At 54.9% G+C, this 57,671-nt stretch carries 48 protein-coding genes (1 of these 48 only partly in view); 30 read left to right on the top strand and 18 right to left on the bottom strand.

Annotated features, from left to right (window positions below; translation table 11 throughout):
• On the bottom strand, positions 1–778 hold the 5' portion of the coding sequence (locus LMS44_RS20115; RefSeq protein WP_039857351.1) for a M24 family metallopeptidase. 410 nt of this gene lie to the left of the window's left edge; only the first 778 of its 1,188 coding nucleotides appear in the window; its start codon is at positions 776–778; its stop codon lies off the left edge, out of view.
• A 382-nt stretch (positions 779–1,160) separates the two neighbouring features.
• Here LMS44_RS20115 and LMS44_RS20110 point away from each other — a divergent pair, with 382 nt between their 5' ends.
• Positions 1,161–2,453, top strand: a complete 1,293-nt coding sequence (locus LMS44_RS20110; RefSeq protein WP_498946240.1) for an NAD(P)/FAD-dependent oxidoreductase — start codon at positions 1,161–1,163, stop codon at positions 2,451–2,453.
• Between the two features lie 209 nt (positions 2,454–2,662).
• On the opposite strand, the gene LMS44_RS20105 is transcribed toward LMS44_RS20110, so the two are convergent.
• Positions 2,663–4,051, bottom strand: a complete 1,389-nt coding sequence (locus LMS44_RS20105) for a glutamine synthetase family protein (protein WP_498946238.1) — start codon at positions 4,049–4,051, stop codon at positions 2,663–2,665.
• 266 nt (positions 4,052–4,317) lie between these two features.
• Here LMS44_RS20105 and LMS44_RS20100 point away from each other — a divergent pair, with 266 nt between their 5' ends.
• The 5 genes from LMS44_RS20100 (at position 4,318) to LMS44_RS20080 (ending at position 10,413) form a co-directional block, all read left to right on the top strand.
• On the top strand, positions 4,318–5,112 hold the full coding sequence (locus LMS44_RS20100) for a gamma-glutamyl-gamma-aminobutyrate hydrolase family protein (RefSeq protein ID WP_498946236.1): 795 nt from the start codon (positions 4,318–4,320) through the stop codon (positions 5,110–5,112).
• A gap of 34 nt (positions 5,113–5,146) precedes the next feature.
• Positions 5,147–6,523 carry an aspartate aminotransferase family protein gene (locus LMS44_RS20095; RefSeq protein WP_498946234.1) on the top strand — a complete coding sequence of 459 codons (1,377 nt, stop codon included), beginning with the start codon at positions 5,147–5,149 and terminating at the stop codon, positions 6,521–6,523.
• Positions 6,523–8,022: an aldehyde dehydrogenase gene (locus LMS44_RS20090; RefSeq protein ID WP_498946232.1), complete on the top strand. Its 1,500-nt coding sequence runs from the start codon at positions 6,523–6,525 to the stop codon at positions 8,020–8,022. Before LMS44_RS20095 ends, LMS44_RS20090 begins: the two co-directional genes overlap by 1 nt.
• A 221-nt stretch (positions 8,023–8,243) precedes the next feature.
• Positions 8,244–9,698, top strand: coding sequence for a Na+/H+ antiporter NhaC family protein (nhaC, locus tag LMS44_RS20085; protein ID WP_498946230.1), 1,455 nt, complete (start codon positions 8,244–8,246; stop codon positions 9,696–9,698).
• A gap of 163 nt (positions 9,699–9,861) precedes the next feature.
• Positions 9,862–10,413, top strand: coding sequence for a cupin domain-containing protein (locus tag LMS44_RS20080; protein ID WP_027957081.1), 552 nt, complete (start codon positions 9,862–9,864; stop codon positions 10,411–10,413).
• Positions 10,414–10,487: 74 nt separating this feature from the next.
• Here LMS44_RS20080 and LMS44_RS20075 read toward each other — a convergent pair whose 3' ends face one another.
• The 3 genes from LMS44_RS20075 to LMS44_RS20065 form a co-directional block, all read right to left on the bottom strand.
• The gene (locus LMS44_RS20075) at positions 10,488–11,228 is read right to left on the bottom strand and encodes a sulfite exporter TauE/SafE family protein (protein WP_190374520.1); all 741 of its coding nucleotides are present in this window, start codon (positions 11,226–11,228) and stop codon (positions 10,488–10,490) included.
• An 11-nt stretch (positions 11,229–11,239) separates the two neighbouring features.
• On the bottom strand, positions 11,240–11,920 hold the full coding sequence (locus LMS44_RS20070; protein ID WP_498946227.1) for a transglycosylase SLT domain-containing protein: 681 nt from the start codon (positions 11,918–11,920) through the stop codon (positions 11,240–11,242).
• A gap of 87 nt (positions 11,921–12,007) precedes the next feature.
• Positions 12,008–13,426 carry an aminotransferase-like domain-containing protein gene (locus tag LMS44_RS20065; protein WP_498946225.1) on the bottom strand — a complete coding sequence of 473 codons (1,419 nt, stop codon included), beginning with the start codon at positions 13,424–13,426 and terminating at the stop codon, positions 12,008–12,010.
• A 278-nt stretch (positions 13,427–13,704) separates the two neighbouring features.
• Here LMS44_RS20065 and LMS44_RS20060 point away from each other — a divergent pair, with 278 nt between their 5' ends.
• From LMS44_RS20060 to gabT, 3 genes are read left to right on the top strand one after another with little or no spacing between them, the layout of a single operon-like run.
• Positions 13,705–15,120 carry an APC family permease gene (locus LMS44_RS20060; protein ID WP_190374523.1) on the top strand — a complete coding sequence of 472 codons (1,416 nt, stop codon included), beginning with the start codon at positions 13,705–13,707 and terminating at the stop codon, positions 15,118–15,120.
• A gap of 45 nt (positions 15,121–15,165) precedes the next feature.
• Positions 15,166–16,617: an NAD-dependent succinate-semialdehyde dehydrogenase gene (locus tag LMS44_RS20055; RefSeq protein ID WP_027957076.1), complete on the top strand. Its 1,452-nt coding sequence runs from the start codon at positions 15,166–15,168 to the stop codon at positions 16,615–16,617.
• 11 nt (positions 16,618–16,628) lie between these two features.
• On the top strand, positions 16,629–17,900 hold the full coding sequence (gabT, locus tag LMS44_RS20050) for a 4-aminobutyrate--2-oxoglutarate transaminase (RefSeq protein ID WP_039857345.1): 1,272 nt from the start codon (positions 16,629–16,631) through the stop codon (positions 17,898–17,900).
• Positions 17,901–18,005: 105 nt separating this feature from the next.
• Here the strand turns inward: gabT and LMS44_RS20045 are convergent, their stop codons facing one another.
• From LMS44_RS20045 to LMS44_RS20035, 3 genes are all read right to left on the bottom strand, one after another.
• On the bottom strand, positions 18,006–18,803 hold the full coding sequence (locus tag LMS44_RS20045; protein ID WP_009285928.1) for a helix-turn-helix domain-containing protein: 798 nt from the start codon (positions 18,801–18,803) through the stop codon (positions 18,006–18,008).
• A gap of 133 nt (positions 18,804–18,936) precedes the next feature.
• Positions 18,937–19,233, bottom strand: a complete 297-nt coding sequence (locus LMS44_RS20040) for a hypothetical protein (protein ID WP_414119813.1) — start codon at positions 19,231–19,233, stop codon at positions 18,937–18,939.
• A 9-nt stretch (positions 19,234–19,242) separates the two neighbouring features.
• Complete coding sequence (locus LMS44_RS20035) at positions 19,243–19,965, bottom strand: AzlC family ABC transporter permease (RefSeq protein ID WP_498947306.1); 723 nt, start codon at positions 19,963–19,965, stop codon at positions 19,243–19,245.
• A gap of 250 nt (positions 19,966–20,215) precedes the next feature.
• On the opposite strand from LMS44_RS20035, the gene LMS44_RS20030 reads away from it, so the two are divergent.
• Together LMS44_RS20030 and hmuQ are read left to right on the top strand one after the other, a co-directional pair.
• Positions 20,216–21,517 carry an IS1380 family transposase gene (locus LMS44_RS20030; protein ID WP_179917458.1) on the top strand — a complete coding sequence of 434 codons (1,302 nt, stop codon included), beginning with the start codon at positions 20,216–20,218 and terminating at the stop codon, positions 21,515–21,517.
• A gap of 523 nt (positions 21,518–22,040) precedes the next feature.
• Positions 22,041–22,343, top strand: a complete 303-nt coding sequence (hmuQ, locus tag LMS44_RS20025) for a heme-degrading protein HmuQ (RefSeq protein ID WP_022521683.1) — start codon at positions 22,041–22,043, stop codon at positions 22,341–22,343.
• Positions 22,344–22,402: 59 nt separating this feature from the next.
• Here the strand turns inward: hmuQ and menA are convergent, their stop codons facing one another.
• Positions 22,403–23,329, bottom strand: coding sequence for a 1,4-dihydroxy-2-naphthoate octaprenyltransferase (gene menA, locus LMS44_RS20020; RefSeq protein WP_027957071.1), 927 nt, complete (start codon positions 23,327–23,329; stop codon positions 22,403–22,405).
• A 142-nt stretch (positions 23,330–23,471) separates the two neighbouring features.
• Here menA and LMS44_RS20015 point away from each other — a divergent pair, with 142 nt between their 5' ends.
• The 4 genes from LMS44_RS20015 to menH are packed head-to-tail and all read left to right on the top strand — an operon-like array spanning position 23,472 to position 27,831.
• Positions 23,472–23,966, top strand: coding sequence for a DoxX family protein (locus LMS44_RS20015; RefSeq protein ID WP_027957070.1), 495 nt, complete (start codon positions 23,472–23,474; stop codon positions 23,964–23,966).
• Positions 23,967–23,994: 28 nt separating this feature from the next.
• Positions 23,995–25,320: an isochorismate synthase gene (locus LMS44_RS20010; protein ID WP_278370354.1), complete on the top strand. Its 1,326-nt coding sequence runs from the start codon at positions 23,995–23,997 to the stop codon at positions 25,318–25,320.
• A gap of 5 nt (positions 25,321–25,325) precedes the next feature.
• Positions 25,326–27,086 (top strand): 2-succinyl-5-enolpyruvyl-6-hydroxy-3-cyclohexene-1-carboxylic-acid synthase, encoded by a 1,761-nt coding sequence (gene menD, locus LMS44_RS20005; protein WP_278370352.1) that lies wholly within the window; start codon positions 25,326–25,328, stop codon positions 27,084–27,086.
• On the top strand, positions 27,079–27,831 hold the full coding sequence (menH, locus tag LMS44_RS20000) for a 2-succinyl-6-hydroxy-2,4-cyclohexadiene-1-carboxylate synthase (RefSeq protein WP_278370351.1): 753 nt from the start codon (positions 27,079–27,081) through the stop codon (positions 27,829–27,831). Before menD ends, menH begins: the two co-directional genes overlap by 8 nt.
• A 6-nt stretch (positions 27,832–27,837) precedes the next feature.
• Here the strand turns inward: menH and LMS44_RS19995 are convergent, their stop codons facing one another.
• The gene (locus LMS44_RS19995) at positions 27,838–29,307 is read right to left on the bottom strand and encodes an anion permease (RefSeq protein WP_138799292.1); all 1,470 of its coding nucleotides are present in this window, start codon (positions 29,305–29,307) and stop codon (positions 27,838–27,840) included.
• A 263-nt stretch (positions 29,308–29,570) separates the two neighbouring features.
• On the opposite strand from LMS44_RS19995, the gene frdA reads away from it, so the two are divergent.
• From frdA to LMS44_RS19960, 7 genes are all read left to right on the top strand, one after another.
• A complete protein-coding gene (frdA, locus tag LMS44_RS19990; protein WP_138799293.1) occupies positions 29,571–31,358 on the top strand; it encodes a fumarate reductase (quinol) flavoprotein subunit in 1,788 nt (595 codons plus the stop codon).
• The gene (locus LMS44_RS19985) at positions 31,355–32,137 is read left to right on the top strand and encodes a succinate dehydrogenase/fumarate reductase iron-sulfur subunit (protein ID WP_278370350.1); all 783 of its coding nucleotides are present in this window, start codon (positions 31,355–31,357) and stop codon (positions 32,135–32,137) included. Before frdA ends, LMS44_RS19985 begins: the two co-directional genes overlap by 4 nt.
• A gap of 12 nt (positions 32,138–32,149) precedes the next feature.
• Positions 32,150–32,551, top strand: coding sequence for a fumarate reductase subunit C (locus LMS44_RS19980; RefSeq protein ID WP_138799295.1), 402 nt, complete (start codon positions 32,150–32,152; stop codon positions 32,549–32,551).
• Positions 32,548–32,934: a fumarate reductase subunit FrdD gene (frdD, locus tag LMS44_RS19975; protein WP_138799296.1), complete on the top strand. Its 387-nt coding sequence runs from the start codon at positions 32,548–32,550 to the stop codon at positions 32,932–32,934. The genes LMS44_RS19980 and frdD overlap by 4 nt, the downstream gene beginning before the upstream one ends.
• A gap of 75 nt (positions 32,935–33,009) precedes the next feature.
• Positions 33,010–33,870, top strand: coding sequence for a 1,4-dihydroxy-2-naphthoyl-CoA synthase (gene menB, locus LMS44_RS19970; RefSeq protein ID WP_138799297.1), 861 nt, complete (start codon positions 33,010–33,012; stop codon positions 33,868–33,870).
• On the top strand, positions 33,870–34,814 hold the full coding sequence (gene menC / locus LMS44_RS19965; protein WP_278370347.1) for an o-succinylbenzoate synthase: 945 nt from the start codon (positions 33,870–33,872) through the stop codon (positions 34,812–34,814). Before menB ends, menC begins: the two co-directional genes overlap by 1 nt.
• Positions 34,811–36,205: an AMP-binding protein gene (locus tag LMS44_RS19960; RefSeq protein WP_138799299.1), complete on the top strand. Its 1,395-nt coding sequence runs from the start codon at positions 34,811–34,813 to the stop codon at positions 36,203–36,205. The genes menC and LMS44_RS19960 overlap by 4 nt, the downstream gene beginning before the upstream one ends.
• A gap of 13 nt (positions 36,206–36,218) precedes the next feature.
• Here LMS44_RS19960 and LMS44_RS19955 read toward each other — a convergent pair whose 3' ends face one another.
• From LMS44_RS19955 to LMS44_RS19935, 5 genes are read right to left on the bottom strand one after another with little or no spacing between them, the layout of a single operon-like run.
• The gene (locus tag LMS44_RS19955) at positions 36,219–37,619 is read right to left on the bottom strand and encodes an amidase (protein ID WP_414119782.1); all 1,401 of its coding nucleotides are present in this window, start codon (positions 37,617–37,619) and stop codon (positions 36,219–36,221) included.
• Positions 37,620–37,621: 2 nt separating this feature from the next.
• Positions 37,622–38,896, bottom strand: coding sequence for a Zn-dependent hydrolase (locus LMS44_RS19950; protein WP_498946217.1), 1,275 nt, complete (start codon positions 38,894–38,896; stop codon positions 37,622–37,624).
• A gap of 18 nt (positions 38,897–38,914) precedes the next feature.
• Positions 38,915–39,769, bottom strand: a complete 855-nt coding sequence (locus LMS44_RS19945) for a FadR/GntR family transcriptional regulator (protein WP_138799302.1) — start codon at positions 39,767–39,769, stop codon at positions 38,915–38,917.
• A gap of 11 nt (positions 39,770–39,780) precedes the next feature.
• Positions 39,781–41,304 (bottom strand): sodium:solute symporter family protein, encoded by a 1,524-nt coding sequence (locus LMS44_RS19940; RefSeq protein WP_278370341.1) that lies wholly within the window; start codon positions 41,302–41,304, stop codon positions 39,781–39,783.
• Between the two features lie 15 nt (positions 41,305–41,319).
• Complete coding sequence (locus LMS44_RS19935) at positions 41,320–41,562, bottom strand: hypothetical protein (protein ID WP_278370339.1); 243 nt, start codon at positions 41,560–41,562, stop codon at positions 41,320–41,322.
• A gap of 325 nt (positions 41,563–41,887) precedes the next feature.
• Between LMS44_RS19935 and aptA the strand changes: the two genes are divergently transcribed.
• From aptA to LMS44_RS19915, 4 genes are all read left to right on the top strand, one after another.
• Positions 41,888–43,261 (top strand): omega-aminotransferase AptA, encoded by a 1,374-nt coding sequence (gene aptA, locus LMS44_RS19930; protein WP_278370337.1) that lies wholly within the window; start codon positions 41,888–41,890, stop codon positions 43,259–43,261.
• Between the two features lie 46 nt (positions 43,262–43,307).
• Complete coding sequence (locus LMS44_RS19925) at positions 43,308–44,804, top strand: CoA-acylating methylmalonate-semialdehyde dehydrogenase (RefSeq protein ID WP_138799305.1); 1,497 nt, start codon at positions 43,308–43,310, stop codon at positions 44,802–44,804.
• A gap of 94 nt (positions 44,805–44,898) precedes the next feature.
• Positions 44,899–45,519, top strand: coding sequence for a TetR/AcrR family transcriptional regulator (locus LMS44_RS19920; RefSeq protein ID WP_041158696.1), 621 nt, complete (start codon positions 44,899–44,901; stop codon positions 45,517–45,519).
• 39 nt (positions 45,520–45,558) lie between these two features.
• The gene (locus tag LMS44_RS19915; RefSeq protein WP_278370334.1) at positions 45,559–46,014 is read left to right on the top strand and encodes a nucleotide triphosphate diphosphatase NUDT15; all 456 of its coding nucleotides are present in this window, start codon (positions 45,559–45,561) and stop codon (positions 46,012–46,014) included.
• Positions 46,015–46,020: 6 nt separating this feature from the next.
• On the opposite strand, the gene LMS44_RS19910 is transcribed toward LMS44_RS19915, so the two are convergent.
• Positions 46,021–46,491 carry an Lrp/AsnC family transcriptional regulator gene (locus LMS44_RS19910; protein ID WP_138799306.1) on the bottom strand — a complete coding sequence of 157 codons (471 nt, stop codon included), beginning with the start codon at positions 46,489–46,491 and terminating at the stop codon, positions 46,021–46,023.
• Between the two features lie 125 nt (positions 46,492–46,616).
• On the opposite strand from LMS44_RS19910, the gene LMS44_RS19905 reads away from it, so the two are divergent.
• Positions 46,617–47,579 (top strand): nucleoside recognition domain-containing protein, encoded by a 963-nt coding sequence (locus LMS44_RS19905; protein ID WP_138799307.1) that lies wholly within the window; start codon positions 46,617–46,619, stop codon positions 47,577–47,579.
• On the opposite strand, the gene LMS44_RS19900 is transcribed toward LMS44_RS19905, so the two are convergent.
• Positions 47,562–48,188: a LysE family translocator gene (locus LMS44_RS19900; protein WP_138799308.1), complete on the bottom strand. Its 627-nt coding sequence runs from the start codon at positions 48,186–48,188 to the stop codon at positions 47,562–47,564. The genes LMS44_RS19905 and LMS44_RS19900 overlap by 18 nt on opposite strands.
• A gap of 566 nt (positions 48,189–48,754) precedes the next feature.
• On the opposite strand from LMS44_RS19900, the gene LMS44_RS19895 reads away from it, so the two are divergent.
• The 3 genes from LMS44_RS19895 to LMS44_RS19885 all read left to right on the top strand — a co-directional run bounded on the left by LMS44_RS19895 (position 48,755) and on the right by LMS44_RS19885 (position 56,447).
• Positions 48,755–49,387: a hypothetical protein gene (locus tag LMS44_RS19895; protein ID WP_278370330.1), complete on the top strand. Its 633-nt coding sequence runs from the start codon at positions 48,755–48,757 to the stop codon at positions 49,385–49,387.
• Positions 49,388–49,410: 23 nt separating this feature from the next.
• The gene (locus tag LMS44_RS19890; RefSeq protein WP_278370329.1) at positions 49,411–51,342 is read left to right on the top strand and encodes a flotillin family protein; all 1,932 of its coding nucleotides are present in this window, start codon (positions 49,411–49,413) and stop codon (positions 51,340–51,342) included.
• Between the two features lie 167 nt (positions 51,343–51,509).
• A complete protein-coding gene (locus tag LMS44_RS19885; RefSeq protein WP_498946211.1) occupies positions 51,510–56,447 on the top strand; it encodes a DNA repair ATPase in 4,938 nt (1,645 codons plus the stop codon).
• Positions 56,448–57,027: 580 nt separating this feature from the next.
• Here LMS44_RS19885 and LMS44_RS19880 read toward each other — a convergent pair.
• Positions 57,028–57,552, bottom strand: a complete 525-nt coding sequence (locus LMS44_RS19880; RefSeq protein WP_498946209.1) for an ABC transporter permease family protein — start codon at positions 57,550–57,552, stop codon at positions 57,028–57,030.
• Between the last annotated feature and the right edge of the window lie 119 nt (positions 57,553–57,671).

Genomic DNA, 57,671 nt, shown 5'->3' with positions numbered 1-57,671 from the left:
TCATGGGTGCCGTATAGCGTTGATAGGCGGCGCCGAACTCTAGGAAAACCGGCTCGTTAGGCTGTATGACACGCCGCTTATGGTTGACGTGAATCACCCCAATTCGGTGCCCGCTAGTCACAATTGGCTGGAGGCTCATAAACTCGCTGCCGTTTTCGAGCAGCGCTTTGGCGCCCACGGCGGCAATATCGTTGTCGGTCATGCCGGGGCGAATACTCTGTATCGCGGTCTCTAACCCGAGAGCGGTGATTCGTGCGCTCTCTTGCAGCATTTCAAGCTCGGCGGGGCTTTTTACGATCCTAATCGCATCGACCACTGTGCCTGCTTCGCTAAAACGCTCACGGCCGATAGTCTGCATCAGCGCATCAATGACGCCAAAGCGTAGCCCGCTGCTCCAGCCATCAATACCAATTTTCGAGCAAGGGGAAAGCAGGTCTGCCAGTGGCGTGATGATTTCATCCAAGTTTTCCCAGCGGTAACCGATGATCTCATCGACCCGAGCGGTAACTACTGCCGCACCGGTTTCAATTGAGGCGACTTGTAGCACTAGCCGCGCTTGGGTGCAGACTAGGCAAGCGTGCACCGAGACTTCAAAAGTGTGGTAGCCGGTGAGGTAATTGATATCGGCGGGGTCGGTTAGCAGCAGCGCATCTAATCCATGCTCTGCCATGGCATTGCGCACCTTATCCAGGCGCACCTGGTATTCGGCAGCGGGAAAAGGCAGCTCACTTTGGGCGAGCGTTTCCGCAAGGGCTGTGCGGTAGTGGTGGTAATCCATAGCGACCTCCATTAATAGGTAAGGTCAGTATAGGCACCTGCTTTAAGCTCGCTTTTATCTCCCTCAACGCTAGCGGGTGAGCAGGAAAGTCTCCTGCGAAAAGTAGAAAACGGCGCAACCGGTTAGCTTGAAAGCTCGCCTTCCTAAGGGCTGCATATGAGGGGCTGTATATAAGGGGCGGTATATAAAAACGAGAGGTAACTTTTTTCAGTGTAATGGTCGTGCCTTTTTTATGAGTTAGTGTTGCTATTTTAATAACATTTTTTGAAGGGGAAAAAAGTGTTTTTCCTCTACAGTCCCTTTATATGCTGATGCTTGCGCATTATGGCAGCGATCTATATGATCAGATTGGTTAAAATAATCAACAAAAGGAAGGTGGTAAATGCAACCTCAAGCTTCTTCTGGTCATGTGGCTTCCTACTATGCGGCATCGTCAAACTCCACATCACACAGGCCCACATTGGAGAGGGATGTGGAGTGTGATGTCTGTGTCGTAGGGGCTGGGTTTACGGGTATCTCAGCAGCGCTGCATTTGGCGGAACGCGGTCACCGAGTGGTGGTGCTGGAAAGTGTGGCGATAGGCTTCGGAGCTTCCGGTCGCAATGGTGGGCAGATCGTTAATAGCTATAGCCGTGATATGGATGTTATCGAAAAACAGAACGGCGCTGAAACCGCCCGAGCGCTGGGGGCTATGGCATTCGAGGGTAACCAAATTATCCGTCAGCGCATTGAAAAGTATCAGATCAACTGCGACCTAAAAGAGGGCAACCTTTTTGCCGCCTGTAATAAGAAACAGTGGGAAGGCTTAAAGGATCAAAAAAGCTTATGGGAACGCTATGGTCATCAGGAGCTTGAGCTGCTGGAAGGCGAAGAGGTCAAGCGAGAGATAGGCAGCGAACGCTATGTGGGCGCCTTGGTGGATCACTCTGGTGGGCATTTGCATCCCCTCAATCTGGTGCTGGGGCAGGCGGCGGCGCTGGAGTCGTTGGGTGGAAAGATTTTTGAACATTCCCCCGTGACAAACGTGGAACACGGCGAACCGGTAATACTGCATACCCCCAAGGGCCGAGTGACCGCTCAGCGGGTGGTCATGGCTGGCAATGCCTATTTGCAAGGGTTGCTACCCAAGCTGGAAAGCAAAGCGATGCCTTGCGGCACCCAGATCATTACCACTGAGCCGCTGTCTGCAGAGTTGGCCGCACGATTACTGCCTAACGATAAAGCGGTCGAGGATTGTAATTACCTCTTGGACTACTATCGCCTGACTGCCGATAACCGGTTGCTGTATGGCGGGGGCGTGAACTATGGCGGGCAAGCGTCTACCAGTATCGAGGCAGCTATTCGGCCGAAAATGCTGACGACCTTCCCTGAGCTTGGCGATGTTCGTGTCGATTACGCCTGGAGTGGTAACTTTTTGCTGACGCTCAACCGCCTACCGCAATTTGGCCGCATTAATAGCAACGTTTACTACGCGCAGGGGTACTCTGGCCATGGGGTAACGTGCTCCCATCTGGCTGGCAAGTTAGTGGCAGAAACGATTAGTGGTGAAGAAGCGCGTTTTGAAGCCTTTGCGCAGATTTCCCACCTACCCATGCCCGGTGGGCGGCTGTTACGTGTGCCGCTTTCCGCAATGGGTGCGTGGTTCTACGCAATGCGTGACCGGCTGGCAGTCTAGTGCTGATTAGTTTGATGTTTGCTTGAAAACGGGCTGGCGAATACGTTCGTCAGCCCGTTTTTATTTGCCACGGATGCTCACGGAGAATACGGCATAAAAAGCTAATAGAAGGACGGGATAGCAGGGTAAGACAGGCATAAGTAAAGAGAGAGGCGGCGAGCAGCGCCCCTCTCTTTTTTATCAACCTGTTCTATCAACGATCTAACCACTCATACGTGGCGCAGGTACCAATCGTACTCCATGGCGCTGACTTCACGCATGGTGTCGGCGCGCTCTGCTTGGCGGTTGGCAATGAATACGTTAATGAAGTCTTCGCCAAGTTGTTCAGCGAGTACGCTGCTGTTGCCCAGCAAGTGCAGCGCATGAGCCCAGCTGTTAGTTAACTGAGGTGCAATTTGCTCATAGGCGTTGCCGATGATGGGTTCGGTAGGTGCAATCTGCTGGTTTAGGCCATGGTGGATGGATGCCAGCACGGTGGCCAGTAAAAGGTAGGGATTTACGTCGGCACCCGCTACACGATGCTCTATTCGTCGGGCTTCTTTTGGGCCAGCGGGAACGCGTATTGCCACGGAGCGGTTGTCGTAACCCCAGGTAGGTGCCATGGGCACATAGAGCCCTTCCTGAAAACGGCGGAAAGAATTGAGATTGGGAGCCAACAGTGCCATGGAGTCTGGCATCAGTTCCAACAGCCCTCCTACAGCGTGTTGCAGTGCTGTGCTCTCCAGCGGGTCGTCGCCGTTTTCGGCAAAGATATTATGCCCGTTGCTATCTACCAGACTGACGTGAACATGGGTGCCGCTACCGGCTTCTAGACCGTAAGGCTTGGCCATAAAGGTAGCCTCAAAGCCATGCTTTAAGGCAACGCCCTTGATCAGTCGCTTGAGCAGCACCGAGTGGTCGCAGGCACTTAACGCATCATCCGTATGAATCAGGTTGGCTTCAAACTGACCTGGTGCGCACTCTTTCAATACCGTATCCAACGGCAACCCCTGCGCCTGGGCGGCACACTGCAAGTCATTGATAAATTCAGCGTACTCGTCTAGCTCCAGCATCGAATAAAGCTGGCTTTGAGTAGCCCGCTCGCCGCTGGAAGGGGATTGAGGTGGCTGAATCAAGTTTCCTTCGTCGCGTAAACGATCGACCAGATAAAACTCTAGTTCAAGGGCGACGACGGGGGTTAAGCCACGGTCGGAGAACTGCTCGAGAATACGCCGCAGTATTTGGCGAGGATCGGCAAAAAACGGCGAGCCATCCATTTCCTCCATGGTCATCAATAGCTGGCCATACTGGTTGTTATCCATCCAGGTGACCGGGTTGAGTGTGCCGGGAATGGCGCGACATACGCGGTCACCGTCACCGCTGGAAAGCCCAAGCCCGGTCTCTTCCACGGTGTTGCCATTGATGTCCAACGCAAATACTGAAGCCGGCAGATAAATGCCTTTTTCAAACACTTTGGCGAGGTTGTCGCAAGGAATACGCTTCCCTCGGATGACACCGTTAAGGTCGCTGATCAACAGATCAATAGTGGTGATGTCTGGGTGCCGGTCGAGAAAGTCCGAAGCTACGTTTTGAGCGTCTGTGTCATTGGCAGAGGACATACGTTGTACCTTATTTTTATGCCGTGTTAGTTGTGTTTCTGCTAACAGTATCCTTGCGGTGTCGATCGTTTCTGTCAATTATTTAATAACAAAAAGCGTATAAAAATTTACCCTCCATGAGGGGGTTATTTTTTAATTCATTGTTTTTCAATTGCTTGAAGTGTTTTTTGGCAAAAATAGCATTTTGCGCTTGGAAAATAAAACGAGTCACGCTATGTTGAGTTGAGTGTTGAATAAAACATAACAACCGACAAAGTGGTTTGACTATGCAAGCAACGCATTCTTCGCGCCCCCTAGTGGGGGTTATCGCCTGCTGCCGAGAGGTGGAAGGTCATCCAGCTCAGATAGTGACCGATAAATTCCTACAGGCGCTCTACCACTACGACGTCACGCCGGTGATTCTTCCTGTGTTAGCCGCCGATATGTTAACGCCTGATCAGCGTGCCGAGCAGGCCATCGCTCTGTTGGGCAGCCTGGATGGCTTGATGCTAACCGGCAGTTACACCAACGTCGCTCCTAATCGCTATGGTGCCGAGCGCGCCCCAGAGAATACCCGGGATGACGCACGGCGCGATGAAGCGGCGCTTTGCTGGGTGCATGAGGCGTTACGTCAGGCGTTGCCTTTATTTGGCATTTGTCGAGGCTTTCAGGAAATGAACGTCGCCCTGGGGGGCACGCTTCACCAAGCCGTACAAACGCTACCAGGCATGCTCGATCATCGTGAGCCGCCCGCTGACGACATGGCGGGCCATTATGCACCCTCCCATACGGTAAAAATTCGCGCTAATGGTGCCCTGGCGGCGCTCTATCGCGGCGAGCATGCTGAGGTGAATTCACTGCACCAGCAGGGGATTGATCAGCTTGCGTCGGGGCTGGAAGCAGAAGCCTGGGCACCTGATGGGTTAGTCGAAGCGGTCTCCGTGCGCGGCGCCGCCGCGTTTGCACTGGCTGTTCAGTGGCATCCGGAGTGGCGCCCTAAAGAACATCCTTTCTATGACGCCCTGTTCCAGGGGTTTGCGACGGCCTGCCGTCAGCATCGTACCCAGCGGGCTGCTGGCTGAACGCTTATTGCAACCACTGAACAGGAGCTGATCTATGCAGACCCAGGATTACCAGGCGTTGGATCGCCAGCACCACCTTCATCCCTTCACCGACTTTAAATCCCTTGGCGAAGAGGGTAGCCGCATCATCACTCACGCCGAAGGGGTATACATTTACGATAGCCAGGGCAATCGTATTCTGGATGGTATGGCGGGTCTTTGGTGCGTCAATCTCGGATATGGTCGTCAGGAGCTGGTTGATGCCGCCTCCGAGCAGTTGCAGCAATTGCCGTACTACAACAACTTCTTCAAAACCTCCCACCCCCCGGCAGTGAAGCTGGCCGCCAAGCTAAGTGAGCTGGCACCCGAGCATATTAACCGTGTGTTCTTCACAGGATCCGGCTCCGAAGCCAACGATACCGTGCTACGCATGGTGCGACGCTATTGGGCGATCAAAGGCAAGCCGGAAAAGCAGTGGATCATCTCGCGCGACAATGGTTATCACGGCTCTACCGTTGCAGGCATGAGCCTTGGCGGCATGGCGCCGATGCACGATCAAGGCGGCCCTTGTGTGCCTGGGATTACCCATATTGGTCAGCCTTACTGGTTTGGTGAGGGCCGCGACATGAGTCAGGAGGCCTTTGGCAAGCAGTGCGCGCAAGCGCTGGAAGCGCAAATCCAAGCGTTGGGTGAAGACAAGGTAGCCGCCTTTATTGCTGAACCTGTGCAAGGTGCAGGCGGTGCGATCATTCCGCCGGACAGCTATTGGCCTGCGGTGAAAGAGGTGCTGGCTAAGTACGATATTTTGCTGATTGCCGACGAAGTCATTTGCGGCTTCGGGCGTTTAGGCGAGTGGTTTGGCAGTACTCACTATGGGTTAACGCCAGACTTGATGCCGATTGCCAAGGGGTTGTCGTCGGGCTATCTGCCCATTGGCGCGGTGCTGGTGGGAGATCGCGTGGCCGATACATTGATAGAAGAGGGCGGTGAGTTCTTCCACGGCTTTACTTACTCCGGCCACCCGGTCTGTGCGGCTGTGGCGCTTAAAAACCTCGAACTGATGGAAAGTGAGCAGGTGATCGACAACGTTCGCAATGACCTGGGCCCTTATCTGGCGAAACGTTGGCAGGAACTGGCGCAACATCCGTTGGTGGGGGAGGCGCGTTCGTTAGGATTGATCGGTGCGCTTGAGCTGGTGGCTGACAAGAACACCGGCAAGCGTTTCGATAAATCCCTTTCCGTAGGCAATCTGTGCCGTGATTTTTGTTTCGAAAGCGGGCTAGTGATGCGCTCAGTGGGCGACACCATGGTGATATCCCCGCCGCTCATCATCACGCACAGTGAAATTGATGAACTAGTGAGCAGAGCGCGTTTGGCACTGGACAAAACAGCCGCAAAGCTGGCGATAACACACCCCATGGAGAGTGCATAATGGCGGCACATAACACGAAAACCCTAGCCGACTGGCAAGCAAAAGCAGCGTCACTGAGCTTTGAAACGCGCGCTTTTATCAATGGTGAGTTTGTGGCCGCCGCCGATGGCAGCACACTGACCAGCATCAACCCTGCTACCGGAAGCGTGCTTGCGGAAGTGGCCAGCTGCGATGAGCCTGATGCTGAGCGTGCAACGCAAGCGGCCCGTGCAACCTTTGATAGCGGTGTCTGGTCACGTTGCCACCCGAGTAAACGCAAGCGCGTGCTGCTGCGCCTCGCGGATTTGGTAGAGACGCACCGCGATGAGTTGGCGTTACTCGATACGCTCGATATGGGTAAGCCGATTTCCAGCTCGCTGGGCGACTTGGCGGGCACGGTGGCTTGCTTACGCTATCAGGCGGAATGTATCGACAAGCTCTATGGCGAAGTGGCCCCCACGGGAGATCGTGCGCTCGGGTTGGTGCTGCGTGAACCCATGGGTGTTGTGGCGGCGATTGTGCCATGGAATTTTCCACTGATGATGACCTCCTGGAAGATTGCCCCGGCACTGGCCGCGGGCAACAGCGTGATTCTTAAACCGTCGGAAAAGTCGCCGTTGTCGGCGCTGCGCTTGGCGCATCTTGCCCAGGAAGCCGGTATTCCTGACGGCGTATTTCAGGTTTTACCCGGTTACGGCCATACGGTGGGCAAAGCCCTGGCGCTCTCCATGCAGGTAGATTGTCTGGCGTTTACCGGCTCCACGGCTGTGGGTAAACAGCTCATGCAGTACGCCGGACAATCCAACCTGAAACGCGTGTTTCTAGAGTGTGGTGGCAAAAGTCCAAACATCGTTTTTGCCGACTGTCAGCATCTAGATGCCGTCGCCCAAAGCGCTGCAGAAGCTATTTTCCACAACCAAGGTGAAGTCTGTATTGCCGGTTCGCGCCTGTTGGTGGAAAACAGTATTCGCCAGGATTTTGTGGCCCGCGTGGTGAAAGCTGCTGAGCACATGCAGCCAGGAGACCCACTCGACCCGGACAGCTTTATGGGCGCCATGGTCGATGAAGCGCAGTACCAACGGGTACTTGAGTATATTCGCCACGGCGAAAATGAAGGTGCCACTTTGAAGTTGGGGGGCGAAGCCAGCGATTCCAAGGGATATTTCCTGGTGCCGACGGTCTTCGATGATGTGACTCCCGATATGCGCATTGGCCGCGAAGAGATCTTTGGCCCAGTACTGAGCGTGTTCGGTTTCGACAGCGAAGAGCAAGCGATTGCACTGGCCAATGATAGTGACTTTGGCCTCGCTGCCGGCGTTTGGAGCCAGGATATTGACCGCATTATGCGCGTCTCGCGGCGTCTGCAATCCGGCCAGGTATATGTGAATAACTGGGCGGGTATCGATCAGACAGTGCCTTTCGGCGGCGTGAAGCAGTCGGGCAATGGGCGCGATAAATCGCTTCATGCGCAGGAGAAATACTGCGAAGTGAAGACGGTGTGGATGTCGCTAAGCGTTTGAACCATCGAAGTTCGTAACGAACTTCGCCTGGGCACTTCACCCTTTATTGATTCGATTCAACAGCGCTAGGTGTCACGGCAAATGCCGTGCCCCTCGCCGGGGGGGGCTTGTGCCTGAAAAACCAATAAAAACAAGCATAACAATGATCGGAGTCGCCATCACTGCAATGATTTCCTAACGGAAATACGACGACCAATAATCAAACATTAAGTGAGAACATTATGTCGACTGACCACACTGCTAAGGAAGACCAGGAAACACCCCGCCCAAGTTTGAAAGCGACCATGATACCCGTTGTGTTTATGGCGGCGTCATTGGGCGTCTTTATCGGCTATTTCGAAACTGACCCGCATTTACCACTCTTTTTGAGCACCATTGTGGCGACCTGTGTGGCCGTGGCGACGGGTAGTCGCTGGAAGCATCTCGAAGCGGGCATCATGCGCTCTATTGGCCTGACCACTCAGGCGATTGTGATTCTCATCATTATCGGCACCATTATTGGCTACTGGATTGCCGGTGGGATTGTGCCCACCATGATCTATTATGGCCTGAGCATTCTGGCACCAGACTACTTTCTGGTGGCGGCGTGCCTGATCTGCTGCTTGGTATCGTTGGCTGGCGGTAACGCCTGGACGGCGGCCGGCACTATTGGTATCGCCTTGATGGGCGTCGGTGAAGGGCTCGGCCTTAACCCTGCGATGGTAGCCGGCGCCGTGATCTCTGGGGTTTATTTTGGCGACAAGATTTCTCCGCTTTCCGAAACGACCAACATGGCGCCAGGGGTCGTCGGTGTCGACCTGTTTGAACACATTCGCTATATGCTCTACACCACGGTTCCGGCGCTCGCGGTGGCGCTAGTGCTTTACACCATTATTGGCCTGAACATGACGCCTTCAGGTGATGGTGCGGCACAAGTAGCCGAGTTGCAGCAGAGTCTAGATGAACTGTTTATGATCAGTCCCTGGCTGCTGCTGGTGCCTGCGGCAGTTATCGTGATGATGGTCAAGAAGGTGCCGGCCATTCCTGCCCTTTCTGTTGGTTCGCTGATGGGTATTGTTTGCGCGATTGTGGTTCAGGGCGTACCTCTAGGTGATAGCTTTACTATTTTTGTGGAAGGCTACGCGGTAGACACTGGAAACGCCACGGTGGACGACCTGCTGACCAACGGCGGTGTTAGCGCCATGATGTGGACTGTTTCGCTGATCATTATCGCGATGAGCTTTGGCGGGATTCTTGAGTCGGCGGGGTTCTTTCGTACCATCGTGGAAAGTCTGCTCAAACTGGCCAAGACCACTGGCAGCCTGATTGCTACTACAGTGGCGACATCGATGGCCGCTAACGTAGTGGGTTGCGATCAGTATCTAAGTATTATTCTTCCTGCCCGCATGTATGCCAGCGAGTACAAGCGTCGCTCGCTGAAACTGAAAAACCTGTCTCGCACGGTAGAAGATGCTGGCACCATGACGTCGCCTCTGGTGCCTTGGAATACCTGTGGTGCCTTTATGTTTGCCACGCTGGGCGTCAGTGCTTTCAGTTACGCGCCTTATGCGTTTCTAGCGCTGCTTAGTCCGTTATTTGCCATTCTTTACGGCTTTACCGGCTTCCGAATTGCTTACGAAGACGAGCCGCAAGAGGCTGAAGTGGTCGTGGGATTGGCTGATGCTCGAAGTACTTGAGCTGACCACGACGATGCACACCGACTAAGCGAATTATCTTTTGTAGAAAGCGATCATTTAATTAAGTTTTTGCCCCACAGCCGTGGGGTTTTTTTTGCGCTATTATGTGCCCGTCAATAGACCAACAACGTAATTTACTTATTGATAGGGAGTGAAAAAAAGCATGTCGGATGACGTGGGTGCGAGCTTGCGCTCCTTGCGCAAGCAGCGAGGGATTTCACAACGTGAACTAGCAAAGTTGTGTGGGGTTACCCACTCAAGTCTTTCGCTAATAGAGCAAGGAAAAGTTAGCCCATCCGTCAGTTCCCTGAAGAAAATCCTAAACGCCTTCTCTATGAGCGTCGGTGATTTTTTTACGATGGATCTGGATAGTCAGGAGCAGGTGTTCTATTCGGCGGATGATTTGGTTGATATTGCCTCTGGTGATATTTCCTTCAAGCTTGTCGGGGCAAATCGTCCTAACCGTGCCTTGGCTTTTATGGTTGAGCGATACTTACCGGGTGCTGATACTGGGCAAGCCATGATTACTCACTATGGTGAAGAGGCTGGTGTTGTCGTGGAAGGTGAGATTGAAATCATTGTTGGAAGTAATACGAGGCGCTTAGGGCCAGGTGAATCATACTATTTCAAGACAAGCACTCCGCACCGTTTCAGAAACATTGGCGATGTTCCCTGCAAAATAATTAGCTGTGCTACGCCAGGTAAGGCGTTCTGATATGACTGGTTTGTATTGTGCGGCAATTGTCGCAGTAATGATGTCGTGCAAATCGCTTGGGCGCTGCCTCAATGCTAGCGAGTGAGTAGGAAGATCCCCTGAAAAAAGTAGAAGACCCCAATACCGGTCACGATCCAGCGCGTCCAGGTGCGGAAGTTGGCATCGGTGAGACGGTGTAAAATGCGGTTGCCGGTGTGGGTGCCAAAGATTGCAAACGGCGCCGCTAGTAGCACAATGCCCCATTCGCCGGTACTAAGCGCCATGGCGGCGCCGAGATAGAAGATGATTTTAATGCTGTGAGCCACTACCTGAATCATCGCTTTTGTCGCCACGACTTGGCGGCGATCCATGCGTGAGCGCACAAAGAATATATCGATTAGCGGCCCGGAAACCCCTGCGGCAATCGTCAAACCGCCAGAGGCGATGCCGCAGCACAGCGCGTGGCTGGCACGGTTGGCATCCAGGTGAAACCAGCGCTTGGGCAGCCAAACCAAAATCGGCATTAGGCCAATCAAAAGTGAGACGCTGGCGGCATTGGGGCTGTAGTTGAACAGCAGAAGCAGGCCCGCGGCGCTTAGTACACCCAGCGTCATAAAAGCGACAATAGGCCAGACAATATAGCGTCGCGATAGCCATGCTCGCGACCCATTCGCGGTGAGCTGTATAACGCCGTGCACCGCCATCGCCGTGCCCGCGGGAAAGATCAGCAGCAGAAACCATAGCAGTACCAATCCGCCCGCCATACCAAACACCCCGGAGAGCATCGAGGTAAAAAACACCACGCTAACCAGGGCCGCACCCATCCATAGAGACATCGTCAGCTTCCTTAACTACGACAGAATGGCCAGATCTGGTAAAACTTGCGGCATTGAAACTCCGCTTCGCAAGCATTGAGCTGGGCTTGGTAACGGTTAGCGCGAGCAGCTACTTGTCTCCCCGCACTCAATACCTGTGGTTTGCCGCGGTAAGAACCCCGCTGGTAGCCCCCCGCGCCTTCGTGATAGGCGTAGTAGAGGTGCTCGGGATTGCTGAGCGATATGCCCGCCTGCTGCTGGGAACGACGGTTGTACCAGCCAATAAAGTCCGTGGCGTGTTTCATATGAGTACGCCGGGCAAACAGGCTGCCCGCTTGATCCTCATACTCCCCCCAAACGGGGTCTTGGGCCTGGGCGTAGCCTTTGGCAGAAGAGGGCCGGGGGCCGGGGATAAAGCCTAGATAGTACTTGCGATCCGGGCGGATATGGCTACGAAACGAAGACTCCTGCTGAATAAACGCCATCTGGGTGGCGATCGGTGTGCCCCACTTCTCCTCTGATTCCTGGGCGTAGTCGTACCAACTGGGCTGCTCGCGGAAGATCTCGCAGATATTGCTTTGATCCTGAGGCGGGTTGGGCGCAAAGGTGGCGCAGCCCGAGAGCAGGAGCATAAGACTTAGTGATGCCCAGAGGCGAAGCCTAGCGAAAGCAGCCGAAGAGGCGACGATGAAATTATCAACAGGGTGACGCATAAAAGTCCTTGTGTATAAATCGTTCAAAGCTTGTGGATAAGGTGTTGAGAAACACTTCCTTCCTTACCTGTGCGCTATTAATAACGCCTAGCGCAGCAGTGCTTCCAGGCTGCGACGCAGGCGCTGTGCTTCACGCACCAGCGTTTCCCCTGATAGCATGCCGACGCCCATTACTAAGCCGACGCGCGGATCGGTTGGTGCACACACTGGGCTTAATGGACGCACGATTAAATGCTCTTTCAGCAGTGACTGAGCGATTCCCACATCGTTAACGCTCGGCTCAAACTCGACGCAAAGGCTAATAGCACTGCTCGGTGGCGAAACGCTGCGCACCTGCGGCAGCGAACGTAGTTGATCATGCAGCACCTGTTGGCGCCCTAGATAGTCGCGCTGAATGCGCCGACACCAGGCATCCAAATCACCATCAAAAATAAATTGTGCCAGTACGGCCTGATCCAGCATGCGTCCTTCGCGGAACAGTTCACTGCGCAGGCGGTTCATTGGCCCCGCTAAATGACGCGGTACCACTAAATAGCCTAAGCGCAGTCCTGGAAACATCATCTTGGAAAACGAGCCCACCAGCAAGTGGCGCTCCGAGTGCGGTTCAAAGAGCAGATTGGAGTGGTCGTCGCGGTTAAACTCGTAATCATCTTCGACAATATACGCGGGCGCTAGGGCATCGCATAAGCGCTGTTTATCCACCGCACTGGTAGGCACGCTGAGCGGGTAATGGTGCGAGCCGGTCAAGTAGGCCAGCTTGACCGGGCCAGGAGCAGGCGGAAGCATGTGCCCCTGACCTGGCAGCCACGCCACCGGTTCGATTTCCAAACCTGCGGCGGTAAAGACGTTGCGCGCTCCCCAGTAGCAGGGCGACTCCATGGCAACAGTGTCGCCCACATCAGCCAGTGCCACGGCGCATAGCTCAATGCCGTTATGGGTACCGTCAGTGATGATGATCTGTTCCGTGTCGCAACTAATATTGCGCCAGCGCGCCAGAAAATCGCGTATCGCGCGCTTTAATGGGCCGTAGCCACCGGTGGAGTAGGAGAGCAGCAGGGCGTTTTGCGGCACCGTCACGCTGGCGTAGAGCTGCCGCCATTTACGCATCGGGAACTGGGCGATATCGGGAATGCCGGGCACGAAGGCGCCGCTTTGGATCATGCTAGCGCCTGGGCCATCCAACACCCGCTGGGCGCGTGATGAGAGCTGTGCATTGCCATGCAGAAGAGGGCTTGGCGTAACGGGGCGGCAGGTCCAGGTGCCTTGGCCGTGGGCGGTTTTAAGCAGTGCCTCCTCGAGTAGCGTATGGATCGCCAGCGCCAGGGTTTGGCGGGCAACGCCAAGGGCATCTGCCAACTGGCGATGGGAGGGCAGACGCAGCCCGGCAGGCCACTGCTGGGTAATGGCTTGTCGCAATGCTTGCTCAATACGCACCTGCTTACTCAACCGTTCCGGTTGGAGTGCATAAAGCTGTACAAGTTGGTGCACGACCTCCTTTCGATCCATCTGGACTCCCCTTAATCCCGCTTAACCCGCTAACGGCGGGCACTTAGACGAAAGCCGTATGAAAATAGTGCACCCTTTCGGTGCGCATGAAAAGTGGTCTAGTCGAACGCAAAAGTGGTGCGTTCGCGTTTTCTCTCCCGCCTGCTAGCGTGTGGCCATCCTGTTTGGCGAAACCGTTAAAAACATGCCTATTCAAAGAGAGGCTGTTAAAACAGGATCAGGATACTGCGCCCCTGAGCGCCTACGACAACATCCAATAACTCGCAGGACAATTTCAAATGACCACATCCTCATCACAACAGGAAGGGCTCGTCCGGGTACTCGCCCGTGGCGATGTATTAGCGCTGGCCTTCGGCGCGATGATCGGCTGGGGCTGGATTGTGCTTACCGGTACCGCGATTCAATCCGCTGGCAGCCTGGGCGCCATTATAGCCTTTATTATCGGCGGCTTAGCGATTGTCTTGGTCGGGCTCACCTATGCAGAGCTTGCCGCTGCGATGCCCAAAGTGGGTGGCGAGCATGTTTACAGCTACCGCGCTTTAGGTCATTTGCCCTCTTTTTTGTGCACTTGGGCGATTATTTTGGGCTACTTAAGCGTAGTGGCCTTTGAAGCCGTCGCCCTGCCCACGGTGATCGAACACCTGGCACCCAACTACGCCGTTGGCCACCTCTGGACGATTGCCGGTTGGGAAGTGAAAGCCACCTGGGTCGCGGTAGGCGTCGGCGGTTCGCTGGTCATGATGATCATCAACTACTTCGGCGTGACCACCGCGGCGTTGCTGCAAAAAGTGGTTACCGGGTTAATTCTGCTGGTGGGGGTGATGTTTGTCACCGGTTCGCTGTTTGAAGGCGAAACCATCAATATGATGCCGCTGTTCACTCAAGCCGATAGCGGCGTGTTCGCAGGCATAGTGGCGGTGCTGGTGATGGTGCCGTTCCTGTTTGTGGGCTTTGACGTTATTCCCCAGGCGGCGGAAGAGATCAACCTGCCCTACAAAGCCATCGGCAAGGTACTGATGATGTCGGTGATCCTGGCGGTGGTGTGGTATGCGCTGATTATTCTGGCGACCAGCCTGGCGCTCAACAGCACTGAACTGGCGGCCAGTTCACTGAGTGTGCCGGACGCCATGGGAAGCCTGTTTAACGCCGCGTGGGCCAGCAACTTAATGGTCATGGCGGGTATTGCGGGCATTATTACAAGCTGGAATGCCTTCTATATTGGCGGTTCCCGGGCAATCTATGCCCTCGCTAAAGCAGGCATGCTACCTGCGCCGTTTGCCAAGCTGCATCCTCGCTACAGAACCCCTACTAATGCCATCTTTATGATGGGCTTTCTCTCCTGTTTGGCGCCCTTCTTTGGCCGCCCAGCATTGGTGTGGATCGTTAATGCGGGTGGCTTGGGCATCGTATTGGCCTACCTGTTTGTGGCGATCTCCTTTGTGGTGCTACGGGTGCGCGAGCCGGATATGCCCCGCCCATTCAAGGTAAGTAACGGCAAGCTGTGCGGCACCCTCGCTATCATTCTTTCTTTCGGTATGGCGTGCCTCTACCTGCCCGGTAGCCCGGCGGCACTGAGCGTCGCGGAGTGGACTATCTTTGCTGGCTGGGCGGTGCTGGGCATCGTGCTTTACGTGCATGCGCTGCGCACCTACGGGCGTGACTACAGCGATCGCCATATGCAAGTGGATCTGTAAGCCGTCCTACGAGATTTCTGGACTTAAGCTTTTTAGGAGCAACTTATGAGCTTTATCGAACAGTGGTTGCACGATGCGGTTCCAGCCCTGGTGGGTGGCGAGTGGCGTACAGGTCAACAAACCTTTGCGGTGGATAACCCCGCCACCGGTGAAACCATTGCCCGGGTGGCGGATATGGGCGCCGATGATACCCGTGACGCCGTGGCCGCCGCCTACAACGCTGGCGCTGCCTGGCGGGCCACGCCGGTCAAGCAGCGCTCGGCACTGCTACGGCGCTGGTTTGAGCTTATTAACGAACACGCCGACGACCTGGCCCGTCTGATGACCCTGGAGCAGGGCAAGCCGCTGACGGAAGCCAAAGGCGAAGTCACCTACGGTGCGTCGTTTATCGAGTTCTTCGCCGAAGAAGCCAAGCGTATGGCAGGAGAAACCCTACCAAGTCATGGCGCGGACAAACGCTTATTGGTTCTGCGCGAGCCGGTAGGTGTGGTGGCGGCAATTACCCCATGGAACTTCCCGCTGGCGATGATTACCCGCAAGTGCGCCCCGGCCCTGGCGGCGGGCTGCACCGTGGTGATCAAGCCCGCCGAAGCCACGCCGCTCACCGCGCTTGCCGCCGCTTACCTGGCGCTGGAAGCGGGCCTGCCTGCAGGCACCATTAACGTGATTACTGCCTCAAAACCGGCAGCGGTGGGTGAGGTGCTCACCACGGATTCACGGGTGCGCAAAGTCTCGTTTACCGGCTCCACCCCGGTGGGTAAGCACTTGCTTGCCCAGTGCGCCAGTACAGTGAAGAAGGCCGCCATGGAGCTGGGGGGCAACGCGCCGTTTATCGTGTTTGACGACGCCGATGTAGATGCCGCTGTTGATGGCGCAATCGCCTCCAAATTCCGCAACGCTGGGCAAACCTGCGTATGCACCAATCGCTTCCTGGTGCAGGACGGCATTTACGATACGTTTGTCAGCAAGCTCACCGAGCGAGTGAACGCACTGAAGGTTGGCGATGGCCTGGCGGATGGCAGCATTATCGGCCCGCTGATTAACCAAGCAGCGGTCGATAAAGTGCAGCGCCATGTGGACGACGCAGTGAACCAGGGTGCTCGGCTGCTCTGCGGTGGTAAGCCTCACGCCGCAGGCGAGCGCTTCTTCACTCCCACGGTGCTGGCGGATGTGACCACCAAGATGGCCGTGGCCGACGAAGAGACCTTCGGCCCGGTCGCGCCGGTGTTTCGCTTCCAGCGCGATGAAGAAGCCATTGCCATGGCCAACGATACACCCTTTGGCCTGGCGGCTTACTTCTACGCTACGGATTACCGCCGCATCTGGCGCACCATGGAGCAGCTGGAGTACGGCATGGTCGGTGTGAATGAAGGGTTGATCTCCACCGAGTTGGCGCCGTTTGGCGGCGTTAAAGAGTCCGGGTTGGGTCGCGAAGGCTCCCACCACGGTCTTGATGAATTTACTGAACTTAAATATGTCTGCGTTGGCGGTTTATAAGGAAAGCTATGATGACTAACCAAGAATTGAACGACCTGAAAAACCGCTACGTGGCTAACGGTGCTGCCACGCCGACAACCCAGTTTGCCGAGCGCGCTGAAAATGCTGAGCTGTGGGATGCCGACGGCAACCGCTGGATCGACTTCGCGGGCGGTATTGGTGTGCTGAACTTGGGCCACCGCCACCCGAAAATCGTCGCCGCCGTTGAAGCGCAGCTCAAGAAAGTTATGCACACCAGCGCCGCGGTCATTTCCTACGCGCCCTATGTGCAGCTGTGCCAAAAGCTTTGCGAACTAAGCCCGGTGCGCGGCCCTGAGCGCAAAGCGATGCTGGTCAACACCGGTGCCGAAGCGCTGGAAAACGCCGTGAAGATTGCCCGCGCTGCCACTGGCCGCACCGGCATTATTACCTTCGACGGCGCTTTCCACGGACGCACCATGATGACCCTGGCCATGACCGGCAAGGTGCTACCGTACAAGAACGACTTCGGCCCGATGCCGGGCGACGTGTTCCGCGCCCCATTCCCGAATCCGCTGCACGGCATCAGCGAAGAAGCGTCTTTGGATGCCATTCGCACGCTGTTCAAAACCGATATCGCCCCGCACCGTACAGCGGCCATCGTGATTGAGCCGGTTCAAGGTGAAGGCGGCTTCTATATTGCGTCACCGGATTACCTTAAAGCGCTGCGCGCGCTGTGCGACGAGCACGGCATTCTACTGATCGCCGATGAAGTGCAGTCCGGCTTCGCCCGCACCGGCAAGCTATTTGCCCTCGAACATAGCGACATCGAAGCGGATATTCTCACCACCGCCAAAAGCCTCGCTAACGGCATGCCGCTGTCGGCTGTTGTGGGTACCGCCAAGGTAATGGACGCCTCCGGCCCCAACTCGCTAGGCGGCACCTACAGCGGCAATCCGCTCTCCTGCGCGGCAGCGCTGGCGGTGATCGAGGTGATCGAAGAGGAAAATATTCTTGAGCGCAGCGAGCAGATGGGCAAGATGCTCGCGGAGCGTTTTGCTGTTTGGGAAGAGCGATTCCCCGCCGTTGCCCACGGCCGCCAGCTAGGCGCCATGGCAGCGTTCGAATTGCTCGATAGCGAAGGAAAACCCGATACAGCGCTAACCGGTGCGCTCTGTGCCAAAGCCCGCGAGAAAGGCCTGATCCTTCTCTCCTGCGGCTTCTACGGCAACAGCATCCGCATTCTGGTGCCGCTAACCGTCTCTTCCGCGGTGTTGGAAGAAGGGCTCAGCATTATCGAGCAGTCCCTGGAAGCGCTTAGCTAATACTCTTCTAAGCATCACAAAGCCCGCCCTCGTCAAACAGTGAAAGCTGTTGGCGAGAGCGGGTTTTTATTTCATGGTGGGGAAAGTTTTGGGGTTGCAGTGTGATTATGAGCCACTACCCCTACAGTTTTGTTTAAACCTAGATAACCACTGAGTGGGAGTAAGACCGAAGGCTTTCTTGAAGTGATTTGTCATATGGCTCTGGTCATTGAAACCAGCTGAAACTGAGGCGTACGACAACGAATAACCATGGGTCAAATAGCGTTTTACGAACGCAAGACGCCGCATGGTCAAGTAACGGTATGGGCTTGTTCCATATAATGCCCTGAAATCTCTTGATAAACTCCACTTTTCACGGCCGCTCACCAACGCTAAATCATCAAGTGTGATATGAGAATCCAATGAATCGTGGATATATTCTCTAGCCTTTTCTGCAGCGTTATAGTCGTATGCCACCCTACCTCTTTTGTGACCGGCAACAGCAGAGAGAACATTGGCTAGTTCGAAGACGATATCTTCCCCTTCAAGCTGCTCATGAGCAGTTTGGAGGTCATTCATAAGAAATTCTGTGGCGGCATAAAGCCGAGGGTCTGTGCTAACGCCACCCTTTATGTAGGGTAAGGTGCGGCCACCAAGCACCGCTTGAAGAGCAAAGGGTTCAATATACATGATGCGGTAGTGGAAGCCGTCATTCGTTCCAGCCTCACCGTCGTGGAGTTCATCAGGATGAATCACAATGGTATTGCCAGGTAAGCTAGTTCTTTTTTCACCTCGGTAATTGAAGCAATGAACCCCTGCAAGGGTTCTACCTACAGCATACGTATCGTGCCGATGGGGCTCGAAAGCAACGCCAGAAAAAAAGGCTTCAAATCTTTCTATCTGTGTATTAAAAGAATTTAGCATAGGCGGTAAGTTATCGGCTTCTGTCTGACTGCAGGGTTATCATGCAACGGAATATATGAATAAGTAAAGCTAGTGAGCCAATTTTGACAGTTTATATAGCCTGTCCTTGAAGCGCTCTCGTATTGCGGGCTATTCATCTCAATACGTAATATAGAGTGGTGGCGACGACTGTTGTTAGGAATAGTCCACTTTTTAATATAACTGCCAATATGCCTACTGCAATAAAAGAAAAAATAGATAGGTTAAGCCCGTTAGCCATCTCTGGTATCACGATGTAAGTGATGAAACAAATAAAAATAGAAGTAGGCAATATTTCCTCAATTAGATACTGGGCTTTTGCGCCGAAGTTAATCGTGAACAAAGAGGGCAGAACTCTTACCATGACACTTGTAAGTAGAAGAGCCAAAATCACCAAAAAATTATCTGCCATATTTGTTCCTCAATATTTTCTATTCAGTAGATAGGAGATAGTGGATAATAGAATGATGGAGGGGATCCAAAAGTAGATGCCACCAAGGGTGTAATAGAAAAGCCCGCTTATTAAAAAGCCTAACGTTGCCTTTGGAACAGTTATCAAACCACTTTTATAAGGTCGGTTTTGAAGATACGAGATGGCAAGAAAAAGAAGCACCAAGCTCGCAGGAATACTGGCATTGATGTCGTCAGGTAAAAGGTTGGGAAACAGCCCAGCTATAATGCCGCCTGCTACCCCAAAGAGTATCCAGGACAAGAAAATGGTGAAGCGAATTATCAGCATGGCTCTTTGGTTATGTCCCTGCTCAATAGCGTACGCTTCGTCGCCGAGTGCATGGGACGCAACAACCTTAAGCAGCTTGTTTTTTGGTAATTTTTTTGAGCATGAAAGCGAAATTGCAAAATATCGGCTATTGATCATAGTGGTAACGAAAGCAATAGTTAAAAAACTGGCCCCAGACTCAGAGAGAGGTAGAGCGGCAAACTGCCCGCTCCCAGAAAAGCTTAGTAGGCTTACGAGAAAAATTTCGACAATGCTCCAGTCTGCTTTGTAAGTAGTAAAGCCGAATAGCATGCTAACAGGTGCTATTGCAAAGATGGCCGTCAATAGCAGCGAAAGCAGAACCCGATACTCTGCTGTATTTGAAGCAGAGAGCACTTTTTTGGTGTTTAAATATTTATTCATCATTGCCAATCACTTTTTCCCAAGATGTAAATTTTTTAGTTATGGCTAATGGGCTTACAGCAGAACATTGAAGCTAGCTGCTATGCTGGAAGCGTATGGGAAAAGTTGATAAGCGTATTGTAAGATCGTGCAGGTTTGTTGAGAGCGGAGTGAGTCTAGCCCGGATTTCTCACAGGGTATAAAAGAAAGCGGCTGAAAGTGTTAACGTTTCAGGGCCTTACACCAAAAACCAACACCAACAGCCGCTTCCAAAATGGTACCTGAAAAGCTGACCTTCTCGCCACTCTCTCGCCGCCAAATTGAAGCCGACTTCTCCGGGGGCCACATTACGTCGGACGCCGGATTACTCCTGCTTCGTGAAGTCGATAAACAGCATCGCCTAACACGCCGCTTGGCCGCCGTGCTTCATGATCCCCGCTCACCGGAACAGGTTCGTCATAAGCTCGACACGTTGGTTCGTCAGCGGGTGTTCGGTGTCGCCGCTGGCTATGAAGATTTCAACGACCATGAGGCCCTGCGCTATGATCAGGCCCTTCAGACAGCGCTCGGTGAAGAGGATACGCTGGCAGGCAAGTCGACGCTGTGCCGGGTGGAGCAGAACGCCGATCGGCAAGCAATAGTGAAGGCCCATGAGTTGCTGTGGCATCACTTCATTGAACAGCATGACGAACCACCCAAGGAGATCGTGCTGGACTTTGATGGCACCGACATCCCCGTGCATGGCGAGCAACCCGGCAAGTTCTTTAACCGTTATTACGATCACCACTGCTACTTCCCACTGTATGTCTTCTGTGGGCGCCACTTACTGGTGAGCTATCTGCGCACCAGTGACCGCAGCGACAGCCGCCATAGCTGGGCGATCCTCGCCTTACTGGTACGCTTTATCCGTCAATACTGGCCCGATACGCGCATCGTGTTACGAGGTGATAGCCACTTTTGTCGTCCCCGGATGCTGAACTGGTGTGATCGGCATCACGTCGACTACATCGTGGGAATCGCAAAGAACAGCCGGCTGCTCAAGGAAGTGGACGTCCCCATGATGCTGGTGCGCAAGACCCAATGGCAGGTGGGAGGGAAAGTAGCGGGGACGTTCCGCTTCCAGTATCAAGCCCGCTCCTGGAAATACCCACGCTGGGTGGTGGCCCGCCTAGAAGAAGGTGAGTTAGGCTCTAATCCCCGGTTTATCATCAGCTCTCGTTACGATGACGGCTTCAAGCTTTACTACGAGCAGTACTGTGCCCGGGGTGACATGGAGAACCGGATCAAGGATCAACAACTGAGCCTGTTTGCTGACCGGACCTCCAGCACGCACTGGTGGGCCAATCAGTGGCGGCTGATCTTGTCGGGCTTCGCTTATACGCTGTTCGAGCGGTTACGGACTTACCTGAAGCACACGCCCTTCGCGCGCATGAGTCCAAGCAACCTGAGGCTCAAGCTCATCAAAGTAGGCGCGGTCATCCTCCGCAATACGCGCCGCATCCGGGTGTTGATGAGTGACAGCTACCCCTATAAAACGGCGCTATCCGATCTGGTCAGGCGGTTGGTGCCGAACTGACTGCTCGGGCGCCCCCGGCCCGACGCAATGGGGGAAAGGGGGAAGTGTGTCTGAAGGACGGAAAGTGGTTAAAAAGTAGCCGATGTAAGTCGAGCCAGTAGGTGTTTAGCGGTGTTACAGCCTGAGTGCGGTACTGGCTGAGGTACTATGAGAAATCCAGGCTAGCCGTTATGGTTTTTCAATATTTTGTTTTCGTGCGTTGGCTTGGGCATCGCTGGCTGGCGAGTTTATCCACAATCACTTGGCTGGCTTCTTTGGTCGGGTTCAATGGCGAATACGGGCAACGTGGGGCCCGCCGCGGCTGCGTTAGCAAACGGCGCGTGATCATGAATGCGTACTCGCGTTTGAACCAAACGACCTGGATAGGTGCCTTAGCCATTAATAATACTGATACCTGACGGTTGAGAGCTATTCGCCGCTAAGCCTATTCGCCACTATGCCATGACGTTACCATCAAGGTAGCGTTTGCGTAATCAATCCAGCAGGATCAACTCTGCAGGAACAAACCAGTAGGAGAGTAACGATGTATATCGCGATGAACCGTTTTCGGATTGCCCCAGGCCGCGAAGAGGATTTTTTAGAGGTGTGGCGTAACCGCGACTCTCACTTGGATGAAGTGCCGGGCTTTAAACAGTTCAAGATGCTGCAGGGTGAAAGCCAGGAAGATCACACCGTGTTTATCTCCCACAGCGTGTGGGAGTCGGAAGAAGCCTTCCGCGCCTGGACTAAGTCAGATGCGTTCCGGAAGGCCCATGCCAATGCCAAGTCACCCGAAGGTATTTATCTTGGCCCACCAAAGTTTGAAGGTTATGAGGTGGTGCTGTAAGGCGTGTACGGCTAAACGAAGCAGGTTATCAGCGGGGTGGTTGCCCCGCTTTGAGGGCTTTAAAATAATGCCAAGCCAATAGAGAGCAGTACGCTATAAAGCAGCGTTGAAATGGCCGTTTTCTTCAGCATATTGGTCAAAATCTCGCCATTACGGGTATGGCTCAAAGTTCTGGCCGCGTCAGTTAGAGGTTTGGCCACCAGCAGGCAGCTCCATCCCTCCCACGGTACCGGCAGTACAACTAAATAGATCAAGGTGAGTAGCAGCGCGATGCCCAGCAGCGCCCAGTGGTAGCTAATCGCCTTAGTGCGGCCTAACCGCACCGCCAGGGTGATTTTGCCATTGCGTGCATCGCTCTCTATATCGCGCACGTTATTCACATTGAGCACGGCGGTGGCCAGCAGGCCGCAGGCGGCGGCAGGTAGAAATGGTAGCCAGCTTAACTGCTGTACATGCAGATAGTAGGTGCCCAAGACGCCAAGCAGACCAAAAAACATAAAGACCGCAATGTCCCCAAACCCTCGGTAGCCATAAGGGGTGCCACCTAGACCAACGGTATAGGTCACTGCTGCCAACAGGGCCGCAGCCCCTAAGAGAATGAAGATGAGGATTTGCCCCCACTGATTTCCAAACGCGGCGACTAGCAGTAACAGCCCCAGTAACGCGGCAAACGTTGCCGCAATGATCATTCCCGTGCGCATTTTTTCCGCGCTAAGCAAGCCAGAAGAGACCGCTCTTGCAGGCCCTATACGCTGTTCGTCATCAGCACCCGATGCAGCATCACCGTAATCGTTGGCTAAATTAGACAGCACTTGAAGCGCAATGGCGGTCAGTAGGGCAAGCACAAGCACTGCCATATTAAGAGCATCCACACTCGCGGCTAGCCCAGTACCTAGCAGAATGGAAGCACACGCTAGCGGTAGCGTTCGGGGGCGAGCGGCTAACACCCAGGCTTGGTAGTGGCGGCGCTTACTATTTTGATCCATCCCGTTGATATTCCTGTTGACCGTTTTCATTTAATAAACATTCGGCAATGTATGATTAAGTGCGGAAAAGTAGATCTAAGTCAAAATATGCCGCGTCATCTTGTCCCACACTGCAAGCACCCCTTGAGTAGGAGTTTACGCGATGATTGGCGACTTATTTAGACATAACAAATATATGGCGGTAGTTTGGTTACTGCTACGGCTCTATTTAGGCATCACCTGGCTAACCTTAGGCATCGGTAAAATGACCGGTGGCTTTAACGCCGAGGGCTTCTTAAGCAATGCTGTCGCCAACCCTGTGATGCGCGAGGGAAGCGCGGTTTATCCTAATTATGTCGCCTTTCTAGAGAATTTTGCGTTGCCCAATGCGGATGTCATTAATTTCATTATACCGCTGGGAGAAGTGTTAGTTGGTCTGGGTTTGATCGTTGGTGTGCTGACCTCGTTTGCTGCATTTTTCGCCATCGTGATGAACATGTCGTTTTTGATGGCAGGCACGGTGTCCACTAATCCATGGATGATTGCGCTGACTTTCTTGTTGCTGGTGGCGGGTGCCAATGCGGGGCGGTTGGGTGGCGATCGGTGGGTGCTGCCCTATATGAAAAAAAAGCTAGGCTTGAAGTACGCTGGTAGTTAATTGAAAACGCGGGTCTAACAGGCGAATTATGCACGTTACACACCCTATTGAAGCACTCAAACATCAGCTTGATGCGCTTCGTCATACGGATAAAAAAGGGTTTATGCGCCTAAATACGCCCTGTCAGGTCGGTAACCTGATGGGGTGGTTAAACGTGCAAAGCGTTTATCCCCGTCTCTATTGGCAATCCCGTGATGCTGGCGCCGTTGAGTATGCTGCGCTAGGGGTTGTTAGGGCGTTTGATTCGCTAGCCGCGCTGCAGGCCGACCTTGCCACACTGGCCGATAGTGGTGGCGAGCAGCCGGACTACTTCGGGGGCATGGCCTTCGACCCCGGTACGCCAGGGTGGGAGCACTTTCCGGGCTGCCACTTTTTGCTGCCGCGTATAGAGCTTAGGCGCCAGCAAGCGGGGGTGATGTTATCACTCAATCTGCGCTTTGATGATTGCTGCCCAGAGGCCGAGATAGCCCAGGCTCGTGCCTGTTTGGCTGCGCTGGAAGAGGAGCAACGGCTGCCTTGTTGGCTGCCTCATGTTTATCAGCGTGAAGACCATCCTGCGCAGAAAGAGTGGGCGGCGTCGGTAGAGCAGGTCACCCATCCTGATCACCTGAGTCACACACCCAAGGTGGTGCTCTCACGGGAGACGTGCCTAACCACACCTGAAACGCCCAGCCCTTGGGCGCTGCTAGCACGCTGGCAGGCCGGTGCCGCCGACTGTTTTCACTTTGGCGTCCAATTTACTCCCCATGAAGCCTTTATCGGCTGCCCGCCGGAACGGCTCTACAAGCGTAAAGGTAGGCATTTAATGACCGAGGCGCTGGCGGGTACCACTCGCCGTGGGCGGGATGCCCAGCAAGATCAAGCGCTTGCCGATGAACTGCTTGCCGATAAGAAAAACAGTCTGGAAAACCAGTGTGTCTATCAGCAGCTTTTGACCCAGCTTGAGTCGCTCTCTTCTCAAGTGGACATGGGCGAGGCGCATATTGTTAAGCTGCGCTCGGTGCAGCATATCCGTCGTCTGATTCACGCCGAGTTGCACCGAGACGTCACCGACCAGCAGTTGCTGGCAGTGCTGCCGCCTACCCCAGCGGTAGGCGGTGTTCCCCGCAAGTCGGCACTGGCATTTATTCGCCAACATGAGCGCCATCGACGCGGTTGGTATGCGGGCGTTTTCGGCCGAATCAGTCACACCAGCAGCGATCTGGCGGTGGCCATTCGCTGCGCCCATATCGGCCCAGAAACAATTCGCCTTTATGCCGGTGCAGGCATTGTGGCAGGCTCACAGCCAGACGAGGAGTGGCACGAACTGGATACGAAAATTGCTGACATTATGTCGCTGCTTGGGATGGGATAACGTAGATGACAGCACTGACATCGGACGGTTTTGTGAAGAGTGGTTTTATGGAAGAGTACGCCACCTTTAATCATATATGGGCGGCACTAATACTGGAGGAACTCTACCGCTTAGGCGTGCGCGATGTAGTCCTGGCGCCAGGCTCCCGTTCATCGCCTTTGACTATGTCCGCCAGCGAGCATGCCGGGCTGCGCTGCCACTGCCATTTTGACGAGCGTGGACTGGGGTTTATGGCGCTGGGCATTGCCCGGGGCAGTCAGCGCCCGGTCGTTATTATCACTACCTCAGGCACTGCCGTGGCCAACCTTTACCCGACGGTGGTGGAAGCAAATTTACTCGGCGTCCCGCTTATTGTGCTCTCTGCCGACCGCCCTATTGAACTGCTGGATAACGGCAGCAATCAGGCGATTGATCAGCGGGATATATTCTCCCGCCATACCATTGTTCACCACGACCTGCCGCCGCCGGATGCTGAGATAAAAGCAGCGTTTCTACTCAGTACTGTTGATCAAGCCGTTGATCAGCAACGCCGTACCTCTGGGCCGATTCACATTAATTGCCGTTATCGCGAACCGCTTTACCCCGGCAACTGCCTGGTGGATGCCAGTGACTATCTCGCCCCGCTAAGGGACTGGCTGACGACTTCAAAACCGTGGAGTGATTGGTCATCCAGCACTGCGGTTCCAGCGCTCAACAACGAGTGGGAAACGTTTGCCCAACAGCGTGGCCTGATTGTTGTTGGCAGGGTTGAAGATAGTGTTGATGACTCCCAGCAGGGGCAGCAGATTGTTGAGCTATCCAAGCAGTTGGGTTGGCCGCTACTGGCCGACATACAGAGCCAAATTCATTTTGACCCTCACAATCTGATTCACTTTGATCTGGCGCTGCATGATGAGCGTTTCTGCGCTGAGCTCGCCAAAGCCGAGGTGCTGCTGCAGTTTGGTGGGCGATTAATCTCCAAGCGGCTAACGCAATTTATTGCTCAGCAGCCGTGGCAGGATGCCTGGTTGGTTGATCCACTGCCCCAGCGGCTGGATCCCGACTACTGCGTTAAGCGCCGTTTGATATGCTCGCCCGCCGACTTTATAGCCGCTTTGCCAACGATACCTGAACAACTCTGCTGGCATCAGCTGGCCAGCCTCCAACGACGCACTAGTCAGCTTGTGGAAGAGCGCTGTACAGCATTCTCCGAGGTGGGAGTTTGTCACCTTTTAGCGCAGGTGGCTGAAGGGCAGTTGTTTATCGGCAATAGCCTGCCCGCGCGGCTAATGAATATGTTGGGGAAGCATCGCCAAACGCCGCTGCGGGTAGTGGCCAATCGCGGCGCCTCCGGTATTGATGGTCTTATTGCAACGGCTTACGGCCTCAGTTGCACATGCTCAGAGCCGACTACTATTGTGCTGGGGGATACCAGCGCACTGCATGATCTCAACAGCTTGGCGCTATTAAAGCAGGCCACGCAGCCTCTGGTGGTGGTTATCCTCAATAACGATGGTGGCAGTATTTTCCATATGCTGCCGGTGCCTAAAGAAGACGATCTGCTGGAGCGCTATTATCGCCAGCCCCATGGCTTACACTTAGAGCATGCGGCGAAGATGTTTGGACTTGGCTACTTCGCGCCAGAGTCACTGGGTGCCTTTATGGCGGCCTACACTCAGGCCCTGCAGGCGGGCGTTACCTTGATCGAGATTAACGTGCCCCATCAGCAAGTAGCTGATGATCTCAAGCATCTTGGCGCAGCGATTCGAGGGGAGCCGCGTGAGTAGTAAACCTCAGGCGCCGACTCTGGTAATGCTCCACGGTCTGTTGGGCGATGCTCAGGACTGGGGTGAGATCATCGCTGGCTTGGAAGGCATCCGCTGCCTCGCGCTGGACTTACCCGGCCACGGTGAGAATCACCACGTGCAGGTAGGCTCTTTTGAGGCTTTTCACCACTGGCTTGGCGATACGCTGATAACTCACGGTGTTCGCCATTACTGCCTACTGGGTTACTCCCTGGGCGGGCGCTTGGCGCTGTACCATGCTAGCCGTCAGCCACCGGGGCTGGAAGCACTCTGGCTGGAGAGTGCCCACCCAGGGCTGCCCGCCAGTGAGCGCTCTGCCCGAATTGCGCACGATGAGCACTGGGCAACACGCTTCGAGCAGGAACCATTGGAAAACGTACTTGCCGACTGGTACCAGCAGCCGGTGTTCGCCGATCTCACCGACGTTCAGCGCAGTCGGCAAATGCAACGCCGTCTCGCGAATCACGGGCCAGCCGTCGCCAGCATGCTGCGATCAACTTCCTTGGGTCACCAGCCCTCGTTATGGTCGTGGTTGGAAAATACCCTACTACCGATTAGCTATTTTTCGGGCCAGCGGGACGCCAAGTTCCACACTCTTGCCACTCACTTGGCAACGATGGCCCCGCGCCTGCGCCATATCTCGCTGAACGGGGGCCACAATCTTCATGTTGAGCAACCAGAGGCGTTCTCACAGCAGTTGAACGCTTGGTTGGGTACTGCTAGCTGACTTCAATCAGCTGATCAGCATTAACCAAGGCAGGCCAATCACCAGCCAAACCACCAGGAACAGCAGCCCAAAGATCGCCCCTAGCCGCCAAAACAGTGCGCTGGGTAAGTAGCCGCTGCCGTAGTAAACCGGGCTTGGCCCTGTGCCGTAAGGGGTGAGAATGCCCATAAAGCCCAGTGTGGGCAGTAGCAGCAGGATAAACATCTGCATATCCAGCCCGGCAATCCCCGACGCCGCCGCCAGAATTACCGGCAGCAGAGCAGTAACGTGGGCTGTCACGCTGGCAAAGAAGTAGTGCAGCAGGTAGAAAATAACTACCAGCGCCACCATGGCCATCAGCGGGTCAAAGTGGCTTATCTGCCCGCCCACCACGCTGCCAAACCAGTTAACAAACCCCACTAGGCTCAGCCCACCCGCGAGCGCCACCAGGGTGGCAAACCACACAAAGGTATTCCAAGCGGCTCGGTTATCGAGAATATCGCTCCAGGTCACAATGCCGGTTAACAACATACCGCAGATCACCACTAAGCCCACCAATGACCCAGAGATAATGTCGCCCGCGAAAATCCACAGCAGCAGGGCGGAGACCACCATAATGACCAGCATCATTTCATGGCGAGTCAGTGCCCCCAGCTTGGTTAACTCCTGCCCTGCCCAGTCGGAAATTTCATTACCCGCTTTTACTTCGGGCGCGCATAGCCAGTAGCTCAGCAGCGGAACTAGCAGAAGCAGCAAAATGCCGGCTGGTGCTACCGCCATAAACCACTGCCCCCAGTTGATATGAATACCGGTCGCGCTTTCAGTTAGCGCGATGGCCAGTAAGTTCGGGGCCAGAGCGGTCAAAAACAGCGAGCTAGTGACGCAGGTAGAAGCAAGCGCGGTCCACATCAAAAAGCTGCCCATGCGCTTCATGCTAGGGTCGTTGGGATGCGAATCGTAAAGCGGCGGCAGGTTACGAATGACCGGATAGATCGTGCCCGCACTGCGCGCCGTATTGGAAGGCGTAAACGGCGCCAGAATGCCATCGGCAATCATCACCGCATAACCCAGGGTTAAAGTACGCTTCCCCATGGCTTTGACGAGCCAGAGCGATATCCGCCTGCCCAGGCCGGTTTTCTCATACCCCAAGGCAAACATAAAGGCACCAAAAATTAGCCATACCGTAGAGTTGGTAAAGCCCGACACCGCCCATGAGAATGCTTGGTTAGCGGCACTGAATCCGTCAGCCGTCAGTTGCTCCGGAGAGAACAGCACCCACCTTGAAAGCAGTGCCACCAGGGTAACGCCGATCAGGCCGACCACCGCCCCAGGTAAGGGCTCGAGAATCAAGCCAACCACGCAGCCAAGGAAGATGGCGAAAAAGTACCACGCGTGAGGCGCTAGCCCCTCGGGTGTAGGTATCAGCGCGACGATAATAGCGACTGCTAACGGTGCTAACAGTTTCCATCGTGGCGAGGGTTGGGCATTGGTTGTCATGCTGCACCTCTCTTTAGTCTTTCTTGCTGTTTTTATTGCCTGGCGGATAGGTATCTGCCCTGCAGTGAGTGGCTTGAAGAGTAGGGCCTGTGGCACGCGGGTAACAGCAATACCTAGTCGATTTTCTACTTGCTTGACGCACGTCAATAGTTCTTTGGACTAATGAGCAGGGCCTGCCAATAGCGTGGTAAGTTCGAAGAATGAAAGGGCACCGAAGAGTGTCGCTACCACCACCTTTGACTTGGCTAACGGAAGGAAACGTCATGCAGCAGCGAGATTTCGATATCGTGATTGTCGGTGGGGGTGGCGCAGGCTTGCGTGCTGCCATTGGGGCTGCCGAGCACGCTAAAGAGCACAACACCCCGCAACGTATTGCGCTGCTGTCCAAGGTGTACCCCATGCGCTCGCATACCGTGGCGGCGGAAGGCGGTGCGGCTGCCGTCACAAGTGCCGAAGATTCACATCAGGCGCATTTTGATGACACCGTTTCCGGCGGTGACTGGCTGGTTGAGCAGGGGGTGGCTGACTACTTTGTTCACCACGCCTATCAAGAGCTGGTGCAGATGGAGCGCTGGGGCTGTCCTTGGAGCCGTAAGGACGATGGTCAGGTGCAGGTGCGCCGCTTTGGGGGGATGAAAACCGCCCGCACTTGGTTCGCCGCCGATAAAACCGGCTTCCATATGCTTCACACCCTGTTTCAGACTTCGCTGAAATACCCTGAGATCGAGCGTTTCGACGAATACTTCGTGCTCGACTTGGCGGTACACGAAGGTGCTGTGATTGGCGTGATTGCCCTACAAATAGCCACTGGCGAATTAACCGTGCTGCGCGCCAAAGCGGTGATTTTGGCCACCGGCGGCGCGGGGCGTTTATTCCGTTTCAACACCAATGCGGGCATTGTCACTGGCGACGGTATGGCGATGGCCTACCGCCATGGTGTGGCGCTGCGGGACATGGAGTTTGTTCAATACCACCCCACCGGCTTGCCCGGCTCCGGCATTTTGATTACTGAAGCGTGCCGGGGGGAAGGCGGTATTCTGCTCAATAAAGAGGGCTATCGTTATCTGCAGGATTATGGCCTTGGCCCGGAAACGCCGCTGGGTAAACCGGAAAACAAGTATATGGAGCTGGGCCCGCGGGACAAACTCTCCCAGGCCTTCTGGCAGGAGCAGCAGGCAGGCCGCACCGGTAAGTTTGGCGACAGCGATGTGGTCTATCTCGATCTGCGTCACTTGGGTGAAAAGTACATTCTGGAGCGCCTACCGTTTATCTGCGAGCTGGCCAAATCCTATATCAACGTCGACCCGGTGAAAGTGCCCATCCCCATTCGCCCAGCGGTTCACTACACCATGGGCGGTATTGAAACCAATCCACAGTGCGAAACCTCCATTGCTGGGCTCTACGCCGCCGGGGAGTGTGCTTCGGTGGGTCTGCACGGCGCCAATCGATTGGGCTCTAACTCGCTGACGGAGCTGTTGGTGTTTGGCCGCCTGGCCGGTGAGCAGGCAAGCAAGCGCGCAGCACAAACCGAGTGGGCCGATGAGCGCCTGCTGGAAGCCCAGGGCGACTGCCAGCAAGCCAAGCTGCTGCGGCTCTGTGACGGAACGGGGAGCGGCGAGAACTGGGTGGAACTCAAGCACGCCATGGTGCAGGCCATGGAGAGCGGCTGTGGGATTTACCGCACCGAAGAGGGCATGCGCCATTCGCTGGATACCATGCGCCAACTGCGTGCGCGCTTCAACGAGATCCGCGTTAACGATACCAGCAAGATCTTCAACACTGAGTTATTGGAATGTCTTGAACTGGAGTGTGGACTGGATATTGCCGAAGCGTCTTGTTTGGGCGCGCTTGAGCGCCGTGAGTCCCGCGGTGCCCACCAGCGCTTGGATGAAGGCATGCAGAAACGCGATGACGTTAACTACCTCAAGCATAGCCAGGTCTTTTACCAAGGCGATGTCCATGCCGAACTGCGCTGGCAGGACGTCGATGTGCAATTCTCCGCCCCGGCGGAGCGGGCCTATGGCGATGCGGGCAAGGGGGAGAAGGCATGAGTATCGATCAGATGAGTACTAACTTAATCAGTACGAAGAATGTCAGCACCAAGCATATTAGCGTCAAACGCTACCTGCCTGATAACTCGACTGAGACGTACTGGCAGGCGTATGACCTGCCGGTGGATGACAGTACCTCGCTGCTGGATGCCCTCAACTATATCAAGGAGCAGCTCGATAGCACCCTGAGCTACCGCTGGTCGTGCCGTATGGCGATTTGTGGCTCCTGCGGGGTCATGGTGAACGGCATTCCCAAGCTCGGCTGCAAAACCTTCCTGCGCGATTACGAGGGCGATATTAGTATCGAGCCGTTGGCACACTTCCCCGTGCAGCGGGATCTGGTGGTGGATATGGAGATCTTCCTTGAACACCTGGCGGCGGTGAAGCCCTACCTTATTGATGACAACCCCGTAAAACCTTACGACCCCAGTGCGCCGGAAACCTATCAACAGACGCCGGAGCAGCTGGAGCGCTACAAGCAGTTCGCTAACTGCATTAATTGCGGTCTCTGCTACTCGGCCTGCCCGCAGTTCGGGCTGAACCCTGAGTTCCTTGGGCCGGCGGCGCTAACGCTGGCTCACCGTTACAACCTGGACAGCCGAGATCACGGAAAAAAACAGCGCATGGCCGAGCTTAACCGCCACGACGGGGTGTGGAGCTGCACCTTTGTGGGCTTCTGTTCAAAAGTGTGCCCCAAACACGTTGACCCCGCCGCTGCGGTCAATCAGGGCAAGGTCGAAGCAGCCAAACACACGCTTATTGCGCTGTTTAAAGGGTAGGGGAGGAACATCATGGATAAATCATCATCGCAACGCCTGCCGCCGCTGAAACGCAATTGGTGGCTGAAGCACCGCTTTTTTAAACTCTATATGCTGCGCGAAGCCACGGTGCTGCCGCTGGTGTTTTTCACGCTCTGTTTACTCGCAGGTATGGTCGCTCTTCTTCAAGGGGCGGAGAGTTGGCAGGGGTGGATCGCCTTTATGGGCTCTCCCATCGTATTAGTGCTTAATCTTCTGGCGCTGGCCGCCAGCCTGTTTCACGCCGCCACCTTCTTTGTGCTGTTCCCGCGGGTAATGCCGATTCGTATCGCCGGGCATAGCCTGCCCGATCAGGCCATTGTTGCTGGGCAGTGGGCGGGCGTAGTCGTGGTCGCGCTGCTGTTTTTCTGGCTATTGGGGAGGAGTGGAGCATGAACATGCACAAACATGATGTTCAGCATAAACAAGCTTTTGATGAGCCACTTTGGTGGGGGTTATTTAGCGCGGGCGGCGTCTGTTTCGCAGTTTTACTGCCCGCCGTGATTCTGTTTATCGCCGTTCTACTGCCTTTGGGCCTGCTGCCTGCTGGGGCGCTGAGCTATGAGCGGGCATCATCGCTGCTGTTTAGCGTACCGGGTTTTCTATTTGTTGGCGCGGTGGTGTGTCTGCCGCTTTTTCATGCCGCCCACCGCCTGCGCCATGGGATGTTTGATATCAGCGTGGGCAATGACGCACTTAACAAAAAACTGATGTACGGTGGGGCTGCGCTGTTAAGCATTGTGGCGCTGGGCTTAGTCGTTACAGGTATGCTGGCTTAAGCGATTCACTGCAAACACCCCATCCCTGATAAAGAAAAACTAACTAAAAAACCTGACAAAGAAAAAGAGACTGGCATGATTAACGGACTCACTGAATCAGAACTCTATGCGCCGGTAGAGTGGCAGGATCGCTCAGATGGCTATCAGGATATCTTGTATTACACCACTGCCGATGGCATTGCGCGCATCACCATCAACCGCCCCGAAGTGCGCAACGCCTTTCGCCCGTTAACGGTGAGCGAGATGGCCCAAGCGCTTAACCGCGCCCGCCACGACAGCACCATTGGTGCGATTATTCTCACCGGTGCCGGCGATAAAGCGTTCTGTTCCGGCGGTGATCAGCGCATCCGTGGCGACTACGGCGGCTACCAGGATGAAGAGGGTACCCACCACCTCAACGTGCTGGATTTCCAGCGCGATATTCGTACCTGTCCGAAACCTATTATCGCCATAGTGGCGGGTTATGCCATCGGCGGCGGTCACGTGCTGCATATGATGTGCGACCTGACCATCGCCGCCGATAACGCCATCTTTGGCCAGACCGGCCCTAAAGTCGGCTCCTTCGATGGCGGCTACGGCGCCTCGTATATGGCGCGCATTGTGGGCCAAAAAAAGGCCCGGGAAATCTGGTTTCTGTGCCGCCAGTACAGCGCCGCCCAAGCGCTGGAAATGGGGCTAGTCAACCACGTGGTGCCGCTAGACGAGCTAGAAAAAGAGAGTGTGCGTTGGTGCCGGGAAATGCTGCAGCATAGCCCTATGGCACTGCGTTGCCTGAAAGCTGCACTCAATGCCGACTGCGACGGCCAGGCCGGGCTTCAAGAGCTGGCGGGCAATGCCACCATGCTCTACTACATGACCGAAGAGGGGCAGGAGGGTCGTAACGCCTTTAACGAAAAGCGCCGCCCGGACTTCACCCGTTACCCGCGCAACCCGTAATGCAGCTGGCGCTTTACCGCTACTCGCTACCGTTTCGCCAGCCGCTGATGTTTAAAGGCCAGCGGCTGGTCAGCAGAGAAGGGCTACTCGTTTCCATCAATGGCCAGTGGGGCGAGATAGCCCCGTTGCCTGGCTTCTCAACGGAAACCCTGGCGGAAGCTGAAGCTGAAAGTTTGGCCTGTTTGTCTGCTTTGAGCCGAGGCGAAATAGTCTCCCCAATGCTGCCATCGGTGCAGTTTGGGCTCGACTGCGCCCAACGCTCTTGGCCGCTCAATCTTCCTGCGCCTTTACCACCCTATCTGCTGCTCCAGGGAGCGCCTGCCGCGCTGATCCAGTCTCTTTCAACCGCCGATTGGCAAGCCTCGCCACCGTCTCGGCTCAAGCTGAAAGTGGCACGCTATGCTATGAAAGAGGAATTGGCGCTGATCGAACAGCTTGCTGCCCGGCTACCCACCACCAAGCTGATGTTGGATGCCAACGGCGGCTGGACGCGGGAAGAAGCCCAGCGCTTCTGTGAGCGCCTACCCCTTAAACAGATCGACTACCTGGAAGAGCCCTGCGCTGCCTTTGCTGACACCATCGCCGTGGCAGAAGCAACGGGGGTGGCCATTGCCCTGGATGAAACGCTATCCCGCCGGGAAGAGTGGTACTACCACCCACAGCTCAAAGCCTTGGTAATCAAACCCACGCTAATCGGCTCGCTAAGCGACTGCGAAGCACTCGTTCAACGGGCACGGGCGGGTAATCTTCGCGTGGTGATCTCCTCCAGCTTTGAATCCGATTTAGGTCTTGGGCTGTTGAGTCGGCTGGCCAGCGAGTGGGCACCCCATGAGCCGCCGGGACTGGATACGGGCCATTGGCTCACCGAGCGTTTGATCACTACCACGGGCGAAGTGATGACAGAAAACGTGCACTGTCTCTCTAAAATGGAAAATTCAGCATGACAGACACCTGCCCCATTCACTACTGGGCTAAAGAGACCCCCGAGCATATTGCAGTAGAGGCTGGCTCCGTGCGTCTTAGCTACCGAACCCTCAATCGCCGGGTGGCGTCTTTAGCGCAGCAACTGAAGCGCGCAGGTTTTGTGCCCGGTGATCGCTTAGTTGTGCCCGCTAAAGGGGCTCTTAAATCCTTGCTGTTGGCGTGGGCCTGCCTACGGGCAGGGGTTGTTTTTTGTCCGTTTAACCCTGTGTTCCCTATTTCCCAGCAGCTCACTCTAGCCAAACGCTTGCAGGCTGGGCGGGTTTGCCAAACGGAAAGCGACCATCATTACCCTGCCGAGCTTACACCGGTTAGCTTCGATTTTTTGACGGAAGCCGATGTGAGAGAGCCACCGGCGCTGGATAGCAACCAGCTGTGCAACACGATTTTTACCTCCGGCTCCAGCGGCACGCCCAAGGCGGTGCTGCATCGTGTGGCCAATCACTTGGCCTCCGCGCGAGGCTCGGCGTCGTTTATTCCGGTTGATCAAAACAGTGGCTGGCTGCTTTCGCTGCCGCTGTTTCATATCGGTGGCTATACTATTCCGTTTCGCGTTTTTCTCGCCGGTGGGCGGGTGATTCTTGATGACGACCCATACATGCTTCCTGCGCGTCTTGAGCAGCAGTCAATCACGCACCTTTCTCTGGTACCCACCCAGCTTTGGCGGCTGCTGAAGTCGGGCTTTTCGCCCCAGCGCACTCAGTTGCGGCAACTGTTGCTGGGCGGCGCAGCGATTCCCGCACCGTTGGTGGCGAAGATGACATCACTGGGGCTGACGCCGAAGGTTAGCTATGGGCTATCCGAGATGGCCAGCCAGGTCTGCACCGGTATTCCCACCGCACCGGGCGTTGTCGGCAGGCCACTGCCGGGTCGTGAAGTGAGGATTGTTGAGGGTGAGATACAGGTGCGTGGCGAGACCCTGTTCTGCGGTTATTTGAATAATGGCAAGGTTGATCCAGCCCTCAATGACGAAGGCTGGTTTGCCACCCGCGACAAGGGCCACTTCAATGCGGAAGGTGCGCTGGTGGTGGAAGGGCGGCTCGATAACGGCTTTATCTCCGGTGGCGAGAATATCCAGCCGGAAAGTATAGAACAGCGCTTGGTTGACCACCCCGGCATTGCTCAGGCGCTTGTGGTAGCAGTACCCCACCCCGAGTGGGGCGAGCGCCCGGTGGCATTTATCGACTGGCACGGCGAGGCCGTATCGAAACAAGCGCTAAATGTCTGGGTGCGCGAAGCCTTACCCGGCTTTATGGTGCCCGATGCCTGGCTGGCCTGGCCGCCAGGGGTAGGCTTTAAGCCCTCCCGCAAGCAGTTTGCTGAGCTGGCGCGGGCGCAGTTGGCCAACAAGTAGCCAACCCGCGTAGTTATGCCATTCCCGTTGGTGTGAGTGTTGGCAAATAGCGCTCAAGCAGCTGAGCGGCATGCAGTACTTTTAGATCTTGGTATTTGCCTGCTACAAGGTGCAAGCCTACCGGCAACCCTTGGCTGTCCAGCCCGCAAGGCATGGAGGCGGCGGGCTGTTGGGTGAGATTGAAGGGGTAGCTAAACGGCGTCCAATCCATCCAGTCGCGATAGCGGTCACCCGGTGGTACGTTGTGGCCCGCAGCGAAGGGGGCAATTGGCATTGTAGGCGTGACCAGCAAGTCATACCGCTCATGAAATGCCGCCATATGGGCGGTTAACTCGCTACGCTCGCGCCGCGCGGCGAGGTAGGTGGAAAGCGAGACATCCTGCCCGCGCCTTGCGATATCCAGAAACCCTGGGTCGAGGGCCGCCTGCTGCTGTTCGTCCAGTTTTTCGAGCGCTTGAGTGGCTCCCGCAAACCAGAGCGTATTAAACGTCTTAAGCGGATCACTAAAGCCAGGGTCAATTCGCTCTACCGTCGCGCCCAATACTTCTAAATGGGCAACGGCTTCCTCAACCCGCTGGGCAATATCCGGGGCTACCTCTACATAGCCAAGGTCAGTGCTAAAGGCGATTCGCCAGCCGCGTAGGTCAGCAGGTGGGGGCGTTAGCCAGTCTGGCCCAAGCGGGTTGCCGGAGTAGCCATCCCGAACATCAGGCTGCGCCATTACGCTAAGCATTAGTGCGCTATCAGCAGCGGTACGGGTCATTGGCCCCAAGTGGGAGAGCGTACTCATGGTGCTGGCGGGCCACTGGGGCACCCAGCCAAAGGTCGGTTTAATACCAAAAGTGCCGGTAAAACTGCACGGTATGCGGATAGAGCCCCCTGCGTCGCTACCTTGGTGCAGCAGGCCCAGGTTAAGCGCAGCGGCGGCCCCCGCGCCACCCGATGAGCCACCCGGCGTGAGTTGCGTATTCCACGGGTTGCGAGTGATACCGTGGAGTGGGTTATCGGTGACGCCTTTCCAGCCAAACTCCGGTGAGGTGGTTTTGCCGATTACGATAGCCCCGGCGTTGCGTAGATGGCGGCTGATCGGTGCATCCACCTCCCAAGGGCCATTCGGTGACGTGGTCGTCGAGCCCAGCCGTGTAGGCAGGCCTTTGGTTAGGGTTAAATCCTTGATGGTGACAGGTATTCCGTCCAGGGGGCCAAGCGGCGTACCTGCCTGCCAGCGCTGTGCAGATGCTGCAGCCAAACGCTGGGCTTCTACCTCGTTCACACAGGTAAACGCATTTACCTTGGGGTTATCCCGCTCAATACGCGCCAAGCAGTCATCGACCAGCGTTGCCGGCGAGAGCGATCCCTCACCGAAACGTGCTAATGCATCGACTGCTGTGAGTGTTTCAAAGGTGTCAGTCATCGTTACTCCCCACTTTCTACACCGGCGGCATTTAGCATGGCGTGCAGTAAAACGTTACAGCCTGCATGGACGTGCTCTGGTGTAGCGCTCTCAATCTCGTTGTGACTGATGCCATCCTTGCAGGGAATAAAGATCATCGCGGCGGGAGCAACACGGCCGACAAACATCGCATCGTGGCCTGCACCGCTAATGATATCCATATGGGAAAGTTCGAGGTGCTCTGCACTTTGGCGTACTGCGTCCACGCACGCTTTGTCGAAGTATTCAGGGGCGAAATTGGCAGTGGGTTCCAGGTGGTATTCAAGGCCATGGCGCTGGCAAATCTCTTCAACAGCGGCGGCGACTGCCTGACCCATTGTCTCAAGCGCTTCAGGCTCCCAGTGGCGCATATCCAGGGTCATTTTGACCTGACCGGGAATCACGTTACGCGAACCGGGGTGCAGCGTCATACAGCCCACTGTGCCACGCCCGTGGGGCTGATGATCAAAGGCGATACGGTTGAGCGCTTGGGTGACTTCGGCTGCGCCCATCATGGCATCCCGACGTAGGTTCATCGGTGTAGGGCCAGCGTGGGCTTCAAGCCCTGTCAGGGTTAAATCAAACCACTTCTGTCCAAGCCCACCGATAACCACGCCTATGGTGGTATCGGTATCTTCTAAAATCGGGCCCTGCTCGATGTGTGGTTCAAAGTAGGCCTTGATCTCGCTTGGCGAGACATTATCGCTTCCGCGGTAGTGAATGGCGTCCAGGGCATCGCTTACCGTGACGCCATCGGCGTCGGCGCGCGCCATCATGGCGTCAAACGCCAGCTCGCCGGTGAATACGCCAGAGCCCATCATGCAGGGCGGAAAACGGCAGCCCTCCTCGTTAGTCCAGGCCACGACTTCGATAGGGGATTGTGTGGTGATGTTGTGCTGGTTAAGGGTGCGAATCACTTCCAGACCGGAGAGCACGCCAAAACAGCCGTCGTACTTGCCGCCGGTAGGCTGGCTATCCAAGTGGCTGCCTGCCATCACTGCTTTGGCGTTGGGGTCGCTGCCTTCTCGGCGGGCAAAAATATTGCCGATATTATCAATGCGAATCGTGCAGCCCTCGGCGCGACACCATTGAATAAATAGATCACGCCCCTGACGTTCTAGATCGGTAAGCGCCTGACGATTGACGCCGCCTTTAGGAGTGGCGCCTAGTTTGGCCATCTCCATTAGTGCTTCCCAGAGGCGGTCGCTGTCGGTACGTAGGCTGGTGATATCAGTTGTTGGCGAAACGTAGGTGTTCATCTCAGTATCCTCGCAAGGTTAAACGGACAGGTTTTCCGTTGGTAAGTCATGTAGCTTGGATCGATGGTTCTGAAGGTTGGGAGAATCATTGCTGATCAGCATTTGCGCGGCCATTTCCGCTTCCAGTGCGCTCATATGAAGCTCGGCATCGGCCATATGTTCGGCCATTACCTGACGCACACGCTGAGTATCTTCAGCGCGGTAGGCGTCCACCAGCAGGCGGTGGTAGTCCTGATTGGCGTGATCGAACTGCTTGCGTTCGGGCACGTAAGCTTTCTTTATCACTACCAAATCACGCAGCATGTCGTTTAAAAACTGGCACATAAACGCGAGCAAAGGGTTAGGGCAGACACGCGCCAACAGTTGGTGAAACTCCAGCTCCAAAAAGCGCTGGTGGCGGTGATCCTCTTCATCGCTCGCGCAGCAGGCGCAGGCCGACATATTGGCTTCCAACTGCTGAAAGTCGTGCTCGGTTAGCCTTCCCACCACTGATGCCGCCAGTTCTACTTCCAACAGTTTGCGCAACTGATAAACCTGCTTGCCATCCAACTGCTGAAAATGCAGGAAGTTACGCAACATTCGACTGGCGGGTTCCATGCCTGGTTGGTTGATCACCGCGCCCCCTTTAGGCCCGGTTTTTAAGGTAATAAGCCCCTCAACCTCAAGAATCTTAAGCGCTTCACGCACGGTGGCCTTGGCGCTACCGTATAGCTCCATTAGCGCTTTTTCGTTCGGTAGCCGGTCGCCTTCTCCCAGTGACTCGGCGGCAATCCAGCGCTTGATGTCGTCGCTAATCAGCTCGGCAAGCTTGGGTCGGCGCCTTGAAGCTGGGCCAGAGGTTGAAACTGTTTTTGAAACAGGGGCTTGAGTCATCAACACACTCCTTAGCTGTGGTTAGCGCTGCTGGATACTTCTTGGGTATGGGCGGGCAAACGTTCAGGGTGGTACTCAGCATCGTAGTCGTAGCGTGCCTGGGTAAATCGTTCCACTACTGCTGTATCGCGGCGGTGCAGCGCATAGCTTAGGCCTACAAACAGCGCCGCATTCAGCAATAGCCCCCAAATACCTGCATGGTAGCCAAAAGGTGCGCTTAGCGGGCCAAAGGTCATCAGTAGTACACAGGCAACGCCAGCCCAAAGCCCAGCGAGCGCCGCAGTGGGATGGGCTTTTTTCCAGCTGATAGCGCCGATGGTGGGAATAACCAGCTGTGCGGTGCCTGCTAGCGCAGCAATGCCGATAGTCACCAACACGCCGGGAACGGTAAGCGCCATGATATAAGCTGCCAGAGAGAAGCCTACTAATGATAAGCGACCGATATAAACGATCCGCGCTTGGCTTGCTTCCCGGTTCACATAGCGTTTGTAGATATCCATCGTGACCACGGTAGAGACCGCGTGAATCTGGGAGTTAGCAGTGGACATGGCGGCCGAAGCGCCTGCCGCCATAATCAGCGAGGCAAGCAGGTAGGGGGCGTAATCCATCAACATGATGGGCAGAATTTGATCGGGATTTTCTACATTGGGCTCAAGCAGCACGCCGGAGTAGCCAGATAGTACCGAACCCACATAGGCAAAGGCGGCTAAGCCAAGTAAAAAGGGCATTAAGTTAAACAGCTTGCCATGCTTGACCGAGTACATGCGCAACCAGATTTGTGGGCCCATAAAAGCACCAATAGCCGTAATGGCGAACAGCGAAAACCACATGGGGTATCCCATCGTGCCGTTAGGCCCTGGCATGGTGAGGTGTTCAGGAGATGTTTGCTGAAGCTGGCTAAATAGCGCTGCTGGCCCGCCTACTTGGGTGGAAATATAGTAGCCTGCGTACAGCATGCCGAAGAACAACAGAGCACCATAAATAACATCGGTCCAGGCAATGGCACGAATGCCGCCAATCCATACGTAGATAATAATAATGAAGTAGAACAGCAGCGCGGCGAGCCAGAAAGGAATCAGCCCACCTGAGGCGACTTCGATTAAGTAGGCACCGCCAGTTAGCTGTATTTGTAGATAGGGTACGGTAAAAATCAGTGTGATAGCGGCAACGGTAATACGCAGCGCTTCGCTGTTATAAAAGTCACCTATTAAGTCTGAGGGCGTTAAATAGTTAAATCGCTTGCCTAAAAACCAAACCCGCTTGCCAATCCAGTAGTACATAAAGCCAAATAGCAGGTTCCAGGCTAGCGCGGTAAGAAATACCGGCCCATTGGTATAGAAGGTGGCGTTAGAGCCGAGGAACGCAAAGGCACTCCACCATGTCGCCGCCACGGTGAAAAATACCGCAATACTGCCCATGGCGCGTCCTTGAACAAAAAAGTCTTCGCTGGTTTCTTGCGATTGACGTGCTGATAAAACCCCCACCATCAAGGGGATAATCATAAACGCCGCAATAATTAATAGACTGCCGGTCATGTTTAATCCCCCGTCTTAGTGTTGTTTAGTGGCGCCTTCAGGTGTTGATGTTGGGCTGCCCCAGTTGGTGAAATAGGCCACCAAAAAAAGCGCCGTTAGCACAAACCACCAAAACAAGTTCCATACCAGCAGGAAGGGGATGCCCATCAGCATAGGCTCTATTCGGTTAGCCAACATAATGACCGGGCTTTCCAGCATAAAGAAACTGAAAAGCATAACGCTGTAAATCGACAGTTTGAGGGGAGTTAAATACTTCATAGCGAGTTTGCCCTATGTTCATAGTGAATTGTTTATGTTGAGTTTGTGAGCGGTATTTTCAGTACGCAGCTACCAACAGCGAGCTTCTTGGAAGCAACGTTATAGGTGCCAAATACCGGTTGGGCGTGCTTCATATATTTGTTGTATTTATTCGTATAAATATAATGATTAGGTGCTTTTTTAACCGGCGTCAAGGTCAAGAAGCATGGCTAGATGCCTTGTTACGTATAAATTCTCTAACGTGAACAAAAGAAGAGCGTAATTTTATAAACGTGTTCGGTGGCGCATGCTGAGGCAATGACCTATAGCGATGGAGCTGGACACCATGTTTGGAATAAAAAGCAAAACGAAGCCTCAAGCTTCGCACTCTTCTTCGGACGATACGTCTTCAAAAACGGCTCTTAATCAGCACTACTGGATGCCGTTTAGCGCTAACCGTGATTTTCACGCCAACCCGCGCGTGATTACCGGGGCGGAAGGGCGCTACTACATTGATGATCAAGGCCGTAAGTTGTTCGATTCGCTTTCAGGCCTGTGGACATGCGGCGCGGGCCATAACCGCGAAGAGATCCAAAAAGCCGTGGCGGCGCAGTTAGGTAGCCTCGACTTTGCGCCTGGCTTTCAAATTGGCCATCCGCTGGCGTTTAAACTGGCGGAAAAGGTGGCCAGCCTTACGCCAGCCGGGCTGGATCATGTGTTTTTCACCAACTCAGGTTCGGAAGCCGCTGATACCTCGGTGAAGATGGCCAAGGCCTACTGGCGGCTAAAAGGCAAACCTGAGAAAACCCGTATGATTGGCCGCGCCAAGGGCTACCACGGGGTAAACATTGGCGGCACCAGCCTGGGTGGGATCGGCGGCAATCGCAAACACTACGGCCAGTTGATGGATGTAACCCACCTGCCACACACCCTCCAAGCGGGTCACGCCTTCACCCGTGGCCAAGCGGAAACCGGTGCTGAGCTTGCCGATGCATTGCTGGATCAAATCGCCCTGCACGATGCCTCCACCATTGCCGCGGTGATTGTTGAGCCAATGTCCGGCTCGGCGGGGGTGATTGTGCCACCTAAAGGCTATCTGAACCGGCTGCGTGAGATCTGTACCGCCCACGATATCCTGCTAATTTTCGATGAAGTGATCACTGCCTTTGGGCGCAGCGGTGCTACCACAGGCGCGGAAGCCTTTGGCGTGACGCCGGATATCATGAACGTGGCCAAGCAGATCACCAACGGTGCGATCCCCATGGGCGCGGTGATTGCTTCCAGCGAGATTTTCGACACCTTCATGCACGCGGGCGGCCCCCAGCACGCCGTTGAGTTCTCCCATGGGTATACGTATAGCGCCCACCCAGTGGCTTGCGCTGCGGGGCTAGCGGCGCTTGAAATGATGGAGCGAGAAAACTTCCCAGCCCAGGTCAGCGCCATCGCACCTACCTTTGAGCAGAAGCTACACGCCTTGAAAGGGCGCAATCACGTTGTCGATATTCGTAACTACGGCTTGGCCGGTGCCATTCAGCTAACGCCCCGGGAAGGCGACCCCATTATTCGCCCAAGGGATGCTCATATGGCGCTGTGGGAGGCTGGCTTCTACGTGCGCTACGGCGGCGACACGCTGCAGTTTGGGCCTCCCTTTGGCTCCACCGAGGCTGAGCTCGAACGGCTGTTCGACGCCGTCGCCACCACCCTGGATTCGTTAGCCTAAGATTCATTGGCATAACCGACTGATCTAAATTTCAGAGAGTTTAAATATGAGTGTTGTTTCCCACCTCATCAATGGTGAACTAGTCGATAGTCAGCGTACGCTGGATGTCACCAATCCTTCGACCGGGAAGGTAATTCGTCAAGTGGCGGATGCTAATACCGCTGATGTAGAGCGAGCCATAGCCGCCGCCCAGGCGGCGTTTCCTGCCTGGCGCGATACGCCGCCCGCTAAGCGTGCCCAGGTGATGTACCGCTTTAAGCAATTGCTCGAAGATAACGCTAACCGCTTGGTGCAACTGGTCAGTGAAGAGCACGGCAAAACTCCCGAAGACGCCATGGGCGAACTCAAGCGCGGCATTGAGAACGTCGAGTACGCCTGTGGGGTGCCAGAGCTGCTCAAAGGAGAGTATTCCCACAATGTAGGGCCGGGCATTGATGCCTGGTCAAACTTCCAGCCATTGGGTGTGGTGGCAGGTATCACCCCGTTTAACTTCCCCGCCATGGTGCCGCTGTGGATGTACCCCATGGCGATTGCCTGCGGTAATACGTTTATATTGAAGCCTTCGGAGAAAGACCCTTCGGCGGCCATGGCAGTAGCCGAACTGCTTCAAGAAGCGGGGCTACCCAAAGGTGTAATGAATGTAGTCCACGGCGGTCGCGAAGCGGTGGAAACGCTGCTGGATGCCAAGGCCGTTAAAGCCATTTCCTTTGTCGGCTCAACGCCAGTGGCTGAGGCGATCTACTCTCGTGGTTCCGCCGCGGGTAAGCGCGTTCAGGCGTTAGGTGGGGCGAAGAACCACGCCGTGGTGCTGCCGGATGCCGACCTGGAAAACGCCGCCAACACATTAATGGGCGCAGCGTTTGGTAGTTGCGGCGAGCGCTGCATGGCGATCTCGGTAGCGGTATGCGTGGGCGACGAGACCGCAGACCGTTTGGTTGAAACCCTACTTCCTAAAATCGCTCAATTAAAAGTCGGCCCCGGCACCAAGCGGGATCTGGATATGGGGCCGCTGGTGACCGCTGAGCACCGGGATAAAGTCCTCGGCTACATCGAAGATGGCGTAAAGGCTGGCGCGACACTGGTTGCCGATGGTCGCGACCTTCAAGTCTCAGGCTATGAAGAGGGCTATTTCGTGGGCGGCTGCTTGTTCGATAACGTCACCGCCGAAATGCGCATCTACCAGGAAGAGATCTTTGGGCCGGTGCTTTGCGTGGTGCGCGTGGGTAGCCTGGATGACGCCATGCAACTGATCAACGACCACGAGTATGGCAACGGCACCTGCCTGTTCACCCGCGATGGCGAAGCCGCCCGCCGCTTTACCGATGGTATCGAGGTTGGCATGGTGGGCGTGAATGTGCCGCTCCCGGTGCCCGTGGCGTACCACAGCTTTGGTGGTTGGAAGCGCTCGCTGTTTGGGGATCTTCACGCCTACGGGCCGGACTCGGTGCGCTTCTATACTCGCCGCAAGGCGGTCTCCCAGCGTTGGCCATCGGTGAGCGAGGCCACCCGGGCCGAGTTCTCGTTCCCCAACAATCAAAGTTGACGTCTTAGAGTAACTAGGACATCTTCTCAGCACCGTCGCCCTGCGATGGTGCTTTTTTTGGTGCGTACTTCAGACGTATAGGGACGAGAACAGCGTGGCGAGAACTCAGGACGAAATTCGGCAAACCAATGTAAAAAAGATTCTCCAGGCGGCAGAGCAGCTGTTTGCCGAAAAAGGCTACGCAGGTGCCTCCATGGGCGAAATCGCACAACTGGCAGAGATCCCCAAGTCCAACGTGCACTACTACTTCTCGACCAAAAAAGCGCTGTATCAAGACGTTCTGTTAGAGCTTCTTGAAGTGTGGAAACAGGATGCGCTCTGCTTCGAGCTCTACGATGACCCCCGCGTGGTGCTTTCCACCTATATTCGCGCCAAGATGAACCACTCCCGCAACCGCGCCCACGGCTCGAAAGTTTGGGCGGCCGAAGTCATGCAGGGCGCGCCGATTCTTAAGGAGCGCCTGCGCGACAACCTTTACGAATGGGCCAAGCTTAAGGAGTCGAAAATTCGCGAGTGGGTCGAGTCAGGTCAAATCAACCCTGTCGAGCCTTCCTACCTGCTCTATATGATTTGGGCATCTACCCAGCACTACGCGGATTTCGACTACCAAATCTACCTGCTCAACGACGACCAACCGCTGGACGACTTGCAGTTCGAAAAGGCTGTGCAGTCGGTGACCTCGGTGATTTTAAGAGGGATTGGGCTGACGGCTTAAGGGCGCCTGCACACTAGCTGAACCAGGAAGGAGTTACTGATGGGCAATAACGGACAGCCTGTTATCGGGGTGGGCGCTATTGTGCTTCGCCCGGACGGAGCCGTGCTGCTTGGATACCGCGATAAACATGGAGAGTCGCCGTGCTGGTGCTTACCCGGTGGTCATGTTGATGCGGGGGAGTCATTTGAGACGGCAGCCCTCCGTGAAATGGCAGAAGAAACAGGCATTACCGAGTGGCAACGTGTGAAGATCCTGGCGATAACCCAACACCTGAGTAGCTCAGTCTCTACAGTTACCGGTGCAGTGTTAGTTACGGTGAAGCAGGATGCCGAAGCAGCATTGCTTGAGCCAGAGGTGTTTACTCAATGGCGCTGGTTTAGCCCCGGCGCTCTTCCCTCGCCGTTATTCGCGGCAAGTCAGGCGGTATTGTCATATTGGCTTGGCGATGAGTCGCCAAGCGGCTGGGAGACATATCCTATCGCTCAAGCAGAGTGAATTTTGCTATGTAGAGCGCAAGCTTTCCATCGGCACAGACGTATCAAACTTATGCCGCTTACGCGACAGTAGTGTGCGGAACTTGCGCAGATTATCATCGCCATAGAGCACGCGATCACAAAAGCTGTCGTACTCATCTAAATCAGCGACTGTCACTATCAATACAAAATCACACTCGCCGGTTACCTGGTAGCACTGCTTCACTTCAGGGGCGCTCAGCGCTGTTGTTAAAAAACGCTGGTAGAGTGATTTGTTATCCCTCTCCATGGTGACTTCTACCACCATGTGCAAGCACTGCCCCAAGGCGTCAGGGTTGAGTAGTGCTACCTCCCGTTCAATGATTCCAGCGTCGCGTAATCGATTAACGCGCTTTAAACAGGCAGAGGGTGAAAGCCCTATCTCGTCCGCTAGCGCTTGGTTGGTCAGGCTGGAGTTACGCTGAAGTTGGTCAAGGATTCGTCGATCAATGGCGTCCATGAAATAAAATGTCCTTTCTGCGCTCATAAAGAATGAATAGTGATTGTTAGTGCGGAATTGAAAAGAATATTCTGCGCCAGCCCCATTATCATAACCGTTGTTCAAATGATGGCAACGGGGGCTTGATGCAGATAAAAATTCATCATCTATGGGCTTGGGTAACTCACCTATTACAAGACGCGTTGCGCGTGTACCTGACGCTGCTCAAAATCCTGATTCCAGCATTGCTTATCGTCAAAGCATTAGAGCTCTTGGGTGTTATCGGCTGGCTGGGAACGGTATTAGCTCCCTTAATGAGCATACTCGGTTTGCCCGAGCAGTTGGGCGTTGTGTGGGCGGCGGCGCTCTTTACCAACTTGTACACCGCCATTGCGGTATTTCTTCAAGTAGCTGGTGATATGCACTTGAGTGCCGAGCAAGTGACAGTGCTGGGTGCATTAATGCTGGTAGGGCACTCAATTCCTGTTGAGGGGGCCGTTGCCAAGCGCGCTGGCGTACCTTGGTGGGCTACGTTAGTCCTGCGCGTAGGTGGGGCTTTGCTGTTTGCTTGGCTCTTGCACTGCTTCTATTCGTATTTTGGTTTGTTGCAAGCGCCAGTAGCATTGGTATGGCAACCAAGCTTGTCGACAGCGCCAACGCTAAGCAGTTGGGCTATTGCACAGCTTGAAACGCTAGCGCTTATCTTTGTGATTATTTTAGCGCTGATTGTGCTCCTAAAACTTCTGAAAAAGCTCGGCCTGGAGCGCTGGATTCATCTTGGTTTGCTACCGCTACTCAAGCTATTAGGCATTGGCCGTTCGGCAGCGAATGTAACGGTGATTGGTTTTACGTTGGGATTAAGCTATGGCGCAGGGCTGCTGATTAGGGATGTGCAGAACGGGGTGCTTAGCAAACGTGATAGCACGCTTGCACTGTGCTTTCTCGGCCTCTGCCATAGCGTTATAGAAGACACGCTGCTGATTTTGATGCTGGGAGCCGATATAGCGGGCATTTTATGGGCACGGCTACTCTTTGCCGTTATTGTCACCGCTATGATTGCCCGTTGGCCCGCAACCACAATCAATAGGGCGCTACACCGGCTGCCGTAAGCGTAAAATGGATAGGCCCAATCCGATAAAAGCACTGCCCATCAGGCGATTGACCCATGTCACCCGCGAGCGACTGCTCAGCCAGCGGGCGAGATGCTTGGCAAGGGTGCCGTAGGTCATCAAGGTGACAAAGGAGAGTGCCATGAAGGTACCTACCATGATGGAGAACTGAGGAAGCAAGGCGCGCTGCGTATCCAAAAACTGTGGAAACAGGGCAGTGAAGAACAGGATCGCCTTAGGGTTGCTCATGGCGACCAGTATGCCTTCACTGACAGTGCGCCATCTGGGAGTGGGTTTTGCCGGGCTGGTTGAGACCGCAAGGGAGGTGTTGCTGCGCCACTGACGAATGCCCAGGTAGATCAAGTAGGCTGCGCCGCCCAGTTTAAGCAGGTTGAACAGCACTTCCGAGGCGTTCAACACCACCCCCAGCCCCAAGACTGCTGCACTGGCCAGTATGAGTAGGCCAGTGATATTGCCCAGCGACGAAAGCGCCACGCGTTTGGCTCCTCCTGCCATGCCATTGCGCACCGCGACTAGAAAAGCGGGCCCGGGGCTGGCAATGCTGACCAATGCCACGGCAACAAAAAGCAACCAAGTGGAAAGCAGCATGGGCGCATCTCCTGACGGGGTTGAAGTGACTCATCGCATTAATCCTAATGGATAACACCCGTGTAGACGACTAAAAAGCGTATTTAAGGTGTGGCGAATAAAATGAATGTGTTTCGCGCAATATAGGACTTGTTCTTTCGGTTTCCGGGTCAGGAAGTGGTCGGGTCGGCGACTCAAACTCTCAGCAAGCCTCTAATATCTCTTTTGACAGAGACTCCCCGTTCAGTGTGCGTGCGTACTGTGACAGCTAAACTTTGCTGGCGACCAAAAGGGCGGTCAGCGATCTTAGGCAATTCTGCCCAAAATACCGGATTTTGTAAGACATTCGCTATTGGTTTTGTAAGAGATCTCTTAAAAACCGCTGACTGAATTGATTTTGTTAGGAAATACTGTAGGTTTTCTTGGCTTTGCTAACAGCGCTAAAGTCCCGAGCAATAAATAGCGTCGGGTGAAGACTGTTTTTTTATATAAGAGCCCTTTCTCAGCAAAATGAAAAAAGGGTGATGACTCATGGCGGCATTCACTATTGATGGCGCTTATGTTTAGCCTTACTGGGTTTCAGGCGCATGCCTCTATTTATTTCGATTATTACCAGCTTTCCTACCGTCATCTTTACAGTACTGCTAAGTGTCGCCGTTCTTTACTGGTTAGTTTCGCTATCGGGTTTAGTCGATAGCGACGTAGTCGAGGGTGATGTTGGCGAAGGCGGTTCGCTGGCGCTGGGTGGTTTACTGGCAACGCTGGGCTTGCACGGCGTTCCCCTGCCGCTAGTGATTACGCTGCTGGCATTAACCGGCTGGCTGTTTAGCTATTTCGCAATGCTGTTGTTAGGAACCCACCTAAACCCAGGCCTGTTGCTGTGGGTGTTTAATGGCGTCGTGCTGATATTAGGGTTTGTTGTCGCCACTATCGTAACGTCCTTGCTGATTCGCCCTTTGCGGCCCCTTTTTCGCCCCGCTCAGCACCTGCCTATTGAACAACGTCTGACAGGTAAGCAGTGCACCGTTCGCTCGGCAGAGGTGACAAAAGAGAAAGGCCGCGCCGATGCGCATATCGATGGTGACCATCTTATTTTGCAAGTGCGAAGCGACTCAGTGCTGGTGCGCGGTGAGCGCGCCATCATTATTCAGTACCTGTTTACCGAAGATGCGTACTGGGTGATATCTGAAAAAGATTTTGAAGCCGGCTTAGCCGATTAATTGCCTTGGTGCAGGAGATAAAGATGGATTTGTCGTGGATCATGCCACTACTGGTTAGTGTCAGTGTGATTGTTATTGCACTGCTTGCAATACTGGCACTGTTTAAAGCCTTTTATCGAAAAATAGATCAAGGCCAGGCATTAATCGTCAATGACCTTTCCGCAACGCCCAAGGTTTACTTTACCGGGGCTATGGTGCTGCCCGTTGTTCACCGTTCCGAAACCATGAAGGTATCGGTGATCACCCTGGAGCTCAATCGTACCGGGAAAGAGGGGCTGATTTGCCGTGATAATTTGCGTGCCGATATTAGCGTAGCATTCTACCTACGCGTCAATGCCACTGCCGAAGACGTCTTGCGCGTTGCTAAATCCGTTGGCGTAGGCCGCGCCTCCGATCGCGATGCCGTTAATGAGTTGTTTAACGCCAAGTTCAGCGAAGCATTGAAGACTGTCGGTAAAAAGATGGACTTCATGCAGCTCTTCGAAGAGCGCCAGCAGTTCCGCGACGCCATTGTTGAGACCATTGGTCAGGATCTTAATGGCTATATTCTCGAAGACGTTGCCATCGACTATTTAGAGCAGACGCCGAAAAGCTCTTTGGATCCGAACAACATCCTGGATTCAGAAGGTATCAAATGCATCACCGAGATTACCGCCCGGCACAATGTTGAGACCAACCGTCTGGAGCGCGACCAAGAGCTGGAAATTCAGCGCAAGAATGTATCGGCTCGCGAGGCTGCATTAGAGCTTGAGCGAACTCAGGCCGATGCCGAGGCGCGTCAGCGTCGTGAAATCGAAAGCTTGCAGTCTCGTGAGCAGTCCGAAGCCGAGCAGGTGCTACAGCAAGAACGTGCGAAAAGCGAAGCCGCGCGGATTAAAACCGACGAAGAGCTAGCGATTGCCGAAGAGAACAAGCAGCGCCAGATCGAAATGGCGACCAAGGCCCGCGAACGTGCGGTACAGATCGAAGAGGTGCGCATTCGTCAGGCAAAAGAGCTTGAGGATGTGACCCGTGAACGTGCGGTAGAAATTGAACGTATCGGCATGGAAAAAGCGCTGGAAGAAGAGCGCAAAGAGATTGCCGATATTACCAGCCAGCGCATTGCGGTTGAACGCAGCGTGGCGGAAGAAGAAGAGAACATTAACGATGTGCGCAACCGCGCCGAGGCGGAGCGCCAGAAGGTCACTCGCTTGACCGCTGCTCAAGCCGAAGCGGAAGAGCGCAAGCTCAAAGAGGTGCGCGCCGCGGAAGCAGTCTTCGAGCGCTCCAAGCTGGAAGCGGAGGAAGCGGTTATTCGCGCCCAAGCCGATCTGGATGCGGCAGAGAAGAAATCCGCCGCAGAAGAGAAGCAGGCACGCGGTCACCAAGCGCTTGCCGCCGCAGACGGGTTGGCCGAAGCGCAAGTGCTGGAAGCGCGTGCTCACGCCCAGCGCAGCGAAGGCTTTGCCCTTGCCGAGGTTAAAACGGCCAATGCGAAAGCTGACGAAGATGCCGGACTGGCGGAAGTGCGTATTCTTGAACAGCGCCTTGAAGCCGAGGCCATGGGCGAGGAGAAGCTGGGCACTGCGAAAGCGCAGTCCAGAGAAGCAATGGCCAAAGCCGAAGCGAATGGCTTGGTCGAGAAGCTGCGCGCTTACGACAATATGTCCGAAGAGGCTCGCCACTTCGAAGAGTTCCGTATGAACCTGGAGGTTCACGAAAAAGAAGTTATGGCGCAAATCGAAGCCCAGCGCACCGGTATGCTCGAAAATGGCAAGGTAATGGCTGCCGCAATGCACAATGCCAAGTTTGAACTGATTGGTGGCGACAGCGATGTGTTTGAAAAACTCACCGCCGGGCTAGGCTACGGTAAAGCGGTTCAAGGCGTGCTTGATAAATCGCCAGCACTGCAAGCTACCCTGGCGGGCTTGGCAAATCGTGCCATGAGTTCTGGCAAATCTTCCGAAACTGCCTAAAGGATAGGGCGGCTCTCTATGTGGAGAGCCGCCCTACCTTTGCCGTTAGTGTCGCGCCAAGCGGCCAGTGACCTATCCAGGCAGTTTTCGTAAAAGCCAAAGACCGCAACTGTCACCCAATTGCGGTCTTTGCTATTTCTAGTGAGCACTTTTCAGGATGAATACCTATGTCGAAGGAGCACGCTTCGGTTGAAAACATCGTCAGAGAAAGCACCGCATTCGAGACGATTCAGCGGCGGTTGAGAACCCAGGGCGGCGAACTGGGCGCTTCGATCGGAGAGCTGAACGCCGCCCGCGCTGACGTTTTCGGTAGCAGCAGCATGGCGCTGCTGGGCAGGGCCAGGGTACGTACCGAAAATAACGCCATTGCTCGCGATATGGTACGCATTGGCGAGCAAATTTTGTTTGGCTTTAATGTTCAATTAGGGCTGCGCAAAGAACTGGAAGCGAGCGATATTTTTGCGCTCTACCACCTCAAAGATGATGAAGAGGGGCTTGAGTTAAGTGAAGCGCCAATGGCGAATAGCTTCCTCACCGAGAGCCGCTTTGTTCAGGATTTCAAAGAACTCCAGAAATACTACAGCCATGCCACGCTGGTTCAACTGGTCACCCTTAACAATAAGCTGCTAATTGCTTTTCAAATCGGTGAAAAACTAAGCGACCTGCGCGTCTTCCGTTGGGAGTTAGCCGCCAGCGGCGAGGTGAGCCGCTATATCGATAATCGCGGCGAGCGCGACTTGATCTTTCCTGACCGCTTCGCTTTTTCCTGGCAAACCGCAGGCCGGGATATGCAGGAGCAGGGTCGCGCGCCCCATCTGAATATCCTTGATACCGTCTTCGTGGACAACCTGCGCGGACACATTACCTTCAAGATTGAGAACAACACCAGCAGCGGCGAGGGTGTCTTTAGCGACCCGGTGGAGTCAGACTCCCAGTCGCTGGACGATGCCAGCTTTGAATATGCTGATCTTGGTGCGGTGGTGCTGATTCGTATTTTGCCCTTCAATGAGCAACAGTGGCGCTACTACCTTTTCAACCGTGCTGAGCAGCACGTTAAACGTGTCGATGCCATGGCGGGCTCCGTCGTTGAGCTGCCGGAAAACCACGGCCTGATTTTTCCCTCAGGCTACTACTTAAATACGGGTGAGTTGACCACCTACGAAGTACCCGAGGAAGACCTGCGCTTCAAACGTATGGTGCGCTCGCCAAACGGCGAAGATGTTCTCTACACTTTCTACGCGCCGCAAACCGGGCAGGTGGTGCTTTATCGCTACAACTTGATCCGCAAGCAGGTCGATACCCCCATGGTGGGGCACGGGGCGGCGATACTTGAAAACGGCCATCTGGCGATTTTTTACGCTGAAGACGAGCCTACGCTGGTACACCCTATCCAGGTATGGGCCACGCCCTTTATGTCGGAGCGCTTCCATGCCCAGGATGCGGTGCGTAACGACACGCCTCTAGGCCGAATTGGCAACCCTGATCTGGTACGCGGCATTGCCGAGCTCAATAGCATCGTGCAGCTCGCTAACGAGCAGCAGGCGTCAGAGCGGCACTTTAACGCCATCATCCGGCGGGTCGACCGCACGCTGAACCAGTTCCACTGGATTGGTGAAGCTGACTTTAAAACCATTCACGCCGCGCTTGAACAGCTAAAGCACACCGCTGAACTGATGCTCGATGAGTATGAGAAAGTCCAGGCGATTCGTGCCCAGACAGCCCAGGCGCTAGATGAGGTTGAAAAACAGCAGGCGACGCTGCTGCGGGAGCTAAAGCCCAGCAGTTGGAAAACTCCCGACCTATTCGTCACCTACCTGAAGCACTTACGCGACCATCGTGGCCGACTGATGGCGCTGCGTGAGCGCCGCTACCTGGATGAAGAGCGCCTGCAAACCTTAGAGCAAGCGCTGGATAAAGCGGAACAATCGCTGACCCAGCAGACCTTTAGCTTTCTTGCTCAGCCAGAAGCTCTGGATGGCTACCGGGAAACCCTGGCGACGTTGAAAGAGCAGGTGGGTGAGGCAGAGAATCGCCAGCAGTTGGCGGAGTGCGTGGAGCGTTATCGCGAATTAACCGCGGGCCTGGATATGATTCAAGGGTTGCTGTCGTCGATGTCTGGCGGCGATGCTATTGAGCATACGCGGATCACCGAGAACATCTCCAGCATCTACGCCTCGATTAATCAGCAGCGCTCCGAAGCGGAGATCCGTTTAAGAGAGCAGGGCAGTGCAGAGGCCCAGGCGCAGTTTGCGGCCCAGATTCGCCTGTTCGAGCAGAGCCTGGCTAACGGCGTGGGCGCGTTGCGGGAACCCGATGACTGCGACCAGTTGATGACGCGAATCCTGGACCAACTCCAGGAGTTGGAGAGTCAGTTCGGCGAATTTGATGAATTTTTAACCACCATCCTTGAGCAGCGTGAAAGTGCCCACGAGAGCATCGAAGCACGCCGCCAGCAGCTGCAGGATGAGCGTCAACGTCGTGTCTCTACCCTAACGGACGCCAGCCAACGGATTCTGGCTAATGTGGAGCGCCGCACAGAGCGCTTTGAAACTCTGGAAGAGCTGCATAGCTTCTTCGCAGCGGATGCCATGGTGGGCAAAGTGCGTAGCATGATTGATGAGCTACGCGAGATGGGCGGTAACCTTGAGGCGGATGATATCGCCGGGCGCCTACGCTCCTCCCAGGATGCCGCCATGCGTAGCGTGCGCGACCGTTCCGATATCTATGAATCCGGTGGTGATGTGATTCGCCTGGGGCCGCGCCACCGCTTCAGCGTCAACCAGCAGCATCTCGACTTAACCCTGGTGCCTCGCCAAGAGCGCATCATGCTGCATCTGACGGGCACCCAGTATTACGAGCCGCTGGAAGATGAACGGCTGACCGAGCTGCAAGACTACTGGAGTATGCTGCTGCCTTCGGAAAGCCCCGCAGTCTATCGCGCCGAGTACCTTGCCTATCGTTTTATGGACGAGTTAGCGAAGCCTGGTGCTAAGCCAATTAATGTGGAAGATTTCAGCGAGTTGCAGCGTCAGATTGCCAATTTTGCCTCGCCGCGCTACCGCGAAAGCTATGAAAAAGGCATTCACGACCACGATGCTGCATTAATCGTACGCACCTTGTGGCCAGCCCGCCAAAGCGCTGGTTTGCTAGGGTTTGGGCCACTGCCGCGGGCATTGGCAATGCTGTTCTGGGCCGATCGCATTCATGATGAAGAGGCGACCCGTAACCTTCGCGCTCGCTGTCTTTCGGCAGGCATTCTGTGCCGAATTATGAATAACGAGGATCTGCTACGGGCTTTGATTCAGGAAGTGCAGCCGCAGCTTGATGCCTTTGTCACGACCCAGCAGTTGGCTAGCGTGTCAGGTCAGGCTGATTCGTCTAGCTTGATAAGCAGCGCCGCTGATTTCCTGGTACGTCAGTTAGCTGAAGAAGGCGAACGTTTTCCGGTCACTCAGTACGCCGCCAGCTTAGTGGAGAGCTTTACCACCTCCATGCAGCAGCAGGGGCACTACGCACATTTCCAAGAGGCCCTGGCCGTGGTGGCGGGCAATCCTGGCGCACGTTGGGTGATCACTTCCCATTGGCTGCAGGCCCACGCGGGGCAAGCCAAGCAAGAGGCATTGCTGCACTACCTGCCTGAAGCGATTGCTATGCTCAACACGGCTGACCGGCTAAGTACCGCCACCCATAATGTTGAGCTAGCCTTCACCGTTACCGGCCTATTGGGCCAGCACGGGCGCCTGGAACAGCAGCAGCTAACCCTACAGCTAGACGATTTTCAGGAGCGACTGCGCCATCACGAGCAGGTCGTTATACGCGACTGGACGGCACTGCAAGAGCGTCGTCAACTGATTTTACTCGAGCAGCGGGAGCGTTTGAGGCTCGAAGAGTACCTGCCGAAGCCACTCAACTCCTTTGTACGCAATAAGCTGATTACCGAAAGCTACCTGCCCATTATTGGCGATAACCTGGCCAAGCAGATGGGTACGGTAGGAGATGCGCGGCGAACGGATAATAGCGGTTTGCTGATGATGATCTCCCCGCCCGGCTACGGTAAAACCACGCTTATGGAGTATGTGGCGAACCGCTTGGGGCTGATCTTTATGAAGATTAACTGCCCAAGCCTTGGTCACGATGTGACCTCGCTGGATCCTGAGGCTGCCACGCATTCCACCGCCCGGGCCGAGCTGATCAAGCTCAACCTCGCCTTTGAAATGGGCAACAACGTGATGCTCTATCTGGATGATATTCAGCATACTCACCCGGAGTTTTTGCAGAAGTTTATCTCGCTATGCGACGGCAGCCGTCGGGTTGACGGCATCTGGAATGGACGTACCAAGACCTACGATATGCGCGGTAAGCGCTTCTGTATCGCCATGGCGGGTAACCCCTACACCGAAAGCGGCGACGTGTTCAAAGTGCCCGATATGCTGGCCAACCGCGCCGATGTTTATAACCTGGGCGATGTATTAAGCGGCATGGAAGAGGTGTTTGCGCTCTCCTACATCGAGAACGCCATGAGTACCAATACCGTGCTTGCCTCTTTAGCCACGCGGGGCATGGACGATTTCTACCGCTTTGTTGATATCGCCATGGGCCGCGAGGTGCCAAGCACCGAGTTTGAACACGACTATAGCGCCGCAGAGCGTGAAGAGATCGTGGCGGTGCTGAAGAATATGTTTAAAGCCCGAGAAGTGGTGCTACGCGTCAATCAGCAGTATATCGCCTCCAGCGCCCAGGCAGATGAGTACCGCACCGAGCCGCCATTCCGCCTACAGGGCAGCTACCGCAATATGAATCGGTTGGCGGAGAAGATGTCACCGATCCTCAGCGACGACGAACTTGAAGCGATCATTGATGACCACTACGTCGGCGAAGCGCAACTGTTAACCCAGGGCGCCGAAGAGAATCTACTCAAGCTGAAAGAGCTTAGAGGCACCTTGAGCGAGGAAGAAAAACAGCGCTGGGAAGATATCAAGCGTGAGTTCCAACGTCGGCAACTAACTGGGGGTAATGAAGAGACCGGTGCCCTAGTGGTGCGTCAATTAAGCTTAATTGCGGAGGGGGTTGGTCAATGGGGGAAGGTAAGAACGGAGGATAGTTAATGTTGCCTGACGAATCGCTTCCACGTTTATCTATCAATATATGGGAAGGTGGAGGTGAATAAAAAACGGATCAAAGCGATATACCTACTGATTTCGATTGCTCTTGCCTTGATCATTGCATCACTGATGGTTTACGTAGCACTTGATCATAATACTCAAGGAGAGTTCTGCGCGTACACAACCGACATGTCTTCCTGCGATTACCAGCACGAGGCCATCGCTTCTGTATTTCTAGGATGGCTGTTTGCATCTTTGTTTGTCTTCGGAGTTCCGGCGGTTCTGGTGTGTATCATCAGTCGATGCATTGGCTTTTTCAGGCTATTGATAAAGCGATAGCCTGGGGACGATAACCATTTGATGGGATTACCTCGATACCGAGGTAATCCTCTTTCATATTATGAATATCCCCGACCTAACACCTGCCTAAAGCACTCACTCAATAGCGGAGTAAGGGTTTTCTGCCATTAAGAAAGCGCGTAAGTCGGCTTTTTGAGAGTGGCTATGCAGCCACTCGCGCACGTCACAGGCTTTTTGGTAGTCAGAATCACCAAACTTGCTGCGATACAGCTGCTCAAAGGTGTCACTGGTTTTTTCCTGACGTATCCGCTTTTGCCAGGTGTCTGTCAGTATGCTGTTCAGATTGCCCGCAAGTCCTTCGGCGACCAGCATTCACAAACGCCATCAAGGCGGTGGCGTAGTGGGCATTCAAGCCAAACAGGGAAAAGTTGAAGACAATCACCAGCGATGCGCCGAGAGTGGCCGCTGCGCCCACACCGAGGGTAAACGGACTGGCCAGTGGGTTATTCAGCACCGTTTGCATTTCCGCACCGGCCAGGCCCAGGGTGGCGCCTACCAGTACCGCCATTAGCGCCGCAGGCATGCGGATATCCCAAACAATCGCCTGTTGAATTGGCCCTTGAGCATGGGCATCAAACAACAGCGCGATTAAATCAGCCATTGGGATATGTGCAGAGCCACTGGCGATATCAGCCAGCAGGGAGATTGCCAAAGCGATAGCTAACCCTGCGACAATCAGCAAACGGGTAACAATAAAGCGCCGATAGCTGGATGCCAACGGCGCAATAAGTGGCGAAGAGGCGGGCATTATAAAGGTGATTCCAAGTGTGAAGCGAAGGAAACAAGAGGAGTCTTATTTGCGACTAACACTCATTCTTGATTGTATTTTCATCTTTTAGTCGTAGTCTTGTCAACTGTAGGGAGACC

This window comes from Halomonas profundus (assembly GCF_020865425.1).
Taxonomy (GTDB): Bacteria; Pseudomonadota; Gammaproteobacteria; order Pseudomonadales; family Halomonadaceae; genus Vreelandella; species Vreelandella titanicae.
This window is presented reverse-complemented; position numbering and strand designations above follow the sequence as displayed.

Bases quoted from the DNA above. Each gene is read 5' to 3' on its own strand.
- LMS44_RS20110 (WP_498946240.1), top strand. From the start codon at position 1,161: ATGCAACCTCAAGCTTCTTCTGGTCATGTGGCTTCCTACTATGCGGCA.
- LMS44_RS20105 (WP_498946238.1), bottom strand. From the start codon at position 4,051: ATGTCCTCTGCCAATGACACAGACGCTCAAAACGTAGCTTCGGACTTT.
- LMS44_RS20100 (WP_498946236.1), top strand. From the start codon at position 4,318: ATGCAAGCAACGCATTCTTCGCGCCCCCTAGTGGGGGTTATCGCCTGC.
- LMS44_RS20095 (WP_498946234.1), top strand. From the start codon at position 5,147: ATGCAGACCCAGGATTACCAGGCGTTGGATCGCCAGCACCACCTTCAT.
- LMS44_RS20090 (WP_498946232.1), top strand. From the start codon at position 6,523: ATGGCGGCACATAACACGAAAACCCTAGCCGACTGGCAAGCAAAAGCA.
- nhaC (WP_498946230.1), top strand. From the start codon at position 8,244: ATGTCGACTGACCACACTGCTAAGGAAGACCAGGAAACACCCCGCCCA.
- LMS44_RS20080 (WP_027957081.1), top strand. From the start codon at position 9,862: ATGTCGGATGACGTGGGTGCGAGCTTGCGCTCCTTGCGCAAGCAGCGA.
- LMS44_RS20075 (WP_190374520.1), bottom strand. From the start codon at position 11,228: ATGTCTCTATGGATGGGTGCGGCCCTGGTTAGCGTGGTGTTTTTTACC.
- LMS44_RS20070 (WP_498946227.1), bottom strand. From the start codon at position 11,920: ATGCGTCACCCTGTTGATAATTTCATCGTCGCCTCTTCGGCTGCTTTC.
- LMS44_RS20065 (WP_498946225.1), bottom strand. From the start codon at position 13,426: ATGGATCGAAAGGAGGTCGTGCACCAACTTGTACAGCTTTATGCACTC.
- LMS44_RS20060 (WP_190374523.1), top strand. From the start codon at position 13,705: ATGACCACATCCTCATCACAACAGGAAGGGCTCGTCCGGGTACTCGCC.
- LMS44_RS20055 (WP_027957076.1), top strand. From the start codon at position 15,166: ATGAGCTTTATCGAACAGTGGTTGCACGATGCGGTTCCAGCCCTGGTG.
- gabT (WP_039857345.1), top strand. From the start codon at position 16,629: ATGACTAACCAAGAATTGAACGACCTGAAAAACCGCTACGTGGCTAAC.
- LMS44_RS20045 (WP_009285928.1), bottom strand. From the start codon at position 18,803: ATGCTAAATTCTTTTAATACACAGATAGAAAGATTTGAAGCCTTTTTT.
- LMS44_RS20040 (WP_414119813.1), bottom strand. From the start codon at position 19,233: ATGGCAGATAATTTTTTGGTGATTTTGGCTCTTCTACTTACAAGTGTC.
- LMS44_RS20035 (WP_498947306.1), bottom strand. From the start codon at position 19,965: ATGATGAATAAATATTTAAACACCAAAAAAGTGCTCTCTGCTTCAAAT.
- LMS44_RS20030 (WP_179917458.1), top strand. From the start codon at position 20,216: ATGGTACCTGAAAAGCTGACCTTCTCGCCACTCTCTCGCCGCCAAATT.
- hmuQ (WP_022521683.1), top strand. From the start codon at position 22,041: ATGTATATCGCGATGAACCGTTTTCGGATTGCCCCAGGCCGCGAAGAG.
- menA (WP_027957071.1), bottom strand. From the start codon at position 23,329: ATGGATCAAAATAGTAAGCGCCGCCACTACCAAGCCTGGGTGTTAGCC.
- LMS44_RS20015 (WP_027957070.1), top strand. From the start codon at position 23,472: ATGATTGGCGACTTATTTAGACATAACAAATATATGGCGGTAGTTTGG.
- LMS44_RS20010 (WP_278370354.1), top strand. From the start codon at position 23,995: ATGCACGTTACACACCCTATTGAAGCACTCAAACATCAGCTTGATGCG.
- menD (WP_278370352.1), top strand. From the start codon at position 25,326: ATGACAGCACTGACATCGGACGGTTTTGTGAAGAGTGGTTTTATGGAA.
- LMS44_RS19995 (WP_138799292.1), bottom strand. From the start codon at position 29,307: ATGACAACCAATGCCCAACCCTCGCCACGATGGAAACTGTTAGCACCG.
- frdA (WP_138799293.1), top strand. From the start codon at position 29,571: ATGCAGCAGCGAGATTTCGATATCGTGATTGTCGGTGGGGGTGGCGCA.
- LMS44_RS19985 (WP_278370350.1), top strand. From the start codon at position 31,355: ATGAGTATCGATCAGATGAGTACTAACTTAATCAGTACGAAGAATGTC.
- LMS44_RS19980 (WP_138799295.1), top strand. From the start codon at position 32,150: ATGGATAAATCATCATCGCAACGCCTGCCGCCGCTGAAACGCAATTGG.
- frdD (WP_138799296.1), top strand. From the start codon at position 32,548: ATGAACATGCACAAACATGATGTTCAGCATAAACAAGCTTTTGATGAG.
- menB (WP_138799297.1), top strand. From the start codon at position 33,010: ATGATTAACGGACTCACTGAATCAGAACTCTATGCGCCGGTAGAGTGG.
- menC (WP_278370347.1), top strand. From the start codon at position 33,870: ATGCAGCTGGCGCTTTACCGCTACTCGCTACCGTTTCGCCAGCCGCTG.
- LMS44_RS19960 (WP_138799299.1), top strand. From the start codon at position 34,811: ATGACAGACACCTGCCCCATTCACTACTGGGCTAAAGAGACCCCCGAG.
- LMS44_RS19955 (WP_414119782.1), bottom strand. From the start codon at position 37,619: ATGACTGACACCTTTGAAACACTCACAGCAGTCGATGCATTAGCACGT.
- LMS44_RS19950 (WP_498946217.1), bottom strand. From the start codon at position 38,896: ATGAACACCTACGTTTCGCCAACAACTGATATCACCAGCCTACGTACC.
- LMS44_RS19945 (WP_138799302.1), bottom strand. From the start codon at position 39,769: ATGACTCAAGCCCCTGTTTCAAAAACAGTTTCAACCTCTGGCCCAGCT.
- LMS44_RS19940 (WP_278370341.1), bottom strand. From the start codon at position 41,304: ATGACCGGCAGTCTATTAATTATTGCGGCGTTTATGATTATCCCCTTG.
- LMS44_RS19935 (WP_278370339.1), bottom strand. From the start codon at position 41,562: ATGAAGTATTTAACTCCCCTCAAACTGTCGATTTACAGCGTTATGCTT.
- aptA (WP_278370337.1), top strand. From the start codon at position 41,888: ATGTTTGGAATAAAAAGCAAAACGAAGCCTCAAGCTTCGCACTCTTCT.
- LMS44_RS19925 (WP_138799305.1), top strand. From the start codon at position 43,308: ATGAGTGTTGTTTCCCACCTCATCAATGGTGAACTAGTCGATAGTCAG.
- LMS44_RS19915 (WP_278370334.1), top strand. From the start codon at position 45,559: ATGGGCAATAACGGACAGCCTGTTATCGGGGTGGGCGCTATTGTGCTT.
- LMS44_RS19910 (WP_138799306.1), bottom strand. From the start codon at position 46,491: ATGGACGCCATTGATCGACGAATCCTTGACCAACTTCAGCGTAACTCC.
- LMS44_RS19905 (WP_138799307.1), top strand. From the start codon at position 46,617: ATGCAGATAAAAATTCATCATCTATGGGCTTGGGTAACTCACCTATTA.
- LMS44_RS19900 (WP_138799308.1), bottom strand. From the start codon at position 48,188: ATGCTGCTTTCCACTTGGTTGCTTTTTGTTGCCGTGGCATTGGTCAGC.
- LMS44_RS19895 (WP_278370330.1), top strand. From the start codon at position 48,755: ATGCCTCTATTTATTTCGATTATTACCAGCTTTCCTACCGTCATCTTT.
- LMS44_RS19890 (WP_278370329.1), top strand. From the start codon at position 49,411: ATGGATTTGTCGTGGATCATGCCACTACTGGTTAGTGTCAGTGTGATT.
- LMS44_RS19885 (WP_498946211.1), top strand. From the start codon at position 51,510: ATGTCGAAGGAGCACGCTTCGGTTGAAAACATCGTCAGAGAAAGCACC.
- LMS44_RS19880 (WP_498946209.1), bottom strand. From the start codon at position 57,552: ATGCCCGCCTCTTCGCCACTTATTGCGCCGTTGGCATCCAGCTATCGG.